The following is a 57,671-nucleotide window of genomic DNA, read 5'->3' as shown; positions in this document are numbered from 1 at the left end:
GGGTATTACCGTGAGTCGATCGACTCTCTCGAAACCTGTTGTAGCCTCCGAAACAGTAAAAGGCTCAGGTTCTGTCACACTGGTTGCGACTAATTGTAATGGCTCTGGAGTTAATTGGTATGATGTCAATCTTCAATTTCTGATCAACTCATTTACATACAGCACTCCGGAAATAACAAGCCCTGCCAAATATTATGCCCAATGCGTAGGGGATGGCTGTTTAAGTGAATTAACAGAAGTAAATGTGTTTTTTATACCAGCTCCACAAGCTCCTCAGGTAAAATCCGCCATTGTTTGTGGTTCAGGAAATATGGCTTCATTATCTGCCAGCAGTTGTGCGGGTGAAATCAACTGGTATTGGGCAATAAAAGACGAAAAACCATTTAGCAAAGACTTTTCTATCATGGTCGGACCGATTACCATAAGCTCAGATGTTTATGTTGAATGTATTGTAAATGGAGTTCCCAGTCCGAGAGTAAGAGGTTTTATTACCCTGAAAGATTTTCCTGATAACAGAACAGAAGTACTTGGAAATACTGAAATATGCGAGGGGAGTTTTGCTGTAATCAGGGCAAGTGGTTCAGCCGAAATTAAAGCTTACCAATGGAAAAAAGAAGGAAGAATCATAGATGGAAATCAAAGAGAATTTATAGCAAGGGAATCAGGTAATTATTCAGTGATAGTGTCGAGTGATGGTTGTACGGCTGAATCTCCGCAGGTAAGAATCAACGTGGTACAAAAGCCTGCTTCTCCTTCTATTTTTGCAGAAGGTAAATCTACAGTTTGTGAGGGGAATAGTGTGAATATTAAGGCTGTTGTACCTTCAGACAGCAGGGAAAACAGATGGTATAAAGACGGAAGGCTTATTAGTTATTATGAAAATATTGCCACCGGAGAATCCGGCCGGTATGAATTAATAGTGGTGAATTATCTGGGGTGTACATCTAACGCATCTAATCCTGTTCTTGTCAATATATTACCAAAACCTGCTGCGCCTCAGATTATTATAAATGGAAACGATAAGTTCTGTAGTGACGGAGTCAGCCCGGAGCTGACAACTAATTTTGCCTATGGATATGAATGGAATAGTAAAAACGGATTAAAATCTCAATCCAGAAGTATTAAAGCAGGTAATAAATCCGATTGGTTCAGCCTTACGATCAAAGATGGGAATGGTTGTATTTCTCATGAAAGTTCGAAAGAAATAATCGTTTTTCCATTACCTCATAAACCTGAAATCAACAGTATTGGCAAACCTGAAATATGTGTTGGAGAAAAACTGACAATCAGAACGGATTCCTTGCCTGAAATAACCTATTTATGGTCGGATCATGGAAAAAACCACTTTGAAAATGTTATTTCCGGTCAGAAAAGTGGCTTTGAAAGTATCAGCCTCAGCATAAAAGATCTCAATAATTGCATCTCTCCGGTTTCTGAAAACTTAATTGTTAAAATCAATCCACTGCCTTCAAAACCTATTATTTCAGCCAATCATAGCCTGGATCTGTGTGATGGAGAAGCAATGAAATTGTATTCCGCTGAAGCATTTAAATATCATTGGAATACAGGAGATACAATTCGTGCAATTATTGTTGAAAAAGCCGGGAAATACAGCCTTTTTACAGAAAATGTATTTGGCTGCAAATCTGAGGTTTCAGATTCTGTATCAGTAATTGTACGTGGAAAACCCCAAAAACCAAAAGTGACTGTCAGAGGCGATCTGAATTTTTGTGAAGATGGCAGAAAAACCATACTGTTATCCAGTCCCGGGCTTTATTATAAATGGAATACCGGAGATTCAGCACAGGCTATTTCTGTCGGAACGAGCGGGAAATATGTACTAAGTATTGGAAACGAATATAATTGCTGGTCAGTTTTATCAGATACCATAAAGATTATTACCTATCCTTTACCAGGCAGACCTGTCATCTCTGTAATGGGAGATAAAACCTTTTGCGCTGACAGCAAGACAATACTTTCCTCAACAGAAGAACAGGAATATTTGTGGAATAATGGCAATACCAGTCGGAAAATTGTTGTGAACAAAAGTGGTAATTACTCATTAATAGTTACAAATAAATTTGGCTGCAGGTCACTCAAATCAGAAGATATTCAAATTGAAGTAAAAACATTACCACTTTCTCCGGCTTTATCAGTGATCGGAGTATATAATCTGGAAGCAAAATCTGCGGAAGAGGGAAATGGTTATGAATGGAAATTTGAAGACAGACTGCTGGAAGACACCAGTTCGGTAGTGAAAGTTGTTGAAACCGGAATATATACAGCAAGAAAGAAGAAAGCATATATGCTTTCAGAAAATAATATGCTTACCTGTTATTCATTTCCATCGGTTATTAAATATGTAAATAAGTATGCTTCGGAAAGAGAATGGTTTATTTATCCGAATCCAAATCCGGGCGACAAAGTGATTATAGAAACTCCGGATAATCTGGAAAATGTCAGAATCTTAATTTATGATTTCCACGGAAAATTACATTTGGATGGTTTTGTCGAAAAGCTTGACAGACGTTATGCATTATTAATAAATGAGCTGACAACAGGACAATATATATTAAAACTTATCTCTCCTGAATTTGAAGCAGCAAAATTGTTTTATGTTATTAAATAACTTTAAAATCTGACATTAAGTTTTAAAAAAGTAGCCTGGAATAAATTAGAATGAACTGCAAATTAAATATACATAGGGTAACACAAAGATAATATCCTATAAAAAGGCAGGTAATTTTGAGAGGGTAGATTTGTTTGAAACTATCTTCAATTTAATCAATTTCACAAAATGCCTACATGTACAATTTGTTTTTCAGGAATCAAAATTCCCGGAAAAGTTCTGTTTTTTTTGCTGCTGAGTTTATTTTCATTAAAGTCATTTTCACAAGGTACTGATGCCACAATTACCGGAAAAGTGTTTGATGAAAAGGGAGAATTAATTCCAGGTGCTACTGTAAGAGTAAAAAATGAATCGACAGGTTTTCAAACCGGAACTATTACAAACAGCCAGGGAGAATATCAGCTTCAGCAGCTGCCTTTGGGGAAACCGTATTCAGTAACGATTTCTTTTATTGGATACCAACCTCAGAAACTCTCTAATTATGCGCTGAATCAGGGAGATTTATTAAGAATTGATGCTACCCTGAAACCGGGAAATACCGAATTGGCGGAAGTAATTGTGAGTGCCAATTCATTTGTGAACAAAGAAACTGAAAGAGCCGGAGCTGCAATTGCCGTAACTTCTCTTCAAATGAAACAATTACCAATGGAGGGGAGAAACTTTACTGCTTTAACAGCGCTTTCTCCTCTTCAGGGTAAAGACGGAAGTTTTAGCGGTCAAAGGTCTTCTTCAACCAATGTGACGCTTGATGGAGTTAATGCCAGAAATATGTACACAAATGGTGCTATCGGAAATGGTCCATATACTATTTCCCAGGAAGCTATTCGTGAATACCAGGTTTCAACAAACAATTATGATGTAACTCAGGGACGTCAGGGTGGGGGATCTCTGAATGCGGTTACCAAAAATGGTACAAATACCATGGAAGGTTCTGCATTTTTTTATCAGAGGGCTAATCAGGCCACTTTTTTAGGAAATAAATTATTCCCGATGGCCAGTGAATACAATATCAACGGAACACCCAGAACTACCGTGTTTGATCAGAAACAATATGGTTTTTCTTTAGGAGGAGCATTCATCAAGGATAAATTACATTACTTCGTGGCATTTGACCGCCAGAATGAAACCATACCTTATCAGATTGCACCTGTATATGATAGAGTTCAGGAACAGAATTATGGTATCTCAAAGGAAAACCTTGATAAATTAATTCAGGTTGCCAGAGAGAAATACGGTATGAAAAACACACAACAATATGGCGATTTTTCAAGAGAAACTGTAGCAAATGCTTTGTTTGCACGTATCGACTGGCAAATTAATGAAAAGAATAAACTGACTTTCCGTAACAACCTGACTACCTGGCTGAGTCCGAATTCTACTTCTGATAACTCTAATATCAACTTATTGGAAAGCTGGATTGGATTCCAGTCAACAGAAAACAGCTCATTACTTTCACTAAGGTCTTCTTTAGGTACTGACATTACCAATGAATTGAAAGTTCAGTATCAGAATGTATCAAGAGATTACATTGTCAATTCTGATCTGCCGTCTGCAAATATTCCAAGAGCAATTATTACCGTGAAATCAGCTATTCCGACTGAAGCCAATCCTAATGCTTCTCAAACTAAAACGGTTCAGTTTGGTGGTCAGCGTTTTGGAACAGAAAGCACAAAAGATGAGACGATTCAACTTGCCAATACCACTTATTTAAGAAGAGGAAATCTGAATTTTAAATTTGGAACAGATAACATGCTGACATTTCTGAACTCCAAAATTGTAAATGAAATGAATGGCCGCTTTTTCTTTTCAAGTTTGCAGGATTTCATCGACATGAAACCGAGCAGATATGCCAGAGAAGTACCCCTGGTTGATCCTGCTGTAAAACAATCGTTGCTTGATCTGGCAGTTTTTGCACAGGTAGATTTTACGCCGTTTAATAATGTAACAGCAATGGCCGGATTGAGATATGATGCTACGATCTTTTTTAAGCAAGGAGATGCCAACCCGATTACAGAAAGCAAATTGTCGATTAAAACCAATAATAAACTTGCTGATTACAATAATATTCAGCCTCGTTTGCAGCTTACCTGGGATATCAACGGAAGACAAAAGGACATTTTGAAATTTGGCGGCGGGATTTTCTCGGCTCAGCCTGTTTCCTACCTTCAGTTAAATAATATCCAGAATAGCGGGACAATGGTAGGATCAATTGACATATCAGGTGCCGGAGTTCCTAAACCGGATTTCGTTTCATACAGAAATAATCCTTCTACTGCGCCGGGTATTCCTAACGGAGCAAGCTATGTTTCTACTATCAATGCTGTAAGTGACGATTTTCAGGTACCGTCTATTTATAAACTCAATTTATCATATAACCGCTTTTTCAGTTCAAGATTCAGAGCAGGCGTTAACCTTCTCTGGTCGAAAACTGTAAATAATTATGTTTATTATGATCGCAATATTGTGGATCAGCCGTATTTCCGTTTGAGCAATGAAGGAAACAGAGGGGTTTATGTACCTGCTGAAACGATTCCTGCCAATGGAGCAACTGACTGGACAAAAGGCCGTAAAACAGATGCGATAGGAAGGGTATTGGAGCTGGAATCTTCAGGGGTACTGAATCAGTGGGCTGTAGTACTGGAAGCAAGTATGAAATTGGGAACCGATGGTTATTTTACGGTAAGTTATACTAAAAATGATACCAAAGATAACTCCTCTTTCAACTGTTGTGTAGCGAATACTTCTACTTTCCGACCAGTTGTGGATGATCCGAGAGACCAGAGTGTTTCCTATTCTGATGATCACTTTTCTGATAAACTGGTTATTTCTGCAGCAACTCCTACCATTAAAGGATTCCAGCTTGGTGCAATTTTTAATGGGGTTGGCGGAACCCGTTATTCGTTTCTCGTAGGAGGAAATAAAAGTATTAATGGTGACTTTGTACTAACAAATGATCTTGCCTATGTTTTTGATCCGAATGACCCAAAAGTTCCCGAAAGCATCAGAAAAGGGATGCAGGCTTTATTGGATAATCCTGATATTACGCAAAGTGTGAAAGATTATATCAGAAGCAATGTAGGAAGGGTGGCAGAGCGTAATGGTGGTATTAACCCATTCTACTATAAAATTGATTTAAGATTAACCAAAGACTTCAGAATTCAAAAGAGACATAACCTTTCTCTTTCTGCTGACTGTTTTAACTTCCTTAATTTAATTGATAAAAACCTCGGGGTAAGTTACAATCATGGTAATATCAACTTGCTGACAATGACCGCATTCGATCAGGCTACAAAAAATTATGTCTATAATGTTGAAAGTGGTGCAGGTCTGAAAATTTCCAGTGCTGGTGGAACTCCGTGGAGAATCCAGTTGGGCTTGAGATACTCATTCTAATGTTGATTTACAGTTTTATTGTAAAAATTTAATTATTCAGATCTATGAAGCTTTTTCATAAACTTTTGTTTTTCATAATATTTGCCTCTTTTGCTGCCAATGCACAAAAGTCGAAATATGTAGTAATGATCAGCATTGACGGTTTTCGTCCTGATTTTTACCGGAACGATGAGTGGCCAACTCCGAATTTGAAAGAAATGGCTGCTATGGGTGCTTCTGCAAATGGTGTGAGAAGTGTTTTTCCAAGTGTTACCTATCCTTCACATACTACAATTATTACCGGAGTATTGCCTGTTAAACATGGTATTTTTCATAATACACCATTTGAACCAACAGGACAGACAGGACGCTGGAACTGGGATTCCAAATTGATAAAAGCCGAAACAATCTGGGATGCTGCCCGGAAAAAAGGCCTTAAAACTGCCTCTGTGCATTGGCCGGTTACACTCGGAGCTACCAGTATCGACTATAATGTCCCTGAAACATTCAGAGATGACAAGGGACCGGATCCTATCATTCAGATGAGACAAATGACAACTCCTAAAGGTCTGTTTGAAGAAATAGAGCTGAATGCGACCGGAAAGCTGACTGGTAAGAATATGAATAGTGATTTTTTGGCAATGGACGAAAATATTTCAAGAATGGCCGCCCATATTATCGAAAATTACAAACCGAATCTGATTACAGTTCATATGTTCAATGTTGATCATTTTGAGCATAAAGAAGGAAGAAGCGGATCGGGTGTATCAAAAGCAGTGGCTAATGTTGATAATGCTATCGGACGAATTGTGGAGGCCACAGAACGTGCCGGAATAAAGGATAGTACCACCTTCCTTATTGTAGGAGATCATGGTTTTGTAGATATTCATTCTCAGCTTGCTCCTAATGTCTGGCTGGTGAAAGCAGGTCTGATGGAAAAAAGAAAAGACAGAGGAAACTGGAAAGCCACCTTTCTTCAACAGGGAGGAATGGCATTTTTGTATCTGAAGGATAAGAATGATGAACAGACTTTTAAACAGGTTCAGGGCATTTTACAAAACCAGCCTGAATCAGTAAAGAAGATGTTTAAGGTAATTCCCCAGAAAGAACTAGCTGCAATCGGGGCTGACCCTGAAGCAAAACTGGCAATTACAGGTGTTCAGGGATTTACTTTTACAGACTCTTTCGAGGAACCTTTCCTGAAACCCGTAAAAGGAGGAACACATGGTTTTTTCCCGGATTTCTTTGAAATACAGACAGGGTTCATTGCATATGGAGCAGGAATAAGGCCCAAAACGACCATTCCGGTAATGGGACTTGAGGATATTACACCCCTGGTGCTTCAATTATTAAATCTTCAGATCAATAACCTGGATGGAAGCCTGTATCCGGGATTATTGAAAACCTCAGATAAATAGTATTTTTCTGCTGTAAAAAACTAAGGTTTTATTCAAAGGCAAAGCGGTAAGCTGTTTGAATCCGGTAAGCTCCTTAGGGGTCGGGATTTAAACAGCTTACCGCTTTAAAATAATTCATTATTGTATCTTTTTGATTCAATAGGAATGTAAAAAATGTAAGCTCCCGAACGGGACTTTTTGAAAGCTTTCAGGCTGATTTTTAGGAAATTATCTAAAAAACTTCAAAGGAGGGTACAGCGAATGGTAATAAATCAATAAAAAGTATTTTAATTTGTAGTCAAAATTCTATTTGTGAGGTTTAGTCTATGAATTTATCTGAACTCAATTCAGGAACATCAAATGATAATTTGCTTTGGAAGCAATTTCTTTCCGGGGACAGAGTCGCCTTTGAGAAATTGATGACTTCGCATTTTAGTGTTTTGTTTCATTATGGAACGAAGTTTTCTAAGGATAAAGAGTGGATAAAAGATTGCATTCAGGATTTGTTTTTACAGCTTTGGGAGAGACGTTCAAATTTAAGTGAGGATATTGCGGTAAAACCATATCTGATGGCTTCTTTACGCAGAAGAATGCACAGAACTATGTCTCATATCCGTCTTTCTGATGATACCCCTGAATCAAACCAGCATCTTTTTGAAATAGAATTTTCAATAGAAGATAAATTTATCCAGACGGAATCTTCTCATGTACAAAGTCAGCGGATTAAATTGTTATTAGACTCTCTTCCCAAGAGACAGAAAGAAGTTATCTATCTCAAATTTTTTCAGGACATGGATCGTGAACAAATCGCCACGATCATGGAAATTGCCCCTCAGACGGCCTCCAACCTTCTTCAAATGGCCATAAAACAGTTGAAAATTCACTGGAAAGCTGAATTTATCACCTTATTTCTGCTCTTTTTTTTCTTTTGATATTCAGATGATTATGGGATACTCTTCAGATAATTTAAATTTTTAAAGAAAAAGTTTGAAAATTTATGGTATCTGAGTCGCAATTATGTCTATCGCTATATAGAAGGCCAAATTGCTGACCAAAAAAGATCCGTGAGAAAAACATATTACAAATAAATTGAGTACAGGTACAACATATAAATGGGTCGCACAGACAGACTTTCGGATTTAAAGAAAATAGCAAGGCGTTCCATCTGATAATAAATTAAAAACTGAGCATAATCAGATGAAAAAGTATTTGGAATATGATATAGAGGATTTTGTCTGGGATGATTATTTCCGTCAATGGGTTTTGATTCCTACCAGAGAATCGGATAATTTCTGGAAAAACTGGATAGTGCAGTATCCTGAAAAAGCGAAGCTGATTGAAGATGCCAGAACGCTTGTAAAGGCTCTTAAAGTAAATGAGCAATCATTGAGCGATCAGGAAATTCAGAATGTGGTTCGCCATACCCTGGAATTAGCTGAAGAAAAGGAGGCTGCTGAGAATTTCGAACAGCCTGGTTTTATCAGCATCAATCGTAAATTCTGGATTCAGGCTGCCGCTGCAGTTGCTATTTTAGTTGGGCTCAGCTGGGGTGTAAAAACGAATTTTGTTCCGAAAAATTCTGTAAATGTTTCTTATGAAAAACTGGTTTCTAATACTTCCAGTCTATTGACAGAAACACTTAATGAACATGAAAACCCGCTTCCGGTAAAATTGAGTGACGGAAGTTTGGTCATACTGACAAAAGGAAGCCGGATCAGTTATCCTAAAACCTTTTCAGGTTCAAAAAGAGAGGTTTTTTTATCAGGTGAAGCTTTTTTTGAAGTAACTAAAAACCCTGAAAAACCATTTCTTGTATATGCAAATGGTTTGATTACCAAAGTTTTAGGTACAAGTTTTAGAGTAAGGGCATATGAGAGTGATAAGGATGTTACGGTAGAAGTAAAAACAGGAAGGGTTTCAGTTTTTGCACAGTCTGACCCCAAAATAAAAGAAAAAGCCACTAACCGGGAACTAGAAGGTGTTGTTTTGACACCAAATCAGAAAATAATTTATGCCAGAGAAGATGTCAGACTGACCAAGTCGCTGGTTGAAGCTCCGGTAATGATTGCTACAGAGAAAAGTAAACAATCATTTGAATTTGAAGATACTCCTGTAAGCGAAGTACTTCTTGCCATCGAAAAAGCTTATAGTGTGGATATTGTATTTGATGAAGAATTATTGGCTAACTGCCCTTTGACAGCATCTCTTACAGATTTACAATTGTTCGAAAAGTTAAATATTATCTGTAAGGGGGTGGAAGCAAGATATGAAATACTGGATGGCCAGATTGTTATCTACAGTAAGGGATGTAAACAATAATTTCAGTGCTGATTCTGACCCGAATAACTAATATAATTTTACCCAAATTTGTGAAAAAAGGAACCTTTTAAACAATTTTAGCTTCATGAGAAAATAAAAAAACAGTAACTCCTTCCCCAAAAAAAAGTCGGCAATGTTCCAGCATCACCGACTCAGTAAAATTCCCCAATTGGTTGCAGCCAAGTGACATTCTATATGCTTAGAATGCGGGGAGCGTTTTGCCCAAATTCATGTTAAACAAAACATTTCAAATGTATGAAAAAAACATTACAAATCCATAAGTTACTACTTACGGCTATGAGAATTACACTCACTCAGGTTTTTCTTGCGGTTTGCCTTGTTGGATCAACCTTCGCTAACGACAGTAAGGCTCAATCGGTACTTAACCAAAGAATTACTTTACAGGAAAAAGAGCTGGAGGTTAGAAAAGTTCTTAATCAGATTGAGAAACAAACCGATGTGAAGTTTGTCTTCAGTTCAAAATTGATCCAGTCTAGCCGCAAACTCAAAGTTGACTATCAGAATGAACAATTATATAAAGTATTGGACAATCTTCTCAGACCTCTTCGTCTGACGTATGAAGTTTCAGGAAATATAGTGATTATCAATAGATTGGAAGGGAAACCTTCTGCCATGACTGAAGAGACAAAAGAAGAAACTTCAGTGCTGGAAGCTAATGAACAGACTGTTACCGGAAAAGTAGTAGATGAAAACGGAGAAGCTCTTCCAGGTGTAACGGTTTTGGTAAAAGGTTCTTCAAAAGGTACAAATACCGATTCGAAAGGGGTATATAAAATTGCCGTATCAGAAAATGCTGTTCTGGTTTTCAGTTTTGTCGGATTTGTAAAGCAGGAAGTTGAAGTTTCCAATAAGTCAGTTGTTAATGTTACCCTCGTAAGTGATACAAAAGCATTGGAGGAAGTTATTGTAATTGGTTATGGAACAGTTAAAAAGAGTGATTTAACAGGTTCTGTAGCTTCAATCGGTAATAAAGATATTAAAGCAATGCCTGTTGCTTCGGTTGATCAGGCATTACAGGCGCGTGCTACAGGTATTAATGTGGTGCAGGCTTCAGGAGCTCCGGGTGGAGGTTCTACAGTACGTATCCGTGGTTCGAACTCTATCAACAGTGGTTCTGAGCCTTTGTATGTAATTGATGGTTTCCCGGTTTATCCAAGTAACTCGGCGTTTAGTTCAGGTGGTGATCGTCAGCCTTCAAACATTATGGCTACAATTAACCCTGGTGATATCGAGTCTGTTGAGATTTTGAAAGATGCCTCCGCTACTTCAATCTACGGTTCACGTGGTGCGAACGGAGTTGTTTTGATTACCACAAAAAGAGGTAAATCAGGAGGAACAAAAATTGAATATGACGGTTCACAATCAATTCAGAATATCGCGAAAAATGTAGATGTATTGAATGCTTCGGATTATGCCCGTTATCAGAACCTGAGAGCTTTATCAAGAAATCAATCAATTCCTTATCCAAATCCTGAACAATTCGGACAAGGAATTAACTGGATGGATCAGATTTCCCGTCAGGGTAATATCTCAAGTCATCAGTTGACTTTCTCCGGAGGAAATGACAAGACTCAGTTTGCTTTAATGACTGGCTATTTCAAAAATAACGGTATTATTAAAAATACTGATTTTGACAGAGTTAACGTTCGTTTGAACCTGGATTCCAAGTTTTTGAATGATAAACTTCGCTCAGGAAGCAGCTTATTCTTTTCACGCAGTACAACAAATTCAATTCCGACTGACCGTGGAGGACCTGGTGGAGCGATTATTACTGCTTTAGGACAATCTCCATTGAAAGGTGTTTATAACAGCTCAGGCGGTTATCAATTGGATTCTTACGATGGCCGTTTTGACGTAAACCCATTGGCTGAAGTGCAGGAAATTATTGATAATGATAAAACAAACCGTTTCTTAGGAACAACTTATCTGCAGTATGAAATTCTGAAAGGGTTAAGTGTAAAATCAAGTTTTGGTGTTGACCTTTTAAATGCCAACAGATTTACTTTCTATAACCGTCAGACTCGTCTAGGACGTCAGAATGATGTGGAACGTACTAATGCAGATCGTGCCGTAACCAACTTCCTGAATGAAAACACCTTGTTTTATACCGGAAAAATCGGACAGGATCACAAGTTTGATGCTTTGGTAGGTTATACTTATCAGAATGATGACAACAGATTTGTAAGTGTTACATCAAGAGGATTTTTAGTAGATGATCCGAATGTTGCAAACCTTCAAAATGGTCTGAAGCCTCAGATCCCGACTTCGAGCAGAGCACAGTGGATTCTTGAATCTTATCTTGCCCGCTTAAACTATAACTATTTAGGGAAATATCTGATGACTGTGACTTACAGAAGAGATGGATCTTCTAAGTTCGGGGTTAATAACAAATGGGCGAATTTCCCTTCAGTAGCTTTAGGATGGAGAATGAAAGAAGAAGCATTTATGAAAGATTTGAATGCTTTAAGTGAAGCTAAATTCCGTGTAAGTTATGGTATCACAGGTAACTCGGAAATTCCGGTTTATCGCTCTTTAGCCGGATTTGATGTAACTAACTATATCCTGAATGGCGCATTAGTTTCAGGTCTTTCTGAAAACCGTGTAGCAAACCCTGATTTGAAATGGGAAACTACAAAACAGTTTAACGTTGGTTTTGACCTTGGTTTCTTCAATAACCGTTTGAATATTACGACTGACTACTTCTATAATACAACGCAGGATCTGTTGTTGAACGTAGCATTACCAACCAGTACAGGTTTCCGTTCAGCTTTCCAAAACTCAGGATCTTTACAGAACACAGGTTTCGAATTTGCTGCTAACTGGGTAACGATCGATTCAAAAGATCTGAAATTGACCTTGAACGGAAATATTTCATTCCTTAAAAATAAAATCACAAGTATTGGTAGTTCTGCACCATTTTATGCTGATAGCCCAAGTGGTCACCTTGGTGTATTTGGTAGCCGTGTTGAAGTGGGTTATCCTATCGGTACATGGTTTGGTTATAAGTATGCAGGATTATGGCAAAGTCAGGATGAAATCAGTAAAAATCCACACCGTCCTGATGATAAACCAGGTTATCCAAGATATACTGACGTGAATGGTGACGGACAGATTGACTTAGCTGATGTTACTTTCTTAGGTACACCGAACCCTGATTTTATCTGGGGCTTTAACGCAAGTTTGACATACAAGAAGTTTGATATCAACTTATTCTTCCGTGGATCTCAGGGTAATAAAGTAAGAAATCTTCAGCAGGCTGAAATGGCTGACGGAGTTGGTAATTACAATCAGTTAGGTAATATTCTGAAAGATTCATGGTCTCCAACCAATACCGGCGGTACACGCCCTGTAATTGATGCAACCAGAGAATTTGCGAACTATTTCCGTCGTTCAGATTATTTCATCGAGGATGGTTCATTTATCCGTTTGCAAAACGTAGCAATTGGTTACCGTTTACCGTCAACCAAATTCCTGAGAAGTGCAAGAGTATATGTAAGTGGACAAAATGTGTTCCTGATTACAAAATACACAGGATTTGATCCGGAAGTTAACAATGGAGGTCAGAACAACCTTAACCGTGGAGATGATTACGATGCTTATCCTCGTCCAAGAACATTCACAGTAGGGGTTCAATTAGGTTTTTAGACAGTGTTAAACAAATCCTTCCTCTTAAAGTTATGTTTAATATCTTTAAGAAAGGGCAGGTTTGATAGCAAAACTGTTGATATATAGAATATTAACTTCAAATTCGTAATGAAGCAAAAAACTTCTTTTAATATGAGAAATTCATTAAAACGTCCTTTGTTTTTCATGGCTTTGGCAGGAGGATTAAGCCTTCTTTCAATAGGTTGTGCCGACTTAAAAGAAACACCGGATTTTGTTAGCCCGGAAAATTTTTATAAATCTGAAGCGGACGCCGTTGCCGCAATCAACGGAGCTTACCGCCCTATAAATGACGAATGGTACGACAATCCTTATAACCGTTCAGTGTTTGATTGTGCGCTTGGAATCCAGTCTGGTTATGAAAAAGGCCCTCTTTATTATCGTCAGGGTGGCTATGTAGCCTCTGATGAATACATTGATTCATATTGGGCTCAGAACTACAGAGGTATTAACCGTACCAATATTGTTCTTGATAAATTGCCGGGTGTGAAAATGGATGATGCCGTGAAGAAGAGAATTTCCGGAGAAGCACATTTTCTGAGAGCTTTTTACTATTACTGTCTGACAGTTTATTTCGAAAATATTCCGGTAATTGATAAACCAACCAGAGAATTAGGTAATTATCCAACCAACGATGGCGGAAAGAAAAAAGCGCTTGATCTGATGATCAGCGACCTGAAGGCTGCTGAAGGAGAATTGCCTGCTACCATGACAGATGCTAATGCAGGAAGACCAACAAAATGGGCTGCTAAAACTTTGCTTTCAAAAGTTTATCTTGAATCCGGTGAATGGCAGAATGCTGCGGATAAAGCGAAAGAAGTAATCGATCAGAGCGGCTTGACTTTGTTCACTAATTTTGTGGATAATTTCTCAGTTGAGAAGAAAAATACAGGAGAACGTTTGTTTGAAATGCAGTGTAACTATGATGTTAACCCTGATATTTATCAAAACCTTCATGCACACTTTACTCCAACTGACTGGGATGGATCTGATCCGAACAGCAATGTTCCGGGTGACGGAGCAACGGCTTCAGGATGGGCAGATGCCTGGATTGTAGGTTCAAATGATTTTCGTGATATTTTTGAAGCCGGAGATAATCGTATTCCGGTAACCTTTATGGAGAAATACCGTTCTAAAAACGCAAATAACCAAATGGTATCTTACGATCGTAATGCTAAATCTCCATTTGTAGCACAAGGAAGTCCTGACAGAACGTTCAAAAACGTTATTTACCAGAAATGGATTGAATACAACATCGGTGGATGGCAGAAAACCAAGAAGAATATTACTCTTCTAAGATTGGCAGACGCATATCTTGCTCATTCTGAGGCTTGTGCAAAAGGAGCTACAGGAGATGCCTACATGGGGATTAATAAAATCAGATCACGTGCAGGACTTACTGCATTAAGCGGCCTGACAAAAGATGCTCTTGTCAATGCAACTTTAGTTGAAACACTAAGAGAGTTTGCCGGAGAAGGCTGGGCATTTCCAACACTTCGTCGTTTTGGTAAAATTGCAGAGTACACAAAAAAATACGCAGGTCGTGACGTAGATGAAACAAAATACCGCGTTTTGCCGATTCCTATTGTTGAAATTAATGCTAACCCAAAAATTAAACAAAACCAAGGTTGGTAACCTTAATTGATTGATATTGGTATAAACCCTGCAAGCTCTTTCTTGCAGGGTTTTTGTTATCTTGAAAAGTCTAATCCTTTTTGAAATGAGACAGTCCATGAAACCTTTTAAATTTCTCCTTTTTTTGCTTTTAACAAATCTTTTTTCCTGTAAAAAGCAATCGGATCTTCATTATAAAAAACTTTCACCTGATGAAACAGGAATCTCTTTTGTCAACACAATTCAGGAAAATCAATCGGTAAATATGATTGATTATGCCTATCTGTACAATGGAGGAGGGGTAGGAGCAGGAGATTTGAATGGGGACGGACTTCCTGACCTCTATTTTACCGGAAATCAGACTACCGGGAAATTATATCTGAACAAAGGAAATCTGAAATTTGAAGACATCACGAAGCCCTCAAATGTTATCTCTGATAACTGGGAAACCGGAGTCACTTTTGCAGATGTGAATGCCGATGGCTTGCTTGATATTTATGTTTGCCGGTCAGGGAATGTTCCTCCTGAACAAAGAAGAAATCTGCTCTTTATCAACCGCGGAAATAATAAAGAACAGATTCCGGTTTTTGAGGAAAAGGCTGTGGAATACGGTATTGCTGACCAGGGATATTCTACGCAGGCTGCCTTTTTTGATTATGACAAAGATGGTGATCTGGATTTGTATGTGATGAATGTAAGTAATTCAGACCGGAATCCGAATAGAATTAAAGCTATTCAGAAGGATGGAAATAGTGAAGCAAATGACCATTTGTACAGAAATGATACAAAAGATGGTAAAATTTCCTTTAAAGATGTTTCTAAAGAAGCGCATATTCTGGATGATGGCTGGGGTTTGGGGTTAGCCATTAATGATGTAAATAATGATGGCTGGGAAGATATTTTTGTTTCGAATGATTTTCTTGCCAATGATCTGCTTTACCTGAATAATCATGATGGCACTTTTACCGAAAAAAACAGGTCGGCTTTCGGGCATACCAGTCAGTTTTCAATGGGTAATGATATTGCCGATTTTAATAATGATGGCTGGATGGATATTGTAACCGCAGATATGTTACCCGGAGAGGATGAAAAGCGAAAAAAAATGGCAGGTACCTGGACTTATGAAAGTTTTGAAATGGCTATGAAAACCGGATTTACCCCGGAATATATGCGGAATACCTTACAGTTGAATAATGGGCTAAATGCGAAAGGGGAAATTTGTTTTAGTGAAATAGGGCAATTTGCCGGGATTTATGCCACCGATTGGAGCTGGTCGCCGATTCTCTCGGATTTGGATAATGATGGCTGGAAGGACTTATTTATTTCCAATGGTTACAGAAGAGATATAACGGATCTGGATTTTATTTCCTATAATGCTGAAAATCAATTTAATGATAATAAAATAAAAGAGCTGGCAAAAAAACAGCCAGACTATAAAACAGTTAATCGCCTCTTTATCAACAATAAAAATCTGGGATTTGAGGAGAAAACAAAGGAATGGGGAATTGAAGATGAATCCTTTTCTAATGGTGCTGTTACTGTTGACCTTGATAATGACGGAGACCTGGACATTGTCTGCAATAATATAGATGAACCAGCGGGAATTTATGAAAATAAAATACCGGCTTCTCCGGAAAGAAATTACCTCCATTTAAAACTGGTTGGAGACAAGCTCAATACCTTTGCAATCGGAGCAAAAGTTGAGGTTTTTTCAGGGAAAGATGTTCAAACGTATCATCATACCGTTACAAGAGGTTTTCAATCTTCAATGGATTACCGGATTCATTTCGGAGTAGGGAAAAATACGAAACTTGACTCTCTCAGAATAACCTGGACAGACGGCTCCGGGGAAGTTTTTCGGAATATTGCCGTTAATCAGACTCTGACAATCAGGAAGAAGTCTGGATTCATACTGCAACAATTTCCGGAGAATCAGTTACCTGAAAATAACCTGAATTTGTATGAAATACAGAACGAAGAAATTGTGTACAATGATTTTTCAAGAGAACCATTTCTTCTTCATAAATATTCCAATGAATCGCATAAAATAACCAAAGGAGATATTAATGGAGATGGCCTTGAAGATTTCTTCGCAGGTGGTGGACCAAATGAGTCCGGCAGATTTTTCATTCAGCAGAAAGATGGATCCTTTGAGCAGAAAAAGCTCGAAAAAGCACCTGCACTTAACGTTGATGCTGGGGTTTTGTTATTTGATGCCGATCAGGATCATGACCTTGATTTATATATTGTCAGCGGAGGAAATCAATATGAAGTGAATTCCCCGGATTATCAGGACAGGCTTTATCTGAATGATGGGAAAGGGAATTTTCTATTGTCAGCAGATGCTATTCCCAAAGAGCAATCCCCGGGTTCATGTGTGCGTGCCTGCGACTTCGATAAAGATGGCGATCTTGATTTATTTATCGGCGGAAGGCGTTCTTTGGAAAAATACCCTTTGGCAGGCCGGAGCTTTTTACTTGAAAATAAGAATGGCAGATTCAGTGATATTACACCTGAAGCATTGAAACAGGTTGGATTGGTTACAGATGCTGTCTGGACAGATTTTGACGGAGATCATCAAAATGATCTGATTGTTGTAGGGGAATTTATGAACCCGGTTGCTTTTAAAAATTCGAGAGGTAAACTTTCGGAAAAAGTACTTTTGACAGAAACGAAAGGTTTTTGGAATTGTATTCAGGGAGCAGACTTTGATGGTGACGGAGATATTGATTATATAATCGGAAATTATGGATTAAATAACAGATTCGGGATTTCGACAGAAACGCCTTTGAGGGTTTATGACGGGGATTTTGACGGGAATGGAAGAAATGAACCGCTTACTACTTATTACATTAACGGCAAAGAGCGTTTAGCTCATTCAAGAGATGATTTAACCAAGCAATTAAATGGTTTTCGGAAATTTTATCCGGATTATGCCTCTTTTGCCAAAGCAGAAACGAAGGAAATTCTTGAAAAAGCGAAGTACCGTGTTTCTGAGATTAATAATTCGGCCAGCTGTTATTTTGAAAACAAAGGAAAAGGAGAATTTGAGATGAAAGTTTTACCTTCGATGGCTCAACTGGCTCCTGTAAAGGCTATTTTGACAGATGATTTTAACCATGACGGCAAAACGGATCTTTTTTTAGCCGGAAATCAATTTGGTATTGAAACATCGCTTGGCAGGCAAGATGCTTCTATGGGATTAATATTGCTCGGAGATGGAAAAGGAAGTTTTAAAGTGGTAAATCCGGTAAACACGCTGACCAAATTTTCAGGAGAAATTTATGATTTGGGAAAAATCATAAATGCTAAAGGAAAGGCTGTATATCTTGTCTCAAAATGAGTTAGTTGATATTCGGCCAGACTTTTTAAGTGTCGTAAGCAAGGGATTTTGAAATCCCTAAAGCATAAATCCATATAAAAAGCCTCTTGTATCCAATTGATACCAAGAGGCTTTTTAATTTATTCGGGCAGTTCTTGCTTATTTTGCAGGAGTAATGATGATATTACGGTACTCAACAGGACCATGGTCGCCCTGAATCAGCAACGGACCTGGTTCTCCTTCTTTACTATCAATAGCACCTCCTGTAATGCCCGGAATTTCCTGATTGCTGATCACTGTTTTGCCATTAGCTACAATAGTGATCATTCTGCCGATTAATGTTATATCATAAGTATTCCACTCACCTGCTTCTTTTGCAACCATTTCACTTGGCGTAAGAAAACCGTAAATAGCACCCATCTGATCCAAAGCAGGTTCCATTCCTTTGCTGTCTGTTACCTGCGCTTCATAACGGCCACGAAGATAGACACCGCTGTTACTGCCTTTTGGAATGCGAAATTCTACATGAAGTTTGAAATCATTGAATTTCTCGTTTGTTACAAGGTTTGCACCGGATTTCGGGCTGCGCAGAATACCGTTTTCAGCAATCCACTGATTGTTTCCTTCTGCATGCCAGGCCATCATCTGATTACCTTCGGTAAGGCGGATAGGTTTTCCCCAGACCGGTTGTGAAGTTCTGCGAAGAACAGGGGCACGTACACCTGTCCAGGTACGGGTTTTTCCATCAGCAGTGATAAGTGTTCCTGATATGGTCTCTCCCTGAACTGTACCTTCGATTTTAAGATCATTTTCTCCCTGTTCCCATTGCGGAGGGATAGCAAAGCTGAATTTATCATCTTTGAAATGCACTACAGAGATAGGACGGGCACTTCCAACGATGCAAACAAATTGTCCAACGAGCGTATGATGACCAGAGTGCCTTACTTCCAGCCAGGCTGGAGCAGGCTTTCCATCAACATTAATGGTAATATCCCAGCGTCCTTCAATTGAAGCTGCAGCAGGTTTTGCATAAAGGCTATGGCTAATCTGTACTGTAAAAACAGTCAGTAATAAGGTAAATACTACCATAAACTGGCGGCTTGAAAAACAAAGCAGTGATGTTTTTGATTTCTGGTTCATATAGATTTTGGATTTTGAAGACTTAAAATTACAATAAAAGCTGATTTGACATAGAATTTTAGCTTTAACCTTTTGAGGAATACAGGATAGTAAAGTGCAGCCTGCAGATGGCGCCTCCAGGGATTAAGATTTAAAAGAAAAAGCCCATTCTGATGATTGGAACCTTGTCTTCTTCAGACATAGAATACATCGCAGAAATGACGGCCATATTGAATGGAGCCAGCCATACCCCGCCACCATAGCCATGATGCCATTTGGTTGAATTTTCTCCTGGATTCCAAACCCTGCCAATATCGTTGAATGCAACAATGCCAAAATGCGCAGGAAACAGGTAACTTTTGATATCAAATAGTTTTAATCGTACTTCTGTGTTGTTATAAGCTGAATTTTTACCTGAAAAACGGGTTCTTCTAAAACCACGAAGATTTGTCAGCCCTCCGAGTGAATTGGCCTGATAAAATTCAAAATCAGTAAAATTGACGCCTCCCCCAAATCGTGTGGCAAAAGTAACGGTCGCTGGAAGTTTTACTGACCAGTAAAATGCAAGATCAGTTCTGAGATTGGCATAACTATCCTTGGCAAGTGCATTGATACCTCTTTGATAGGTTGAACTGAAATCCCAGTAAACCCCTCTGGTTGGGAAAACTTTATTATCCCGGGCATCAACCGTAAATCCTGTTCTGACACCAAGATAATCCTTTTCATTATAAACTTCCGAACCTACCGGAGCAAATTCATTGATATACCTGCTTGTATTTTCTTTTACTTCGAATCCGTTTTGAATTACACCATAATAGAAAACTGTTTTACCGACATTGTTTTTCAAAAAGACAGAGGTTTCATAGTTACTGTAATTTACCCGGTAATAGTCTATCTGTTTTTCTTTTATATAATTTGATTCATTACTCAAACCAAAGAAGTTGTTAGTCATGCTGGACTGCTGCAAAGTTGCTTTGATTTCCAGGTCGGTTTTACCCAGCACATCGACAAATGTACCTGCATAATACAAATTGAAGGCTCTGGTAGAAAAAGCAAAACTTCCTGATAAATTATGCTGACTTGCAAAAGGTTCTTTTCTGAATCCCTGTCTGGTTAACTGAATCCCTGTTCCGAGAAATATTCCATCATCCGGGTTATAGGCAAATGCGGCCAGGGGAGCCAATCTGTTATACTTAAATGCTTCGCGGTTATAATCGTTGATTTTGGGATCTTTATCCGAAGTAAGGTTTCTGGCTTCTGAGCCAAGATTTAAAACGGTATTTTTGGTTTTATCGTAAATCAGGGTTTTTCTCCGGAATCCGCCAATTCTGGAACTATCAGTAAATTCATCGGCTCCTTTTCCCCCGATCAATCGGAGTTTTATGGCTTTATCAGCTTCACCATAAACCCTGAATCTGTCTTCTCCGTCAAACCCCCAGACTCTTATTTCTTTGGTGAAAAGAGGATTGAAAGTCCTTTTGTATAACTCTCTTCCGGCTTCCCCTGATTTATTCTGATCTAGTACAGTAACCTCTGTTTGTCCATCCGGCATACGCTTTACCTCAATGATCTCATCCTTATCACTTCCAAGAATATCAACTTCTTTCGCCAGAAACTCATACTGCTTTTCCGCATATTGCAGCATATCATCACGCCTTTGTTTTAACTTTTCAGCAATCTCTTTGGCATGCGGATCAGGTTTTGGTAAACGGGAAACAGCAGAATCAATTATCGCATCAGTGATTTTGAACTGGAAATCTCTGGTAATTTCCTGCCAGTCATTTTGACTTAATTTCGTCAGAAATGAACGATCAAAATATCGGGCATTAAAGTTAAAACCTTCTACATCCCGGATTTTGTGATTAAATCCCTGAATTTTAGGCAGAATCCATTTTCTGGCAGCGATTGCAGGCAAAGCTCCTTCATTGATGAAAAATGCCTGATCTCTGTCACGAGGAATGGGTCTGAAAACGGAACCTTTTCCTTTCTGATCAAAACTTCCCCATCGCCACTGGTCATCATGACGATCCCAGTCGCCGATAAGCATATCAAGAAGTCTGGCCCTTAAAACTGCTTTCTGATCAACCACATTATGATTATCATCTGCAAGTTTACCAACAACTTTTATGGTAGAATAGGTTTTTTTAGCACCACCAAAACCATCATCGGGTCTTTCTTCGAAAAGAGCCAACTGGTTTGAAAACAACCTTTTATAGGGTCCTAAAGCGGTATCTTCCGGAATAACCACCAATTTAGGGTTGGTATGAGGAACCCCCGCTGCTTCAGCCAGATCCGGCACAACCAGGGCTGCAAAAGGATGCGCTGCTGAAATCTGATCTCCTACAATGTCAACTGTAAACTGACTTCTGATAGATTCCGGAACGGCTTCTTCCGGATATTTGTTGATGGACCTCGTAACATATTGTCCGCCGGAAGCTGCCTGATATCTTAAGGAAAGCGTTTGTAAACCTCCACCTTTCTGAATTACTTTTAAGCCTCCTTTTTCCTGCTGAAAATTTAGCACCGGAGCACTGACCGGAGTAGTCCAAACGTCCCGGTAATTTTTCCCCAGAATCCATTGTTTTACAGAACCGGCTTTAAATTTCGGATTCGGAATAATTTGTGAAGGAATATTTTGTCTGGCAGAAACACTGTTGGTTGCTTCAAAAGGTCTGGTAACCAGACTTATGGGGGTAGAATATAATTCCTTTCCCAATGCTCCGTCACCTTCATAAAAAATGACCTGAATTTTATCATTTTCGAGGAAATCCAGTCTGACGAAGCCTTTTGTAGAAGAAGCAAACCGGGAATCATTTCCCTTTTTTACCGGAGTGGCTTTAGATCCAGCACCTGAAGTGATGTAATTGATAGAATCTCTCACAATCAATTGCAAATTATGGTCGTGGCCATTGGCATAAATTACATTTTTATAATGTTTGAAAATACTCACCAGGCCGTCTCTCATTTCACGGTATTTGGGATGAGCAATATCCTGAATATTGCCTATCAGACTTCTGTAAAGCGGATAAATAGAACCGATTACCGGTAATGGAATATTTAAGCCTAATTCATGAAATGGCAAAAGATGGTCTTTTACCGTAAAATATCCTCCATGCAAACCATGGGAATACATTGGGTGATGACCCAGAACCAGCACTTTTTTGTGACGATTCCTGTCTAATATGTCATCTACTGCAGAGAGCATTCCCTGCAAAGATTTTACCTCACAGTCAGATTCTGCTTCCGGCTTATTCCAGGGATGAAGATACCACTGGGTATCAAGTAAAATCAGACTCAATTCTTCATTAACTGAAATTTCCTGTGGGGTAGGGCATCCGCCTTTCGGAAAGAAAACATCCTCTTTTTTCAAAAAATCACTGACAAAGTTTTCCTGATTTTTAATGTATTGCCAGCCATTTTTACCACCCTGCTGCCAATCATGGTTTCCGGGAATTATATAGGAATGTCCTTCAAAACTTTGCATTACTTTTAATTGTTCCGTTAACCTTGCTTCAGCCTCTATACGACCCGGGTTCTCAGAGTCAACCATCCCGGTCGGATAAATGTTATCGCCAAGGAAGATTAATGAACCATTTTGACCTGCTTTTTTTAACTGATTCTGAAGTGAGGTTAATACAGGATCCTTGCCATCCAATTTTGGTTCTCCATCATCTCCGATCAGGAAAACGGAATGTTTTACCGTCTGAGCCTGACTTACCTGATTGAAAAAGCAGGCAATTAAAAGAATAAATGCATAAAATTTTGTCATATGAGGAATTTGAAGCTTTTACTAAAATAATATCCGGATACTGACTCATAACAGCCCTGAGAGGTAAAAAATTTGAGATAAGGCAGAATTTCCTTAAATTACTCTCTAAAATGCAATACTTTTTTAGAGATTTCTCGTTTAAACAAAGATAATACTATCATTTACTATCCAATTTACCGCTAAGATGAAATTCTATTTTTTTTTCATAACAGTTTTTTTCTTCAATACATTTAAAAATTTTTCTCAGGAAAGAGATTCGACTTTTAGAAAAGTCACCTTAAAACAATTAATATTTCCCACTGCCCTGATCGGAACCGGGATGATATTTATTAATAACAGTACCAAAGCCGAACAAAAGGAATGGCATGAGAAATATCTGAACAGTTTCAGGACTCATGCAGACGATTATCTGCAATATGCCCCGCAAGTGGCTGTTTTAGGGTTAGATTTAGTCGGGGTGAAAAGTAAACATAGTTTTGCAGATAAAGCCGGAGTACTCCTGATAGGAAGCGCATTGATGGTGGGAACGACAACGGGACTTAAAAATCTGACACATGTTACCAGACCTGATGATTCCGGAAATGATTCATTTCCTTCCGGTCATACGGCCAATGCTTTCTTCGGAGCAGCTGTTTTTGCAGAAGAATATGGTGACAAAAGTGTCTGGTACACGATTGGGGGGTATACTGCTGCAACTGCTACCGGAACATTGAGAATGTTAAATAACCGCCATTGGTTGTCTGATGTGCTGGTTGGAGCGGGGATAGGTGTACTTTCTGCCAAAGCCGCTTATATTATTTATCCATGGCTGAAAGAAAAACTGGGGAAACACAAGCCCGGGAATGTGGCAATTGTACCGATTTATGACGGAAGAACAATGGGAGGAAGCGTAGTTGTCGGTTTTTAATTTTCTGACACTTTCCGATCTAAGCCATGAAACTTAATACTCAGGTATTCTTTCATGGCTTTTATTATTTAACAGCAGACGGTGGAAACAGATACATGGCTACACCAAAAGCCAGAATTGAAGCGACAAAACCGAACATAAAAATGTTATAGGAGATTCGAAGCATTTTATATTTTTTCCCCAAAACAATACCCAGATAGTAAATATCCCTCGTCATTGAGGCATACAGGAAATCTGAATCGTTCATCATAGCCTTCATCCCTTCCTCATAATCTTTGAGTTTCATTTGGTGAAAATTTCCGAAAAAAAGCAGATTGGCCGTTTTGTTTTCAATATCAGCTTTGGAAAACTTTCCGCTGGTAACATTTGGTCTGGTGGCCAGAATGGCAAAAATAGTAGCCAGAAGGCAAACAACCGTGAGCATAATGGTCGGAATAATCAGATTTGGAAATTCTTCCAGCTTTCTGATTAAAATACTGATAATCAGGGAAACAATGATTGTATTAACAGAAATCATAATATTGGCCTTGTTATCAGCCATATTGGAGAGCTGAAAGTGATTCGAAGAAGTTGTCCGGAACATTGTTTCAATTCCTCTGTCCGGGCGTTTTTTGCCATCCTTCTCTTTTTCCTTTTCCTCTCTTTTTGCTTCTTTTTTGTCCATATGTTTTATTTCCTCCTCCTCTTCATCTGGCTTATCGTCCTTTAATGAGGCCAGTTTTTTAATAATTTTCAGCATATTATCCTGTTTTGCAGGACCATATTTTTCTCTGGCATAAGGTGTGAAATATTCATGCGACTGCATAAAACCCAATGTGAGTTTCATCCATTTCTTTTTGCCTAGCTTATGCTTTGTTTCACAGATTTCTTCTCTTAATGCCTCGGTTTTATTAAAGAAATCCTCATTGGCAAAATGTGATAAATCAGCATCACACATCACCATTTCCTCAAGATTTGAGGGCTTCTGAGGCATTTTGGTTGCTGCAATATAAGACTGGATTTTCTCAATCTTTTTATGCGGGACATCAAGCTTACTCAAAAAGTCAGAGGCGATGCCCATGCTTCTTTCTTCATGGTTATCACTGCCCTCCATATATCCCAGGTCATGAAACCATCCGGCAATAATAAGCTTTTCAATCTCTTTTTCAGAAATATCAGATGCTCTGCCAATTTCCTCAACCGATTGTACAACATAACGGGTGTGGTCTAAATTATGGTAACAGTACTTTTGAGGCAGGGTTTTCAAAAGCGATTCAGAGTACTCCTCAACCGCTTCTATCAATTCTGTACGCATCATTTTATTATATATTCTACTCCCGGAGGATAAACAAAAATTTCAACAAAAAAGTCCTGATATTCTAACGTTAAATTAAGTCTAATTAAGTTAAATCTCCTGATTTTTTTTGAAAAAATCATCCTGCAGAACATTCATGTGTACTCTGCCTCATCAGCCAAAACAATAGAATGACTGCCGGCATCTGAGAATTGCGGATGCTTTAGCAGATTGAATGTGGAGAACAGGTTAAAAATGTACTATTTTATGTTCTTGAATGAATAAAGGAAATTTCTGATATCTTGATACTATTTTGATTAATGAAATACTTTTTTAACTCAAATTGCTCCCTGTATTCAGAACTTTCGTTTTATCGGTGTTATAAATGGATAAAAAAATACTATGCAGTGTTTATGAATTACTTCTAATTTTGTCTGTGATTAATGCAAATCTTAATACAATGTTAAATAGGATTTTTCCGATAAATCTCATGAAACTAAAATTTATCATTTTATTACAATTAGTGGTTTTAACTGGTTTCGGACAGGATCTTCCTGTTGATAAAAAGGCGACTACGGAAACGAAGAATCTTTACCGGAATCTGAAAAAACTGATGAAAAAGGGCACAATGTTCGGTCATCAGGATGACCTGGCTTATGGACTTAATGCCGACCAGACGCGTTGGGTGGGAGAAGTGAATAAGTCTGACGTAAAATCTGTTACCGGACAATTTCCGGCAGTATTCGGCTGGGATCTGGGCGGATTGGAAATGGATCAGTCTGAGAATCTTGACGGTGTTCCTTTTTCTGAAATGAAGAAAAATATCGTTGAAATCTATCAGCGGGGAGGAGTCAATACCATCAGCTGGCATTTCAGAAATCCGCTGGATCCTAAGAAATCCGCCTGGGACAAGCAGGATTCTACAATAGGAAATATACTGCGCAATAAAGAAGCACTTAAAAATTATACGAACTGGCTTGATAAAATGGCTGTTTTTGTGTCTGATCTGAAAGGGCCGAAAGGAGAATTTATACCCGTTATTTTCAGACCTTTTCATGAACATACCGGCTCCTGGTTCTGGTGGGGAAAGAACCACTGTTCTCCGGAGGAATACAAGCATTTTTGGCAGTTTACAGTCAATTATCTCAAAAATGTAAAAAATATCCATAACCTGATTTATGCCTATTCCACAGATGTTTTTTCTTCAAAAGAAGAGTATCTCGAACGTTATCCCGGCGATGAATATGCTGATTTGTTAGGGTTTGATACTTATCACAGAAATGCTCCCGGCAGTAATGAAACATTTATAAAGAATACCCGCCGGATGTTATCGGACCTGCACGAAATCAACCAAAAAAGTAATAAAATTATTGCCATCACAGAAACAGGGCTGGAAAGATTAACGGAGGAGAAATGGTGGACCAATATCCTTTTGCCAATTCTTCAGGGGAATGATGTTTCATATGTATTAGTTTGGAGAAACGGGCGGCCGGATCATTTTTATGCGCCTTATCCTGGTCAGGCAAGTGCCGCTGACTTTGTTGATTTTAGCAGAAATCCTGGAATTTTCCTTGAAAAGAAAACCCGGACAGAATCGCTCTATAAAAAATAAAGATTTCGGGCAACTCTTTTCACAAATGGTCTGAATGAGTAAGATCAGGGCATTTAGTATCTATTCTCTTTTACATTAATTAATATATGAATCCCCGCGTTGAGATTTTTTCAAAAGAAATTCAGGCAGAACTGTATAATATTCTGACCTATTGGAAACAACATTCCCCAGACACTGAAAATGGCGGTTTTCTGGGAAAAATTGACAATAACGGAAAAGTCCATACGGAGGCTCCGAAGGGAGGCGTATTGAATACCCGGATTCTGTGGACGTTCTCGTCAGCTTATAACCATTTGAAAGATGAAGAATCTCTGCTATTGGCTGATCGTGCTTATGTGTATCTGAGAGAGCATTTCAGAGATCCGGAAAATGACGGATTATTTTGGTCGGTTGATTATAATGGTAAACCGTTGAGTAAGAGAAAACAGATTTACGGACAGGCTTTCGGAATTTATGGATTGAGCGAATATTTTATAGCTACCGGAAAAGAGGAGGCTTTGTCCTTTGCCAAAGAGCTGTTCTATCTCATTGAAAAACATAGTTTTGATGCTGAAAAAGGAGGATATTTTGAAGCCTTTTCTGAAAACTGGGTGCTTATTGATGATCTGAGATTAAGTGAAAAAGACCGGAATGATCCTAAAACGATGAATACGCATTTGCATATTCTGGAAGCGTATGCAAATCTTTATAAAGTGTGGAAGGATGAAGATCTGAAAAAACAAATCAGGCATTTGCTTGCTGAGGTTTTTCAGGGTAAAATTATTCATCCTGAAACCAGGCATTTACAATTGTTTTTTGATAAAGACTGGCACACCCAATCTGAGGCTATTTCTTACGGACATGACATTGAAGCGGCCTGGTTGCTGCAGGAAGCCGCTGAGATTTTGAATGAAGAAGAGATAATAGCTGTTTTCAGAAAGCTGGCTGTTGAAATAGCTGATGCTTCGACCGAAGGAATAGGAGAGGACGGTGCTTTTAACCATGAGTTTGATCCTTCAGATAATCACCTCGACAGCCACCGGGAATGGTGGGTTTCTGCAGAAGGAATGGTTGGTTTTCTGAATGCCTTTCAGCTTACCGGAAATCCGGAATATTTTGAAAAGGTTATTAAAATTTGGGATTTTACAAAACAAAATCTGTTAGACAAGGACCAGGGAGAATGGTTTTGGGGAAGATTTAAAGACGGAACCCTGATGAATAATGAGGATAAAATCGGCTTTTGGAAATGCCCTTATCATAATGCACGGGCTTGTATGGAAATAATACACAGACTTGGTAAGTGTTAATGAAAAGAGGAGAATTACCGTCGGGTAATTCTCCTCTTTGGTGATTTGGAATCTGAAGAATTTCTTAAATTCCGTCAATTGTTACAGCCAGGTAGTATAAACCGCCGATTGTCGGGCCACCTGCATATTGGATATAACGGTTATTCAGAACGTTTGAAGCACCCAGTTTCACAGTCGCTTTATATTGAGGGACTCTTAAATTGATCTGAGCATCAACATTTGAATAAGCGGCTACTGTTCCGTTTACAAGCGGGCTTTCCCACAAGAAAGCATCCTGCCATCTCCATACTACATTGAATCCGAAATTTTTAACAACTTCTCTGTTGCTCAAAGAAAGGTTGGTAGCCCATTTCGGGGTATTAAAACCTGTTACGAAAATATCAGGCGTAGCATTTGACTCGATGTTATTGTAATTAACATTTCCTGAAACAGTAAACTTTTTGTAAAAGTTATAAGTAAGCCCAAGTGAAGAGCCGTAGCTGTTATAAGTATTTTTAGCGTTGGTATAAACTCTGTAACGTGTCTGGTTAGCACGAATCAGCATATCCTGTACAGCGGCATCGGAACCAACTTTTCCGGAAGAAGGAACGGCTACCTCAACCTGTCCAAGGAAATTACTGTAGCTATTGTAATAAGCATCTACATCAATAGAGAGTTTGTTATTCAGCAACACGCTTTTATAACCAACTTCAAATGAGTTAATCTGCTCAGGCTGTTCTGCCGGTAAATTGGCTACCTGTAATAGACCTCTTTCCTTCAAAGCAGCATCCGTTTTCTTAATTCCGTTTGCCACGTCAGCATTAACGGCGTTGGTAAAGTTATTGATTGAAGCCAGTGTATAAGAGTTTTCAAGATAACCCAGGCCTTCATTCACTCTTGCAAGACCACCTACACGGCGTACGTTACCATTATTTACGAAAGACAATGCTTCAAATAAAGCAGGGAAACGGTATCCGTTCTGAAAAGAAGCACGGAAATTGTGTTTTTCAGCAGCTGTATAAACCAAAGCAACTCTTGGGTTGAATTTCGGAGAAAATTCAGGGTTATTATCTACACGGCCAGATGCTGTAACTTTAAGTTTATCATCAAAGAAACGCTTGGTCAATTGTGCAAATGCACCATATTTTGTATAATATTGGTTGTTACCTCCCGGTAAAGTACGTTCAGCCAATGGTCTTGAAAAATCTACAAAGTTGTTTCCATCCGGAATTACTTCATATAAACGATAATCTGCTCCGACCAATAAATCAAATATTTTGATTTTGCTGCTTAAATCATATTGTAAATCAGCATGATAAGTTCTGCTTCGCTGAGTCATCCATGCACCACCTGTGGCAGGAGCACCCACTACGTTTGCTGCATGATCCCAGTTATTAATACCGATAATGGTACTTTTTAAGGCATTAAACTCAGGTGTTCCGGGTAAAACTCTTCCCTGATCTGCTGCTGCTCTGGCCTGTTGCATTGCTGTTGCCAGATCAACACCACTGTTTACTGCTGCCTGTAAAGTGTTAGTGAATTTGGTTGTCCAGTCTTTGTTTGACAAATGTGTTAAATCAAGGTTGTCAGCCAAAGGTTTTACATTGTATGAATCTCCGGTATTTTCAATTAAAGCGTATGCTCTAAGGGTGAAAACGGGGCTTTTTAATTCTAATTTATGGTTCTGAACTGTTACACCGTCTAATCTCACTTTGTTACCTCTCTGGAAAGTACCGTCCATCAAGCCATATCTGTAGTTGTAAGAGAGCTCAAGTTTTTCATTCAGTTTGTAGAAAAGACCAGCATCAAACTTGATATTTTTGATTTCAGGATTTACCAGATCTTTCTCATAATAACCTGTTCTGCGAACATTAAATCCTTGTGTTTTACCCTGATAGTTAATTGTAACAGTGTTGTTATTATTACTTTCATCACCATATCTGTTCCAGGCATCATAAGCCGGGTTATTAATGCCTGAAAGTTCAGGGAAACGCGGGTTAGCTGAAGTTAAATTCTGAGGGTTCTGGTCGTTCTGAGAATTTGAAACCCAGTCAGTACCTTTCAGATAACTGAAATTTACTTTGAATGCAAAGCGGTTATTGAATGCCTTGGCATAACGGATAGCTGTTTCCGTCAAAGGACTTGCTGAGTGATCAACGCCATCAACGTGGTTTACACCTACTTTTTGATAAACACTTAATCCCTGATAACGGAAAGGGCTTTTTGTTTGCAGGTTTGCCAGACCATTAATGGCATTCATTCCATAAAGTGCAGAAGCTGCACCAGGTGTAATTTCCACACTTTCAATATCTAATTCTGTTGGTCCGATGGCATTCCCAAGCGGAACCCCTAAGGTTGCAGCCTGCATGTCAACTCCGTCAACCAATTGCATGAAACGGAAGTTGTTAGGAATGTTGAATCCGCGGGTGTTAGGCACTTTGAAAGTTAAGCTTGAAGTGATCATTTGTACCCCTTTAACGTTTTCCAGTGCATCATAAAAACTTGGAGCTGCAGCTTCCTTAATTGCACGAATGTCCAGTTTTTCAATGGCAACAGGAGATTTAAGAATGCTTTCCTCAACTCTGGATGCCGTAACAACTACTTCCTGGCCTAAGATAGACTGTGTTACGAGTTCAATATTCAATTGATCACTAAGGCTCTTAACTTCAAATTCCTGTGTGGCATAACCTACATAAGAGAAAACAAGTTTGAATGGAAATTTCAGTTTGGTTTTCAAAGCAAAAGCACCTTTACTGTCAGTAATACTGCCTGTAACGGTTCCTTTTACCTGAATTCCGGCACCAATCAGTGGCTCTTTACTGTCTTTGTCAATAATTTTCCCTGATATTAAAATAAGATTGTCTTGTGCCTGAGAACTAAATATTCCCAGACCTGTGGTTAAGAGAAATAATGTTAGTAATAATTTTTTCATGACGATAAGAGTATATTTATTCTATGGTTTTTATAGATAATACAAAGATGATTTCCGGATAATTTTTGACAAAGATAATAATTGAAATTTAATAGTCTATAAAAATCATAGATTTAATAGGTGTATTTTTGATTTTATGTATTTTGTATAAAAAAATAAAAAAATAATTATATAGTTTACCTGATTTGACCAAATAAAATAAAGAAGGCACTATACGAAAGGGGAGTAAAAACAACTGAAAAAGTATTGATGACCAAAATGTTGGAAGGAAAATCAATCGGAGAAGACTTAAAACAGGAATTGCCATAAAGATGATTCTTCCGGGCAACTCCTGTTTATTAATAACTCACAATTAAGCCAGTTGCCACAAGGATATTTCTTCTTCAATACCTTTTAAATGTACATAGCCGACCAGCTTCGACTCAATTGGAATTGCAGTAATTTCATCAACAACCTGTTGACTTACCAGAATATGTGAATGATATTCTTTGTTGAGCTGTTCGATTCTGGCAGCCTGAATAACCACATTTCCGGTAATGTTATATTGCTGACGGGTTTCAGAACCGATGTTACCGGTTACTGCATCACCGACCTGAATGCCCATATTGACAATGGTATTGGGAATCAGTCCGTTTTCATTTGCGTTGCGGATTTCATCCAGAATATCTATTGCGGCTTTTACGGCATTTTCAGCAGGATTTTCAAGTGAAACCGGAGCCCCGAATGTGATCATACAGCCATCCCCTAAAAATTGATTGATAACCCCTTTGTGTTTGTTGACAATTCCTACAACAATGCCAAAAAAGGCATTCTGATATTCTACTACCTCTTCCGCAGAATGTTTGTCGGCATATTTGGTAAAATCTCTTATGTCAACAAAAATGACAGCTACTTTCATGTGCCGGCTTTCCAGCGTACCGGACTGAGCGAGCATTACCTGTACAATTTCCGGTGAAACCTGCTGCCCGAAAAGCCTCAGGATCTGGTTTTGTTTTTCCGTGTTTTCGATAGATAACTGAATACTTCTTTTAATCTGCTGAGCAACATATCCTGCGGCAATTCCGGATAAAATCAGGATAAAAGATTTTGCGATGTAAGGAAGTATCGACTTGGCATAAACATCATTTTCAGAATAAACAGCCTGTTTTTCAATTAAAAAATAACTTAATGCCAGAAATTGTAATCCGGCCATTGTTCCCGTCCAGAGTGATACAGAGAAATTCAGACGGAGTGTTGAAAGGATAATAAAAAAGAAATAGATGAAAGTAGGAGGGGAAATCATGACCAGAATTGGCTGCTGAAATTCTTTCGAAATCCAGTATAAAGTTCCGGTAAGACAGGTTAACTCGAAAGTGGAATTGCCGAATTTGGCGAAAATCGGAAATTTCGGAATCAGAATCATCCCTTTTTTAAAGAAAAACCAGATCAGTGCCTCATACAAACTCATCAGAATGAGGTACGTTAATAAGGTTTGATAAAAACTGTTGTAGAAAAAAATGGTATGATCCAGTAAATTAAAAAACAACACTAATCCCCCGACGCCGAGGGCAAAGATAAAAGCTAACAGACCAGCCCGTTGTCTCTCTCTCCGAAAATTCTCTTTTTCGAATTCTCTTTCAAAGAAAGTTTCAAGCTGGATATTTCTGCCGGGAAAACGAAACTTCATGTAAATTGTATAATTTTTTACTTCAAATGTTAATAATTTATTTGCTTCACAGAATGGGTTTGCTTACTTCAAATGTATAAGATTTCGCATGGATAAGTTTCGGGTATCAAAAAAAATCGAAAATTTTCGGGATAGTTTAAGTAGTTTACCGCAGAATTTCTCTTATTAACACATAGAAAGCAGGACAATAAGGTTCCTGCATATCTTTACATTTATATTTCAACAAATAATATCTACGATTAAGTTCAGAACAGGAGTCAGCTCTGTTATTGGCTCTCATCAGTTATTTTACAGTATCCGGGTTAAGTTTTTTTTGATTGCTTTTAAGGTTTGCCGGAATAGGTTTCCCCGCAAAGAGGACATTATTCTACAAGTTCAGGGCTTTATGCGTTGAAAATCAATGGAATAATGTTTTTTCTTTCCTGTGTAATCTTTCTTAAAACACACTAAAATGTTATCATGCTAAAATAAACTTAATTATGGAAAAGCATCAGGAAATAATAGAAGTATTAAACGAGTTGATAGAAATAAATATCAGCCGTTTAGAAGGTTATCAGAAGGCGACAACTGACGTATTTGACGAAGACCTCAAGGTTTTATTCGAAGGAATGGTCAATGAAAGTACATTATTTGAAAACCAGATAGCGGACTTTGTGATCAGTTTAGGGGGAGAACCTGCAAAAGATTGTACTTTTGTCGGAAAAATCCATCAGATCTGGATTGACTTTAAAGCTGCGGTTTCTGCCAATAACCGCCATGCCATATTAAGCTCATGTGAATTTGGAGATGAACAGGCGATCTTAGCATATGATGCCATTCTGGAAATAGATGAAGTACAGAAAACGCCTGAATTGCAAAGATTTCTTTCCGGTCAGCGACAAGCAATCGATGAGTCATTGAAAATTATCCGTTCTCTTTTACATGCAACCCACAATGCAGATGCAGAACTGGAAACATTACGTAATCAGGAAAATTAACAATATTTAAATATTTAGTATAGGTTTAGGGAATATGGAAATGTCGTGACCATTAGTTATGACATTTTTTTTATACTTTATGCCGGGTTCAGGATCCGGTAAAAGTCTCCCGGATTTTGGTTTGGGGAAATTCTTACCCATAAATTATTCCGTTATACAATTTGTAACCACTGTTGTTCACGGTATGGAATTTTTATAACGTATAGAAATAAAGAACCTTAAACAAATCTGATCATATGAAAAAGACAACATTTCTATTAACGGTAGCACTTATTTCGGGCATTTTTGTAGCAACAACAACTTCTTGTTCCCGTGAAAAAAAGCAGGAAGTGGCCAATGAAGCTCAAAATGCACAGGAAGATGTAGAAAAAGCCGCCAAAGATGCTGCGGATAAAGTGAAAGATACCGCAGATGATATAAAAAGCGGTGTAAATAAAGAGAAAGAGGAACTTGTTGCGAAAATAGATAAGCAGCAGGAAGCGATTAAAAATGAAATTGCCAGAATAGATGGTAAAATTGCAACCGCAAAAAATAAGGAAAAAGCAAACTGGGAAGCCCGCAAAAAGAAATTAGAAAAGGAAAAAGAGAATCTGGATGCTTCTTTGAAAGAATTAAAAGACAATACTAAAAAAGAATGGAAAGAGCTGAAATCCGAACTAAATAAACAGATTGACAAAGCTCAGAAAGATTTGGAGTAAGTTTTCAGAAAAATAATATATAATATGATATGCAAAAGAGACGCTGGTGACAGCGTCTCTTTTGCATATAAATATGTGGTCAGGTTTTAAAGGATTGGGTTACTGAAAGTTCAGAGGATAACGGGAATTAACCGATGTAGCCCGCATTACCTGCATAAATTTCTTGCTGAAAATAATAGATAGGATTCGATTTAGAGACAGGGAAAAAAACACTTTGTAATGAATGAGAGAATTAATGTAACCAATTTGAAAATAAATGATATGAATGTTGAATTGCATTAAAATATAAGTTTGCAGGATTTTATAATCTATAAGAGATTGATTTGATGTAATATCCTTTCATTTAAGGTTAAAAGCTTTGAAAATAGCGGGTTTGACAGAGATGATTTTAAACAGGAAGCAGTTTTTTATTCGTATATTGTAGAAAAAAACTGCCAAAATATATTTTAACCCTTTATGAAACTATACGCCGGGTGTTTTCTTAAAATGGAAGCATCGCTGCCGACTCCAACTATTTTGATGCTTCGTCCCCGCAGCGGCGGCGGACAGTTTGTACTCAGCGAAGAATATATCATGGAACCCCACGTAGCTGTAAGCGAATATACTGACAGTTACGGAAATTTTTGTCAGCGTCTGATTATTCCAAGCGGGACTTTTTCCATTAAAACCCGTACCTGTGTAGAAACGATCGATGAAATTGATGTTGACTTTTCTGCTGAATTAGTACCCGCTGAAGACATTCCTGAAGAAATATTATCCTTTTTATTGCCAAGCAGATACTGCCAGTCCGATTTACTCGGGCATATGGCTCTGGAGATTGTAGAAGGTTATCCTCAGGGTTATGAGCAGGTAGAAGCAATCAGAGCCTGGATAAGGAAAAATATCGTTTACGAGTACGGAACTTCTGATGTCTCTACTTCAGCACTGGATACTGCACGTACCAGGACAGGCGTTTGCCGTGATTTTTCTCATTTAGGTATTTCCCTGTGCAGAAGTCTGAATATTCCGGCAAGAATGGTAGTCGGGTATCTGTATGACCTGAAACCGATGGATCTTCATGCCTGGTTTGAAGCCTATCTTGGCGGAAGATGGTACATTTTTGATGCTACGCAGGAAAAACCGGTAGGCAAAAGAATCAGCATTGCTTATGGGAGAGATGCCGCAGACGTAGCATTAGCCACGCATTTTGGTCTGGTGAATTTACTGGAGATGAACGTCTGGGCCAATGATACACCTCAGGAGTAAGAGAGCAAACAAAAATGCCATAGGCTATACTAGCCCATGGCATTATAGTTCCACTTTTGATACCTAACCACTTGTTACGTTCTTATGTAATCTTTCTAACTACTTTCTTTGAATGACGTAGAAATTCATAAAAATTTCTACGATTGTCTGCCAGATCATTTGCCCTGTGCTCTTTATAACCGGCACTGGAAATGTCTTTCAGAATGGAAATCCCGAATCCTAAAAGGAAAATGGAAAAAATGATTTCCACCATGTTTTGAATGATTGCTATATTATCCATAATCGTCAGATTTTAGAAGATCCTTTGATCAGACCCAGGATTAACGAGATAACAGCAATAAGCAACAGTGTATGGATTAAACCACCCAGGCTGTATGCAAAAACGCCTAATGCCCAGCCTATCACCAGGATTACAGCTATTATATATAGGAGACCTCTCATCTGTATTAATGTTTAAGTGTAAGATTAATTTGATGATTTTATACATTAAAAAATCTTACCAATCTCCTGAACCTTAATACTTTGTATGGAAATTGTAGAAAAAAGATCCCATATGAATTTTTCTGCGTGTAAATTTCCCCAATAAAATTGAAAAGCCTGTCATTGTTAGCGTGGTACGGAATTGATTTTCTTTAAAAAGCACGATTATTAACGCTTATGAAACATACATTGAATAAATACTGGGAGACCTTAAAATACGCCGGAAGCGAATTTATGAATGACAAAGCCTTGAAAATGAGTGCTTCTCTTTCATATTATACCATTTTTTCTCTGGCACCAATGCTTATTATCATCATATCAGTCTGTAGTATATTTTTTGGAAAAGATGCTGTTCAGGGACAGGTGTTTTACCAGATACGTTCTATGGTAGGAAATAATGCAGCTTCTCAAATACAGGAAATTCTGAAAAACTCCGAACTTTCCAATCAATCAGGCGTAGCGTTGATTGTCGGAATCGGGACTTTACTGATCGGAGCAACCGGAGTGTTCGGAGAAATACAGGATTCCATTAACGCAATCTGGTCATTGAAAGTTAAACCCAGGAAGGGCTGGCTTAAGCTGATTATTAACCGCTTATTATCTTTTTCCATGATTATAAGCATTGGTTTTCTTTTACTGGTTTCTCTCATGGTGAATACACTTTTAGATATTTTCAATGCCCGGCTGCAATCTTTTTTCCCGGATGTAATGGTTTCATTGTTTTATGTATTGAATATGCTATTGGTATTTTTGGTCATAACCTGTCTTTTTACCCTTATTTTTAAAGTATTGCCTGATGGAAGACTGCGTTGGAAAGATGCCATAATAGGGGCGGGGTTTACTGCGGTTTTATTTATGATCGGGAAATTATTGATTACCCTATACCTTAGCCAGACGCAGGTTGTTTCAGCTTATGGCTCTGCAGGGTCTATTGTGCTGGTTTTGCTCTGGGTAAATTATTCTTCTACAATTCTGTTTTTCGGAGCCGAATTTACAAAGGCATATACGATATTTTTCGGACAGAAAATTATTCCGAATGAAGATACTGTTATCGTTGTACAACGGGAAATACAACCCCTCACTGATTAAGGGATTAACACATTGCATGAAAATGTCAGTTTCCTGTGCAAACCCCGTTCTTTCCGGACGGGGTTTTTATTTGTGCGTACATTCTTCTGCTGTGTTGAATTTGTGGAAAATGTTACCCACGATGTGCAAAACGGTACTAACATTATGTCTCGAATATGCAAATAAATGACTGGCACTTTTATTTGACAGAATATAATATCAAAGGATCCGGTATAAGAGGTTTTGTTTGTGTATATGTATGATTATCAATAGTTTGTGTTTTGTTATTCAGTTAGAATTAGCTTTAAACAAAATATAGTTTTCAGAAAAATACCTTGAAACCGGATCTTTTTAAAACATATTCCTTAAACATATATTTATCATTTTCTACATAATCACTTTATGAAAAAGCTATTAATAACCGCAATTATTTCATTATGCGCATTGCAATCATTTGGACAGGCTAAAAACTGGGCAATTGGTTTTAAACTTGGAGATCCGACAGGACTGAATCTCAGAAAATATGGCGAAAAAACAGCATTTGACGTCAATATCGGAACTTACGGATGGTTGTATGGAACTACCAGAGATTACAGAAGCGGGCAGTACAAAAGTTCAGGACTTTCTGTGACGGCCTCTTATTTGTGGTACACGCCAATGTTTGGAGATAATTTTAATATTTATGGTGGTTTAGGAGCACAGGTTAATTCCCGGAAATACTACCCTGATAAATTTAGCTCAGTTGACGCATATGTAAACACAATCTCTCTGGGTGTGACGCCAACCGCAGGAATGGAATATTTTGTGCCATATAAACCTTATTCCGTTTTTCTGGAAGGAGGGCTTTATACAGAACTTATCCCTGATATCTTTTTTGTCCACCCGCAGGTAGGACTGGGTTTAAGGGTTAATTTTTAGAAGGTCAGTTATACACCTATGTTTTAAATGCTTTTCAGCGTGCCTGATTAAAAAAACTAAAAGATAAAACTATGGAAAATTCACTCAAAATCAGAACATTACAGGCATTGAACATTGTCGCATTTTTGGTGATGGCAGGATTTAATGCTCTGGCAGAAATTTTGCCGATTAATGATAAAACTACCAGACAGCTATCCGATCAATATCCTAATTTATTTACGCCTGCGGGTTTCACTTTCAGTATCTGGAGTGTAATCTATTTATTGCTGCTGGCTTTTACTATTTTTCAGGCAAGCGGTTTTTTCAGCAAAAAGGTTTCACCGACCGTTGCCGCTTTGCACAAAGCAGTTGGTTTGGATTTCGTTTTAACATCATTTCTTAATGCTTCATGGATAATTGTATGGCATTTTGAATGGGTGGCGCTTTCTGTGGTGATTATGCTCATCATGTTATACCTTCTGGTGAATACTCTGCTCAATGTTACAAATATGAGTAAGGAAATAAAAACTTCAGAACGGTTTCTCATTCGCGCATCTTTCGGGCTTTATACCGGCTGGATTTCGATGGCAGCCATTGCTAATATCACCGTATTTCTTGTTTGGGCTGGCTGGGATGGATTCGGACTTTCTCCGGAATTCTGGACCGCAGCAATGATCGGCACCGGGACAATAATCACTTTATTTATGCTTTTCAAAACAGAAAATGCATATTATGGTTTAGTAGTAATATGGGCCCTTTTCGGAATCATGGCTAAACAATATGAGCAGGTCCCTCCGGAGAGAATGATTGTCCTGATTTCAGCATTATGCCTGATTATCATTGCTGTCATCACCATTATTTATGGCGTAAGGAGTTTCTTTCGTAAAACCAGAGACTATTCTCATCCGCTTCGTTCACAGTCATTGTTTTCGTAAACTTCAAAAAATCAGGTATTTATAAGGGCAGATCCCTGAAATGAATAATCTATTTTTGTCAGTAATCAGCCCAAGTATATTGTTACATCTCAATTTGAAAAATAAATAAGAATGAAACCTAATATTGGAATAACTGAAACAAATCTTGAAAGTGTGGCTTCTGTATTAACCACCGTGCTTGCCAACGAAATGGTGCTTTACACTAAAACCAGAAAGTATCATTGGAATGTCTCAGGAGAGAGCTTCATGGAGTATCATAAATTATTTGAAGAGCAATATGAACAATTGGAGGAATCTATTGATGAAGTTGCAGAGAGAATCGGTAAGCTGGGAAGTCAGACTATCGGAAGTTTACAGGAATTTCTCGAACATTCTACCTTAAAGGAGAGTGTTGGAAAAAATCCTTCTTCCAAAGAAATGATTAAAGAGCTTCTGGCCGATCATGAGGAATTGATAATAACCCTGAGAAAAGACGTTGATTTGTGTGCAGAGCAATTTCAGGATGCTGGAACGGCTGACTTCCTGACGGGATTGATGGAACAGCATGAAACCATTACCTGGACGCTGAGAAGATATTTAAGCTAAATAAAAATCCTCCGGAATGTATATTTTGGAGGATTTTGTTGTAAATAAGGTAGCAATTTCAAATTTATGTGTTCAGATGTAAAGGAAAGGTTACCGAGAAGTTTGTACCTTTTCCTACTGCGGATTCTACTTCTGCAGAAGCCTGATGCGATTGAATAATATTTAAGGTAGCTGCCAGACCTAACCCCATTCCCTGAGATTTAGAAGTAAAATAAGGCTCAAATAATCTTTTGAGATTTTCCGGAATAATGCCAGAACCATTATCTTCAAAGCAGACTTTGGCTCTTTTCTCACCTGATTCGGTTGAAATAATCAGTTTCCCTGTATTTTCTTCCATAGCCTCCAACGCATTCACGATGATGTTTGTAAAGGCAATTTTGATTTTAGGAATATCCAGCCAAAGTAAAATATCTTCTTCCTGAAAATTTGTAATTACTTCAATATTTCTCAGTTTAGCCCGATCCTGAGATTCAGCAATAGTCTGATCCAGTACTTCATGAATGGACACTTGTTGAAGACTCATCTGGGTAGGTCTGAGAGAGTTAAGCAACTCGGTAATCAGATCATTAATTCTTTTGCTGTTTCTCTTAACAATGTCCAGAAACATCACCTGGCCTTCATCTTCAAGTTCACTTTGGAGCTGTTCTACAGATAGATTAATATTCGTAAGGGGATTTCTGACTTCATGTGCCAGTGTGCGGAGTAACCTTCCGGCGGCATTAAATTTTTCAATTTGCAAAGCTTCCTGCTCTGCTTTTTTACGGCTGGTAATGTCATGGATAATGCCCTGAAAGAAAACTTCGCCATTGTGTTTTTCCTGAAGGCTTGCAGAAAGAATGCAGATGCGTTTTTCTCCGTTTTTGGTTCGCAGAGTTATCTCATAGTCCTGTATTTCACCATTTTCATGGAGAATTTCAATAAGATATTCTCTTTCAGATTGATCTTCGTATAAATCTGTGGCATAGATCTGCATGAATTCTTCCCGGGTGAAGCCTAATAAATCAGTGGCTGAACTATTAAGGTAAACAAAACGCCCTTCGGGATTTGAAATGAAAATCATGTCTTTCGATTGCTCGAAAAGACTTCTGTAACGTTCCTCACTGGTTTTGAGAGCTTTCAGATTGGCAGAGCGGTCGAGGGCATAGCGGATAGTTCGCTCGAGCTTTTCAGAATCGAGCTCGCCTTTGATCAGATAATCTACGGCACCAAGTTCCATCGCTTCACGATCGATGCGCTGATCTCCCTTCCCGGTAAGAAGAATGATAGGTTCTTCGCAACCTGCTTTTACCGCTTCCTTAATTAATTCAAGGCCGGTTTTAGCTCCGAGCAGGAAGTCGAAAAAGTATATATCGTACTGACGTTCGAGTATTTTTGGAAGTGCATCACTAAAATTGGATGCCCAATGTACAATGAAAGATTTATCAGGAATATCCCTGATATAATCACTTGTCAGAAGATAATCATCTTCGTCATCATCAACCAGTAAAACTTTGATTTCATTCATGATTCGGATTAGGAAGTTTTACAATTTCGAACCAGTACTGGCCAATCGAACGCGTTACGGAAATTAATTCTGTAAAGGTTACCGGCTTGGTTACGAAGCAATTAACGCCAAGATCGTATGTTTTTATAATGTCTTCTTCAGCTTTTGAAGTTGTCAGAATGATAATCGGAATACTTCTCAGATCAGGATCAGATTTTATTTCCTTTAAACATTCCCTGCCATCTTTTTTAGGCATATTTAAATCCAGTAAGATCAATCCGGGTCTTGGAGCATTAATCGAAGCATCTGCAAAACGACCCTGCTTTCTTAAATAATCCATTAACTGTTGCCCATCTTCTACAAAATGAAGTTCATTTAAGAGGAAATTTTCTTCAAGAGCTTCTTTGGTCATTTGCCGATCGTCCGGATCATCATCTGCAACCAAAATGGATATGCTACTATGGTTTTTCATTTTTTAAATGTGGTTTGAATTATTATGTCATAGAAAAAGACCGGAAGGGTTTCATGACAATTGTTTTCTGGGTAAAATAATAACAAATTCTGTTCCGACTTCGGGTTCACTTCTGGCAAAAATAACACCTTCATGATTTTCTGCAATTTTTTTGCAAATCGCTAATCCAATCCCCGAGCCTTCAAATGCGGACCTCCCATGTAAGCGTTGAAATATCTCAAAGATTTTTTCAGCAAATTCCATTTCAAATCCCATTCCGTTGTCTTTGATAGAAATGCGGATATATTCATTGATTTCAAGCAGGTTATGTGCGGATAGTTCTTCCGGAGAAGGTGTTTTTGCTGTAATCTCAATGGAAGGCCGCTCTTCAGTTTTAGAGAATTTGATTGCATTGCTGATCAGATTCATAAAAAGCTGATTCATTTGAGAAGGAATGGCTTCCAGCGTTGGAAGATTTCCTGAAATAATCCTTACATTTTTATCTTCAATTTTTAATTCGAGGTCATTCAGAACATCTTTCAGAATCAGATTCAGGTTGGTTTCTTTGAAATCATCAACTTTTCTGGTAGTTCTTGAATAACTGAGCAGATTATCAATGAGTAGTTTCATTCTGACACTGGCATCAGTCATCCGGTTAAGATAAAGTAAACCCTCTTCGCCAAGTTGTCCGCTGTATTTCTTGGATAACCTTTCTCCGAAAGCAGAAATTTTTCTCAGCGGTTCCTGCAAATCATGCGAAGCGATATAGGCAAACTGTTCAAGATTCTGATTGGATTTCTTAAGATCATTGATCTTCTGCTCCAGTTTTGCCTCGTATGTTTTAAGAATGGTAATGTCTGCGGTGGCAGCCAGTAATTTAGTATAATTCCCTTTTTTATCAGGAAGCAGCATACCTTTTCCTTCCAGGTATTTCATCTGTCCGTCCTTAGCAATAATTCTCCAGTTATAATGCTCATTTATGCCTTCAAGGGAGATTATTTTCTGCTCGATTTCTTCGGCGATATCCAGGTCATCCTGGTGAAAATGAGCTTTGAAAAAGCTTGTCGGGATTTTTTCAGGAAGCTCTCCCGTTTCATACCCAAAAAGCCTCTTTGTTCCGTTTGAACAGGTCAGGTAATGATCAATCAGGTCATATTCCCAGCTTCCGCATTGCAGCATTTCTTCCAGTAATCCGAAGCTATGCTTGCTCCTGGCCAGCTCTTCAGACAAGTTTTGCTGTATGGTAATATCTTCTGCAATACCCAGCACTTCTGAAGGATGCCCGTCTTTATCCCATTTTAATATGGTTTCCTGCGTTTTGAGATATTTTACCGAACCATTTTTGTGTAAAACCTTTACTTTATATTTTACCGTAGCATTTCCCCTGATTTTGGCATAATGTGACCATACCCCACTTTTTCCATCCGGTAACTCCAGAATTTTTGGGGCCCAGTTATTTCCGGCCTCCTTCAGATCATCGTAAGTGTATCCTAAAATGTCCTGGATTCTGGGATTGATGTAAGTAAACTGCTGATTAATCACATCCATAATATAAATCAGGTTGGGTGACAAGTCAGTTAGTAACTGATTCAGGTTGGGGTTGTCATGGGGAAAAGTTTTCATTTTATCTATTGCTTGCCGGGCTGTTCACATGGTGCAGACTCCAGTCAATGATTTGCTTGAAGTCTGTCCCTGTTCTTTAGGGAAATCCGCACTATTTACTAAAATGTTTCATTTTGTTGTAAAGCGTTTTGCGGTCGATATTCAAAATTTCCGCAGCCTTACTTTTATTAAAATTGACCTGTTGTAAAACCTTCAGAATCATATCATATTCCGCATCGAGTGCTGCTGCTTTCAAATCCTGCTGATTCCCTTTGGTATTCTGAGCTGCCGGAGGAATAAATGGCTGATTCTGAGGCTGAACTTCGGGAGATATGATGTTAATCGTTTGAGGATTATTTTCAATGGACAGTAATTTAGAGTAGTTGAGCATTTCGAAAGGCAATGACCGGGCTTCAATCAGTTTTCCTTCGGAAAGCAGTGCGGCTCTTTTAATTACGTTTTTTAATTCCCTTAAATTTCCATGCCAGGGATAATGAAGGAAAGTCTCTTCTACGGCGGGTTCAAAACCCTCCATCTCTTTTCCCAGGTCTGCTTTGGCAGATTCCAGGAAAAACCTGGCAAAAGTCATAATATCACCTTTCCGCTCGCGCAAAGAAGGTACATCTATGCTGAATTCATTGAATCTGTGATAAAGATCCTCTCTGAATTTTCCTTTGCGGCATGCTTCTGTAAGTTTCTCATTACTGGCAACAATAATGCGGACATCAAGCTGGATTTCTTTGGTGCCTCCGATTCTTTTCATGATTCTTTCCTGTACAATACGAAGTAAAGAAACCTGAATTTCATAAGATAAATTGGCCACCTCATCAAGGAAAAGCGTTCCGCCGTTTGCCAGTTCAAAATGCCCGATTTTTTGGTTTAAGGCTCCTGTAAACGAACCTTTTTCATGTCCGAACAACTCACTCCCGGCCAATTCTCTTGAAATCGCCCCGCAGTCCATTGCTACAAAAGGCTGGTCTTTTCTCCGGCTTCTTTTGTGTATTTCGTGGGCAATGACTTCTTTGCCTGAACCGCTTTCTCCATAGATAATGACGCTGTAATTGGTTGGAGCAACCAATTCAATCTGTTTGATAAGGTTTTTTGATTCCGGACTGTTTCCAAACACATAGCCTGACCCTTTGGCGGGCCTGCCGGATTTCGGGAGATCTGTTTCCGGATTATCCTCTTTTTCTGAAGAAACAACCCGTCCGAAACCAGTGGAAGTACTATCCAGAGCTTTTCTGATGGTAACCAGAATTTCATCCGGAAAAAGAGGTTTGGTAACATAATCGAAAGCGCCTTGTTTCATTACATTTACAGCAACTTTGATGTCAGAATAGCCTGTAATTATGAGTACAGGCATATGAGGGTATTTCTCTTTTATATTTACCAACAACTGACCTCCGTCAATATCTCCTAATTTAAAGTCAGTTATGACCAGATTCGGACGAAATTCATCCAGAATAGCCAAACCGCTTTTCCCGTTATGAGCGATTTCTACCTCATAATTATTTTTAGTCAGGAACCTTTTAAGTAAGAGGCAGATATCGGTATCGTCGTCAATGACCAGTATTTTTTCCATATAGCTTTATTGGTTTTGGAGAAGTTCAGGGCTCCGGAATACAGGGGTGTTAATTTCGTTAAATGAAGTAGCTGTTAAAACAGCCTTCTCATTTTGGCATTCGGAATATCAAGTTGTTCTCTGTACTTGGCGACAGTTCTTCTGGCAACATTGTACCCGTTTAAAGCTAGTTTTTCAACCAGTAAATCGTCATTAAACGGATTAGTTTTATCTTCATCTCTGACGATCTCAGACAAAACAAGCTGAATTTCCCGGTTTGAAACTTCTTCTCCTTTCGAATTGATGAGTCCTTCTGTAAATAAATCTTTTAAATTGATATTACCAAATGGCGTTTGTACGTATTTACCACTTGTTGTGCGCGAAATGGTTGAAATATCTCTGCCAACTATTGCAGCAATGTCATTAAGAATCATTGGTTTAAGGCGTTTTATATCACCTGTTTCAAAATAATCGTACTGCAATTTTACAATGGCTTTCATAGTAGCAGTCATGGTTTCTTCACGCTGTTTCAATGCATCTATCAGCCATTTGGCAGAACTGACTTTCGATTTGATGTATTGCTCCGCTGCTCTGTCATTTCCGCTATGCAATTCATTGAAAATAGGATTGATTCGTATTTCAGGAATATTTCTCCCGTTTAGAACCACTTCTATTTTGTCTCCTTCATAGTGTAATACATAATCGGGATAAATGTTTTGATTTTGCAGTATATTTTCCTGTCCGTACCCCGCCAGAGGTTTGGGATTAAGACTGGTAATAAGCTGAATCGCCTCCCTGAGCTGTTCCGGACATAAGTTTAATACATGAATGAGTTTTTCATAATTCCTTGCAGCAAGGTCATTCATATAACCTTCAACAATCTTTCTGGCGGTTTCTATCTTCACACCCTGTTCCTGTTTCCGTTCCAGTTGGGCTAAGAGACATTCTTTCAGGTTACCGGTCGCCAGGGCAGGAGGATCGAGCTGACGGATGATTTGCATAATGGGTTGAAATTCTTCTGATTCCACAAAAAATCCCTGAGAAAAGGAGATATCGTCTGCCAGCGTTTCAAGATCATAAGCCAGAAAACCGTCATCATCCAGAGAGTTGAGGAGGAAATCGGCTAAAAGCTGCTGCCTTTCAGTCAGATTATAAAACCCGATCTGTTCTTTTATTTCATCTAAAATACTCTGCTTCTGAACGATTGGTGTCGAATATAATTCATCGTCAGCACTGACATTATTTGATTTGGTTTTATAATCCGGAATGTCATCATTTCCATATTCATCCCAGTCACGAAAATCTTCAGCGGGAGACAAAGCCTCCGCTTCAGCAAAATTATCCTGATCTGTTTCGGCGACAGTTTCTAAAGAACCCTCTTCCAATACCGGATTTTCCTCGAGTTCATCCTTAATTCGTTTTTCCATTTCCAGCGTTGAAAGTTGCAGCAAATTCAGAAATTGAATCTGCTGGGGAGATACTTTCAGCGACTGCTTTTGTGTTATTACCTGATGAAGCATAATTTTTCGGTTTAAGGGTGCAGTAATTACTTATCCAATTAGCAAGCCAAAAATGAAAAAACGTCAGACAGAAGGGGTTTGGTAAAAAGAAATAGAAATTTCAGAAGATTTTATTTTGTATAATTTATTGATTGTCAGGTATTTAAATGTTTTTTATTATTTTTTATAAACATTGTTTAAAGATCGTGGTTGAATAGATTATATTCGTAATCGAATGTAGATGGAGTCATCACATTGTAGAAAATTGGGTAATTTATTACACAGTTTTCCTTTAAATTTCTGCCAAAATACATAATGAAATATAATCTTTTCTTTCTGCGGTTTTCATTTATTATTTCTGCAATTCTGATGCTGGCGATGGCCATTTCTTCTTATAACCGTCTTAAGCAATTAATTGATAATGCAAATCTGGTAGATCATACTCATATTGTTTTGCTGACTTCGGAGGAGTTATTGTCAACGGTAAAAGATGTTGAAACCGGACAGAGAGGATATTTACTTACCCATCGGGAAAACTTTTTAGAACCATTTCATTCCGGAATCAAAAATGTTGGTATTGTATTGGGAAATCTTGGAAATCTGACAGCGGATAATTTACACTCAAGACCCCGTTTTGCTTTGATAAAAGATCTGACCTACCGGAAAATTTATCTGATGCGTGAAAATATCAGACAGGATTCCACTGGTAAAATAAGTCCTCAGACAAGATTAGGAAATCTGATCAGAAGTAAAGCGACGATGGATTCGCTGAGGATAGTGGTAAAAGATTTTCAGAATGATGAAAACTCTTTATTGCAAAAAAGATTACAGGAAAAGGGGGCTTCGGAAGAGGCGACACCGTTTTATCTTCTTATTCTGACACTTTTTACATTACTTCTGCTCAGTGTCTCATTTGTTCTTATCAACAAGGAATTACTTCGCAGGGTTGCTTTTCAGGCTGAACTGGAGCAACAGGTTGAGGCATTAAACCGTTCAAATGCCGAACTGGAGCAATTTGCTTACGTGGCTTCTCATGATTTACAGGAACCTTTGCGAAAAATCAGGGCTTTCAGTGACAGGCTTGTGTACAAGCATAAGGAAAACCTGAATGAGGACGGACGGAGTATTTTGGATAAAATCAGCGTATCGGCCGGAAGAATGCAGAACCTCATCGATGATTTATTGATGTTTTCCAGATTGGTGAATAAAAAGTCAGAAATGGTTGAGGTAAATCTTAACGAGCTGCTAAACAACATTTTGGGAGATTTGTCGGAGATGATAAAGAGTACAAAAGCTGAAATTACCATTGACAGCCTGCCAATTATTAACGGATATAGTTTTCAATTGCAACAATTATTTCAGAACTTGTTAAGTAATTCCCTGAAATTTATTAAACCGGATCAGGTTCCGCAAATAAAAATATCTTACCATAAGGTATCAGGTAATGAAATTGATGGCGTTATGTCAAGTATGATTGATGCCAGTTTCCATAAATTTGAAATTACAGACAACGGAATAGGTTTCGAGAAAGAATATGCAGAGAAGATTTTTGTGATATTTCAACGCTTGCACGGGCGTCATGAATATGGGGGAACCGGTATCGGACTGGCAATTTGTAAGCGGGTAGTATCCAATCATCTGGGATATATTTTTGCAGATAGCAAACTCAATGAAGGGACAACTTTTATCGTTTATCTGCCTGTTGAAAGTGCTTAAATTAAATCTACCTCATGAGACAAGAAGTAATAATTCTGATGGCAGATGATGATGCTGATGATCGGTTTCTGACTCAATCTGCCTTCGAAGATAACGATATAGCCAACCCTATTCATTTTGTTGAAAATGGACAGGAATTACTTGATTACCTTCACAGAAGAGGGAAATATGAGGATTTAACCGGAACTGCCTTACCAGGCTTGATTCTGTTAGATTTGAATATGCCTAAAATGGATGGGAGGGAAGCTCTTCAGATTATTAAACAAACGGCTGAATTAAGACATATTCCGATTGTAGTGTTAACCACTTCAAAAGCGGAGGCTGATATCCTGGATGTTTACCTGCATGGTGCGAATTGTTTTATTTCAAAACCAATCAGTTTTGAAGGCCTTCTGGAAATGACGAGATCTTTAGGAGATTTTTGGCTGAGAACAGCTACAATTCCTCTTAGAAAATAGCCGCGAGTTTTGCCTGGATTCCGGTTTTAATTGAGCGCCTCTTCAAGCTTTTTTTCAACGATTTGAACCTTCTCTTTAATATTTCTGAATTTCCGGGGATTCCGATGTTCAGCTTGTCCGAGGATGTAACCGTATGGTTTCAGACCGTTAATGCTGTCAAAAATTACTTTCAGAATCGCGGTTACCGGTAAAGCTAACACAAGCCCCGGCAAACCCCATAGCTGTCCACCCAGAATCAAGGCTATCATCGCAGCCAAAGGATTAATACTGACTTTCGAGCCAACAATGTAAGGTGTAATGAAATTTCCTTCGAGGAATTGTACAGACAAAAATATACCCGCCACACCCACTGCATACCAATAAGAATCTTTCGTAATTAATGCCATAATCATAGGTAAGAGAGAACCCAGTAGAATTCCTATATAAGGAATCAGTAATGAAACGGCAGCCAGAACGCCGAAAAATATAGCGTAGTCAATCCCTAAGCATAAAAGTCCGATGGTATTTAGTGTAGCAACAATCCCAATCACAGTAGCTGTACCAACCATGTATCCCTGAATTACTTCATAAATTTTAGCAATGACATTGTTCAGATGATTTTTTTCCACTTTTGAGAAGACTTTGTAAATAAAAATTCTGAAAAAATCCCGGTAATACAGAAAGAAAAATACAAAGATAGGAATGAGAGAAAGCGCTCCCAGCATGCTGGAAGTGGTAGAAAGAAAGCTGCTTAAATAAGTCCCGCTTTCATCCAGCAGTTTTTTGGTTTGGATATTAATTTCTTTAACCTGTCTGGCACGGTCAATATTAAAAGTTTCTTCAGCAGTAGTTTGAAGTTTGTCAAGAATCTCATGCAGTTTATGGGTGAAATGAGGAACATTTTCATAAAAACCGGAGATTTGCATAGTTGTAACAGTAATCAGACCCAGTACTACCGTGGTGGCCAGCAGCATAGTGAGAGAAATTGCCCACAACCTTGAAATTCCCCATTTTTCAAGACTAAGACAAATGGGGAAAAGAAGCATAGAGAAGAGAATGGAAAAGAGAAGAAGCACTAACGTACTTTGTAAGACGTGCATCCAATACACCAAAAGGGTTACGCACAGAAGTGTAGCTGCAAGCCTGAAAACATATGGTATCTGGATATTATTCATTTGATGCAGGTTTTAGGGGATACATTATTATTCACTTTTCTTTCTTTTTCTCAGCTTTTTCAACCAGTTAAATATCGTATTGGTAATTCCTTCCTGATTATCATGAACAACATTACTTGTTACATTTTTGAGAAGAAAAGGTACAATCAGGCGATTTATCCAGGAAGAATTAGCCATGAGCCCATTCTTTACAATCATATCAATTCCCAGTCCGATTCCGGTGTTGAGAATTCCGGAGTTTTTGTGTGTAAAGAAATTTCCCAGAAAATTTATGGCATTTTTTGCAGGCTGAAGCTCTTCTCTGATCGCATAGATATCCTGCCTGATGTTGTTTTTGGAATGTTCAAGAGAGGAAATAAGAACCAGTCTTTCAGCCCTGAGTTGTTCGATAGTCTCAATTTTAGCTTTCATGGTAAAACTTTCTGATTATAGAATTTACTACAGGTATTTTTATGAACGTATCTTTTATCAGATATAGAATAATGCTTAAAAAGGCATAAAATGCGGCAACAATAAAAAATCCTAATGATATATTATGAAGTTGCTGACCAATCCACCAGGCTATGCCTGTGCTTAGGAAAATAAGTCCCAGCCCTATGCTTAATCCTAAAATCGTTATGGTTGCCAGTGAAGATACAACCTCAGACGTTTTCTCGGCGGTATCTAAAACAGCTAAATTCCATCTCGCTTCCGTATAATCGGAAATGTGATCGATTAAATCTTCTGTTTTTGATTTGATTGGTTCAAGCTCCATGATTTTAAAAGTAAAATCTTAAAAACAGAGACACCCGTAACGAGTGTCTCTGAACAAATAAATGAGTGACACTAATTTAGCTTAAATGAGATTCGGCTTTTCTTTTTAGCGACTGTACTCCGTCCTCAGCATCCTCTTTCCATTGTCCTAACTTCGCTTCGGCTCTTCCTTTCAATTCACTAGCCTTCTCTGCCACATCATTTTTTCTTTTGCCCAGTGCTGCCAGTAGTTCGTCTGCCAGATCATTAGCTGACCCACGAACTTTTTCACGCAAATCGCTTCCTTTTTCCGGAGCAATTAAAATCCCGATTACAACACCGGCTCCTACTGCTGCAAGTAGAGCTAAGGCATTTCTTGAATTTGTAGTCATAGTCCTAAATGTTTTAGTTAATTACTGACTGATATTTTGAAAAAAGCATTCCATCAGGATATTTTGTAGAAAATCACCTAACTTGGGGAATATAATCCTCACACTGAGGAGGCTATCGGGAATGTTTGACAAGCAATCAGAAATTTACTGGCACAGTTTTTTACACATATTTGTTTGATTGTAGAAGCATTAATGAAATGAAAAAAGAAGATACCATAAAATCCTCTTCTGTATTAATAATTGACGATGAAGAGGACATATGTTTATTGTTGAGTACGTTTATCCAAAGAAAATCCAAAAAAGTGACTTATGCACTGACTTTGAATGAAGGGATGAAGAATTTATACGATTTACAGCCGAATGTTGTATTACTGGATAATAATCTTCCGGATGGCCTGGGAATAACCGTAATCGGAAAAATCAGGAATTTATTGCCTGGGTGTAAAATAATTATGATGAGTGCGATGGGGCATTTAAGTGAGGAGGCTTTGATTACCGGGGCGGATAATTTTCTGGAAAAACCTATCAGTTTTGAAGTATTAAGCGGCCTGATTGACTAAAAATTACCATTGAAATAAACATGATAAGGGGGACTTTGGTCCCCCTTATTCTTTTGTTGAAAATCAGAAGCAGAATATTTGAAGAAGCTTCTATATGCTCAAGATCCTATGTGCCCTATGTGTCTATGTGGTTACAATCCTATGTGTTCTATGTTCCTATGTGGTTACAATGTCTCAAAACCCTATGTGTTCTATGTTCCTATGTGGTTACAATATCTCAAAACCCTATGTGTTCTATGCTCCTATGTGGTTACAATGTCTCAAAACCCTATGTGTTCTATGTTCCTATGTGGTTACAATGTGGCTACATCCCGGTCTTGCGATAAAATAATAGCACTATAGGCAGCGATAGAAATATTGGCATAGGCGTGAAAACCCTCAAATTCACCATCAACAGCTTCCGTATCTACAGAAGTGAAATTTTCAAATTCTGCATCATAACCTTCCCAGTCACTGTTGAAACGAACTTTCCAGATGCCACTGGAAGGAAAAGCAATAGTGTAATTTTCCTGATTGGTATTGGCGAAATTCAGAATAACTACGGTGTTATCGCCTTTCCCTCCGTTCTTCCAACGCTGATAGGCTATAATTTTTTTCTCTTCATCAATCTTTAGGATTTGTGTGTGCTGACCGGTCAGACCCTCAGTCAGGTTGTCCTTATTGAGCCTTAAATGAATCAGATCTTTATGTAAGTTCATATATCCGTTGAATTTTTTCAATCTTTTCCAGTCGATCGGATCAGTATCAGAAAACCATTTATCTTCCAGTAACTCCTGCCCCTGGAACAACATTGGAATGCCCGGAGAAGTGAGAACCAATGCCACACCAAGAGAAGCTCTCTTTTTCGAATACCAGTTATTTACATTTTTAACAGCAATTTCTTCAGCAACCCTGGCTTTTCCGTTGGCAACCTCATCATGCGATTCAGTATAAATTACTCTTTTAAAAGCATCATCACTATATCTGCGCAACAAGGCCATTTCTATTGCTTCCATGCTTCGTTCTTCATCATTCTGAGTAATTAATGCTTCCCTTACAGGATGTACGAAATCTGCATCCCACTGACTCCCGAAACCTAGTCCGCATTGTTCTCCGATACTGTCAGTAATGGTATCAAGTCCGTGAAGATCTTCTGCAATGGTTAGTTTCCAGGGGAATCGTTCCGACACTTCTGAATTGATCCAACGAAGAAGACTGATGCCTTCATGCAGGATATTTTCAGGATTTTCTTCCTGATTTACCTTTCTGATGTAAGGAATCATATCCATTCTTAACCCATCAACTTTATATTCATCAAACCACATCATAGCATTGTCACGGATGTATTGTTGTACTTCCTTTCTGCCATAATCCGGTCTGGTGTCGCCCCAGGGGGTATTGGCGCGCCAGTCGTTATAAAAATATATGCCTCCCAGGTTATTCTCATTCCAGCCATCAAACTGCCAGATATCAAGATCAGAAGGTCCGAAATGGTTGTAAACTACATCCAGAATTACTGCAATGCCACATTCATGCGCTGTTTTAACCAAAGCTTTGAATGCATCCGGCCCGCCATATTCTGACTCGATTGCAAATGGATGAACAGGATTATATCCCCAGGAAAATCCTCCCGGGAATTCAAACGGCGGCATAATTTCAATGCAGTTTACCCCTAATTGTTGTAAATAGGGTAGTTTCTCAATCAAACCATAAAAATCTCCCGGTTTACCCTTGACTTTTGCATTGAAAGTTCCGGTATGGAGTTCATAGATTACAAGGTTATTCCAGCCGGGCATCTGAAATTCCTTTTGCCCCCAATCAAAATTATTCTGATCATAAATGATCGAATTTCCAACCGAATCTGTCACCTCTCTCGCATATGGATCATTTCTCTGAAAACTTCCTGAAGGCGACTGAATCTGAAATTTGTATTCATCTCCTGCTTTTGCTTCCCCGACGTTTCCTCCCCAATAACCATTTTCTTCATATTGCATGAGGTTAGCGGCCGGATCCCAATTATTAAATGATCCGACAATACTTACCTGTTCAGCATTAGGACACCAAACCCTGAAGAAGACTCCGTTTTGATGAATAATTGAACCCATTCCTTCAATTTTCTCCAGCTCCAAAAATGTGTTAGTTTTCATAATCAGTCAATTAAAATTGGTTTACTATATAGTTTATAAAAACCCGTGCCTCTGTTTAATACCTTTACAAAAAATCAAAGTGTTTGTGGGTATGATTCTGTAAATCAATTGATTGCGATTTTTATTTTGAGTGAATCTCCAGAGTCAGATCATGCAGGTTGAGCAATAGTTTATCAGAAGTCTGAGGAAGTTTTTCCCCGGATTATATACTTTCCGGAATGGATTTTCCCGATTTAAATATGTTTTTTTCAGGATGAAAATAAAAAAGAACAGGTATTCGGAAGGGTTTATTTAAATTAGTGGAATCTGGAATAACTCATAACTTCATCTTTTAAATGAACTTCAGGAAATTTTTGAAATTATTACTGGTTTTTGCCATAGTTGGCCTTCAGTTTTCTTGCAGCACGCAACGGAAATTAGTAAAAGCCTTACAATCCGATAAAGTGTTTTCGCAGAATCATACAGGTGTAATGCTTTATGATATTGCTGAAAAGAAAAATGTACTCGAATACAATGCTGAAAGGTATTTTATGCCGGCCTCCAATGCCAAACTTGTTACTTTCTATATTGCATTAAAAACCCTTCCGGATTCTATTCCGGCTTTGCGATATGTTGTTAAGAATGATTCGCTGATCTTTTGTGGAACAGGAGATCCTGCGGGATTGCACCCGGATCTGAAGAACACGAAGGTTTATGATTTTCTGAAGTCCAGACAAGAGAAACTGTTTTATACAGAGGATAGTTTTACCGGAAGTTCTTTCGGAGAAGGCTGGGCCTGGGATGATTATAATGATTATTATTCCACCGAGATTTCTCCTTTGCCGCTTTATAGCAATATTGTTCGTTTTTCCGGAAAACCTGACAAAAACCTACTGATTGAACCGGGATTTTTTAAGGATAAAACCTATAGCTGGAGTCATGGGAAGGACTTTGAAGTAAAAAGAGATGTTGGATCTAACTTATTCAGCTTTCCGAATACTCCCGCAAAAGCAGGATTTGTGCAGGATGTTCCTTTTAAAACTTCTTCTGATCTGACAACCGCTTTGTTAAAGGATACACTCAGAAAAGAGGTAAGTCTGATCAATTATACTTTAGATAATCAGGCGAAAACGGTTTACAGCTTAAGAGCAGACAGCCTTTACAAAAGAATGCTGCACCTCAGTGATAATTTTATTGCAGAACATCTTATTCTGTTAGCTGCTAACGCGCAGGGGAAAGCGCTTAATTCTTCAGAAATGATTACCGTATTGAAAAAGACTCTTTTATCCGATCTTCCTGATGCTCCCCGCTGGGTGGACGGCTCCGGGCTTTCGAGGTATAACTTGTTTACACCGAGAGATTTTGTGAAAATTCTGGAAAAAATACATGAAATCGTGCCTGAAGAAAGATTATATGATCTTTTGCCGGCAGCCGGAGTTTCAGGAACCCTGAAAAATGTGGGTGAAAACGGTGGAAAACCTTTCATTTTTGCCAAATCAGGGTCGTTTAGCAATAATTATAATCTAAGTGGTTTTTTGATAACCAGGTCGGGAAAGACTTTTGCTTTCAGTATGATGAATAACAATTTCATGAAATCCATTTCTGAAGTACGAAAAGAGGTAATCAGGTTTTTAACAGAGGTTCATGAAAAATATTAGAATAAGTAAATAAAACAATAAGTCCCTCCGAACATGTTCAGAGAGACTTATTTCTATGTTTTGTTGCAAGACTTTAAATGCCTTTTGCTCTATCCGGATAATCAGTAATAAGTCCATCCGCTCCGAGCGCTTTGATTTGTTTCATTTCCTCAATTTCATTGACAGTCCAGGGAATAACCTTTACTGATTTTTCATGACAGGCGTCAACTTGTTCTTTTGTGAGGTTTTTAAAATAAGAGCTGTAAACATCAGGCAGAAAACCAAGGTCTTTGAACGTATTTGCTGGAGACTTTGAAACAATTAAAGCTGATAAAACAATCTTCTTATATTTCCCTGCGTCCATTTGTTTTTTCCAGTGCTTCAATACATTAAAATCGAAGCTTTGTAAAATAACCCGGTTGGCAGGTAGTTGTCTGATGATTTCCTGATAAACTAAATCCGAAAATTCTTCAACCGTATTGGGCTGTGAAATGCCATATTCCTTTTCTTCAGACTTGATTTCTATGTTATAATGCACAGATTTTAATCCTTTTTCTTTGATATAAGCTTCGCAGGCAGCAATCATATCTTTCAGTAAAGGTTTAAAAGTTTCCTGTTTCTGTTGTTGCGGAAACTGTGTATTTCCTCTTTTCCCGGAGTCATATTTTCTGATTTCGTCAGCAGTCATCTGAAAAAGATTCAGCGATTTTTCTTCCTCCTTCGTTACGGGAGTGCCATCTGGTTTACTAACATATAATGCGTTCATGTAAGGCTCATGTGACACGACAACCTGCTTGTCTTTCGTGATACAAACATCCAGTTCCAGCGTAGAAACCCCTAAATCAAGTGCTTTTTTAAAGGCCGGAATGGTGTTTTCGGGCATGAGGCCTCTTGCTCCTCTATGACCTTCTATTTCAAAGGTTTGTGCTGTTGTTGTCAAGGCAATGGCAGAGAAAAGGGTGAAAAGAGCGATTTTCTTCATTTTTTGAATGGTTGGAGAAAACAAAAGCTCTTATCAAAAGAGCTTTTGTTTTCTAAATGTATAATTATTTTATGATTTTTTAAAACTCATATCTCGCCCCTAACTGTACTTGATAAGTACTTGTGGCATTGTTAGGTACTAATTGTCCGAAAGTAGGGTTAACCTGATATGCGTAAATAGTGCGTCCCTGTTTCAGGGCGAAAGGATCGAGACCCATTGCTTTTAATAACTGTTGGTTTCCTGAAGACACGACCATTTGTTTTCCGGCATTTTTATCAAGTAAATTGGCAAAATTGAATACCTGAGCCTGTAAAACCAATCTGTTTTTACCGATGTTTTTAAAGATGCGGTTGTCGATTGTATAAGAAACGCTGATATCCACATTATGCCAGAATGGATTGTAGATTTCATTACGCTTAGCCATCTGACCTAAGTGACTTTTCAGATAATCACTGGCAGTATTGTCAGCATTGTTCATCAGTTTCACTAAATCAGCAGCAACCTGTTTTTCATAGATCGTCGCATTTGGATTAGCATTGATGGTAGCCGGATCAAAGATGAAAGCTCTTTTGTTGTTGTTAATGGTCAGACTTGAACCGTCTCCTGTAATGTCTCCGAATACAACCGGAGTCCAGGGGTTACCTGAAATTCCTACATATTTAAACCCGAAGCGGAATCCATGCCATTGAGGGCTAAGACCGTAAACAACAATTTTATTGCGGAAATCAGTATTGGCACCACCTCTGTTTACGTCAAGTGCTCTTGGGTCATCAGCAATGTTACCACTGCTGTAAGTTGTTCTGGCAATACAACAATTGTAAGAGTTATCGTCTTCTGAGTTATTTATAGTAAATGAAGCGCTGATTAATCCGTTATTTGGTAAAACTACACCACCTTCAAAAGTTACGCCTTTCTGCCATAAATGAGCATCTCCGTTAAGGGCTAAAACGCGGCTTAATTCCGGATGAGCAGTTACGTCAGCATAATTGATCGGATAAGTAACAACCTTAGGATTCGTTTCTGCGGCAACCTGAACTTTGTCAACCGGAGCAAAAACACCACGTCCTCCTTCATTGTCCAGACGGAAATTTGGCTGATCTCTAAGGTTTAAATCTACATAACGATAGTTATTTGTGGTGTACGCATAATAAACATTGGCACCAACAAAGTACATTTTGTTGAAAAACTGCTTGAAAGAAGCATTGGCTTTGTAAGTAAGCGGTGCTTTGAAATTATCACCGATCAGGTTTACATAGGCTGGAGGCAGCGCTGCTCCGGCAGGAACACCCGGTACATTGTTGATGTCCTGACGATATGCAGGATAATCCGGTTTCGGGATTGCATTAGAAGGATAAACCACATTGGCAAGGTTTACACCAGATTGCAGAATATTACTTAACTGAGCCCAGTGAACGATATTTGCTGAATACGAACCCCCGCCGATCTGGAAAACAGAGCTTTGGTCTCCCTTAATATCGTAAGTAAACTGAACTCTTGGCTGGATATTGGTATAGTCGCTCGCTACAACATCTGTTCTTTTCCCCAGCACTTTATCTACCAAAGGATTATAGGCA

41 protein-coding genes (2 of these 41 cut by a window edge) are annotated in these 57,671 nt (G+C 38.4%); 22 read left to right on the top strand and 19 right to left on the bottom strand.

Annotated elements, in window-relative coordinates; all coding sequences use genetic code 11:
- The 8 genes from BM179_RS20195 to BM179_RS20160 form a co-directional block, all read left to right on the top strand.
- Positions 1-2,629, top strand: part of the annotated coding region (locus tag BM179_RS20195; protein WP_177219465.1) for an Ig-like domain-containing protein (this coding region is incomplete at its 5' end). 1,622 nt of the annotated region lie to the left of the window's left edge; 2,629 of its 4,251 annotated nt are in view.
- 168 nt (positions 2,630-2,797) lie between these two features.
- The gene (locus tag BM179_RS20190; protein WP_092018985.1) at positions 2,798-6,022 is read left to right on the top strand and encodes a TonB-dependent receptor; all 3,225 of its coding nucleotides are present in this window, start codon (positions 2,798-2,800) and stop codon (positions 6,020-6,022) included.
- Between the two features lie 44 nt (positions 6,023-6,066).
- Positions 6,067-7,419: an alkaline phosphatase family protein gene (locus tag BM179_RS20185; RefSeq protein WP_092018984.1), complete on the top strand. Its 1,353-nt coding sequence runs from the start codon at positions 6,067-6,069 to the stop codon at positions 7,417-7,419.
- A gap of 305 nt (positions 7,420-7,724) precedes the next feature.
- Complete coding sequence (locus BM179_RS20180) at positions 7,725-8,330, top strand: RNA polymerase sigma factor (protein WP_092018983.1); 606 nt, start codon at positions 7,725-7,727, stop codon at positions 8,328-8,330.
- Positions 8,331-8,595: 265 nt separating this feature from the next.
- Positions 8,596-9,717, top strand: a complete 1,122-nt coding sequence (locus BM179_RS20175; protein ID WP_092018982.1) for a FecR family protein — start codon at positions 8,596-8,598, stop codon at positions 9,715-9,717.
- A gap of 255 nt (positions 9,718-9,972) precedes the next feature.
- On the top strand, positions 9,973-13,383 hold the full coding sequence (locus BM179_RS20170) for a SusC/RagA family TonB-linked outer membrane protein (RefSeq protein ID WP_229632993.1): 3,411 nt from the start codon (positions 9,973-9,975) through the stop codon (positions 13,381-13,383).
- 132 nt (positions 13,384-13,515) lie between these two features.
- The gene (locus tag BM179_RS20165) at positions 13,516-15,036 is read left to right on the top strand and encodes a RagB/SusD family nutrient uptake outer membrane protein (RefSeq protein WP_177219464.1); all 1,521 of its coding nucleotides are present in this window, start codon (positions 13,516-13,518) and stop codon (positions 15,034-15,036) included.
- A 97-nt stretch (positions 15,037-15,133) separates the two neighbouring features.
- Positions 15,134-18,358 carry a VCBS repeat-containing protein gene (locus tag BM179_RS20160; RefSeq protein ID WP_177219463.1) on the top strand — a complete coding sequence of 1,075 codons (3,225 nt, stop codon included), beginning with the start codon at positions 15,134-15,136 and terminating at the stop codon, positions 18,356-18,358.
- Between the two features lie 138 nt (positions 18,359-18,496).
- Here the strand turns inward: BM179_RS20160 and BM179_RS20155 are convergent, their stop codons facing one another.
- Together BM179_RS20155 and BM179_RS20150 are read right to left on the bottom strand one after the other, a co-directional pair.
- Positions 18,497-19,477 (bottom strand): 3-keto-disaccharide hydrolase, encoded by a 981-nt coding sequence (locus tag BM179_RS20155; RefSeq protein WP_229632992.1) that lies wholly within the window; start codon positions 19,475-19,477, stop codon positions 18,497-18,499.
- 130 nt (positions 19,478-19,607) lie between these two features.
- Positions 19,608-23,225: a BamA/TamA family outer membrane protein gene (locus BM179_RS20150; protein ID WP_092018979.1), complete on the bottom strand. Its 3,618-nt coding sequence runs from the start codon at positions 23,223-23,225 to the stop codon at positions 19,608-19,610.
- 184 nt (positions 23,226-23,409) lie between these two features.
- Here BM179_RS20150 and BM179_RS20145 point away from each other — a divergent pair, with 184 nt between their 5' ends.
- Entirely contained in the window at positions 23,410-24,132 is a 723-nt protein-coding gene (locus BM179_RS20145; protein ID WP_092018978.1) for a phosphatase PAP2 family protein, read from the top strand.
- 64 nt (positions 24,133-24,196) lie between these two features.
- Here the strand turns inward: BM179_RS20145 and BM179_RS20140 are convergent, their stop codons facing one another.
- Positions 24,197-25,429: a Pycsar system effector family protein gene (locus BM179_RS20140; RefSeq protein WP_092018977.1), complete on the bottom strand. Its 1,233-nt coding sequence runs from the start codon at positions 25,427-25,429 to the stop codon at positions 24,197-24,199.
- Between the two features lie 466 nt (positions 25,430-25,895).
- On the opposite strand from BM179_RS20140, the gene BM179_RS20135 reads away from it, so the two are divergent.
- Together BM179_RS20135 and BM179_RS20130 are read left to right on the top strand one after the other, a co-directional pair.
- Positions 25,896-27,017: a glycoside hydrolase family 26 protein gene (locus BM179_RS20135; RefSeq protein ID WP_092018976.1), complete on the top strand. Its 1,122-nt coding sequence runs from the start codon at positions 25,896-25,898 to the stop codon at positions 27,015-27,017.
- A gap of 86 nt (positions 27,018-27,103) precedes the next feature.
- Positions 27,104-28,303 carry an AGE family epimerase/isomerase gene (locus BM179_RS20130; protein WP_092018975.1) on the top strand — a complete coding sequence of 400 codons (1,200 nt, stop codon included), beginning with the start codon at positions 27,104-27,106 and terminating at the stop codon, positions 28,301-28,303.
- 64 nt (positions 28,304-28,367) lie between these two features.
- Here BM179_RS20130 and BM179_RS20125 read toward each other — a convergent pair whose 3' ends face one another.
- Together BM179_RS20125 and BM179_RS20120 are read right to left on the bottom strand one after the other, a co-directional pair.
- Positions 28,368-31,214 carry a TonB-dependent receptor gene (locus tag BM179_RS20125; protein WP_092018974.1) on the bottom strand — a complete coding sequence of 949 codons (2,847 nt, stop codon included), beginning with the start codon at positions 31,212-31,214 and terminating at the stop codon, positions 28,368-28,370.
- Between the two features lie 352 nt (positions 31,215-31,566).
- Complete coding sequence (locus tag BM179_RS20120) at positions 31,567-32,880, bottom strand: adenylate/guanylate cyclase domain-containing protein (RefSeq protein WP_092018973.1); 1,314 nt, start codon at positions 32,878-32,880, stop codon at positions 31,567-31,569.
- A gap of 479 nt (positions 32,881-33,359) precedes the next feature.
- On the opposite strand from BM179_RS20120, the gene BM179_RS20115 reads away from it, so the two are divergent.
- From BM179_RS20115 to BM179_RS20105, 3 genes are all read left to right on the top strand, one after another.
- Positions 33,360-33,857, top strand: coding sequence for a ferritin-like domain-containing protein (locus BM179_RS20115; protein ID WP_092018972.1), 498 nt, complete (start codon positions 33,360-33,362; stop codon positions 33,855-33,857).
- A gap of 236 nt (positions 33,858-34,093) precedes the next feature.
- On the top strand, positions 34,094-34,555 hold the full coding sequence (locus BM179_RS20110; protein WP_092018971.1) for a hypothetical protein: 462 nt from the start codon (positions 34,094-34,096) through the stop codon (positions 34,553-34,555).
- Between the two features lie 486 nt (positions 34,556-35,041).
- Entirely contained in the window at positions 35,042-35,800 is a 759-nt protein-coding gene (locus BM179_RS20105; RefSeq protein ID WP_310586961.1) for a transglutaminase domain-containing protein, read from the top strand.
- 82 nt (positions 35,801-35,882) lie between these two features.
- On the opposite strand, the gene BM179_RS20100 is transcribed toward BM179_RS20105, so the two are convergent.
- Entirely contained in the window at positions 35,883-36,080 is a 198-nt protein-coding gene (locus BM179_RS20100) for a hypothetical protein (protein WP_092018969.1), read from the bottom strand.
- Positions 36,081-36,085: 5 nt separating this feature from the next.
- Positions 36,086-36,241 (bottom strand): lmo0937 family membrane protein, encoded by a 156-nt coding sequence (locus BM179_RS25105; RefSeq protein WP_143095278.1) that lies wholly within the window; start codon positions 36,239-36,241, stop codon positions 36,086-36,088.
- 216 nt (positions 36,242-36,457) lie between these two features.
- Here BM179_RS25105 and BM179_RS20095 point away from each other — a divergent pair, with 216 nt between their 5' ends.
- The 4 genes from BM179_RS20095 to BM179_RS20080 all read left to right on the top strand — a co-directional run bounded on the left by BM179_RS20095 (position 36,458) and on the right by BM179_RS20080 (position 39,765).
- Positions 36,458-37,369 (top strand): YihY/virulence factor BrkB family protein, encoded by a 912-nt coding sequence (locus tag BM179_RS20095; RefSeq protein ID WP_092018968.1) that lies wholly within the window; start codon positions 36,458-36,460, stop codon positions 37,367-37,369.
- A 381-nt stretch (positions 37,370-37,750) separates the two neighbouring features.
- Positions 37,751-38,266: a hypothetical protein gene (locus BM179_RS20090; RefSeq protein ID WP_092018967.1), complete on the top strand. Its 516-nt coding sequence runs from the start codon at positions 37,751-37,753 to the stop codon at positions 38,264-38,266.
- Positions 38,267-38,337: 71 nt separating this feature from the next.
- Positions 38,338-39,180: a TspO-related membrane protein gene (locus BM179_RS20085; protein ID WP_092018966.1), complete on the top strand. Its 843-nt coding sequence runs from the start codon at positions 38,338-38,340 to the stop codon at positions 39,178-39,180.
- Between the two features lie 111 nt (positions 39,181-39,291).
- On the top strand, positions 39,292-39,765 hold the full coding sequence (locus BM179_RS20080) for a Dps family protein (RefSeq protein ID WP_092018965.1): 474 nt from the start codon (positions 39,292-39,294) through the stop codon (positions 39,763-39,765).
- A gap of 64 nt (positions 39,766-39,829) precedes the next feature.
- Here the strand turns inward: BM179_RS20080 and BM179_RS20075 are convergent, their stop codons facing one another.
- From BM179_RS20075 to rpoN, 5 genes are all read right to left on the bottom strand, one after another.
- Complete coding sequence (locus BM179_RS20075) at positions 39,830-41,269, bottom strand: hybrid sensor histidine kinase/response regulator (protein WP_092018964.1); 1,440 nt, start codon at positions 41,267-41,269, stop codon at positions 39,830-39,832.
- Positions 41,262-41,720 carry a response regulator gene (locus BM179_RS20070; protein ID WP_092018963.1) on the bottom strand — a complete coding sequence of 153 codons (459 nt, stop codon included), beginning with the start codon at positions 41,718-41,720 and terminating at the stop codon, positions 41,262-41,264. Before BM179_RS20070 ends, BM179_RS20075 begins: the two co-directional genes overlap by 8 nt.
- A gap of 51 nt (positions 41,721-41,771) precedes the next feature.
- A complete protein-coding gene (locus BM179_RS20065; protein WP_092018962.1) occupies positions 41,772-43,322 on the bottom strand; it encodes a PAS domain-containing sensor histidine kinase in 1,551 nt (516 codons plus the stop codon).
- Between the two features lie 91 nt (positions 43,323-43,413).
- The gene (locus BM179_RS20060) at positions 43,414-44,883 is read right to left on the bottom strand and encodes a sigma-54-dependent transcriptional regulator (protein WP_092018961.1); all 1,470 of its coding nucleotides are present in this window, start codon (positions 44,881-44,883) and stop codon (positions 43,414-43,416) included.
- A gap of 74 nt (positions 44,884-44,957) precedes the next feature.
- Entirely contained in the window at positions 44,958-46,382 is a 1,425-nt protein-coding gene (rpoN, locus tag BM179_RS20055; RefSeq protein ID WP_092018960.1) for an RNA polymerase factor sigma-54, read from the bottom strand.
- A gap of 294 nt (positions 46,383-46,676) precedes the next feature.
- Here rpoN and BM179_RS20050 point away from each other — a divergent pair, with 294 nt between their 5' ends.
- Together BM179_RS20050 and BM179_RS20045 are read left to right on the top strand one after the other, a co-directional pair.
- Positions 46,677-48,077 carry a sensor histidine kinase gene (locus tag BM179_RS20050; protein WP_092018959.1) on the top strand — a complete coding sequence of 467 codons (1,401 nt, stop codon included), beginning with the start codon at positions 46,677-46,679 and terminating at the stop codon, positions 48,075-48,077.
- Between the two features lie 14 nt (positions 48,078-48,091).
- Positions 48,092-48,535, top strand: a complete 444-nt coding sequence (locus tag BM179_RS20045) for a response regulator (protein WP_092018958.1) — start codon at positions 48,092-48,094, stop codon at positions 48,533-48,535.
- 26 nt (positions 48,536-48,561) lie between these two features.
- On the opposite strand, the gene BM179_RS20040 is transcribed toward BM179_RS20045, so the two are convergent.
- From BM179_RS20040 to BM179_RS25100, 4 genes are all read right to left on the bottom strand, one after another.
- Positions 48,562-49,689: an AI-2E family transporter gene (locus tag BM179_RS20040; protein WP_092018957.1), complete on the bottom strand. Its 1,128-nt coding sequence runs from the start codon at positions 49,687-49,689 to the stop codon at positions 48,562-48,564.
- 27 nt (positions 49,690-49,716) lie between these two features.
- A complete protein-coding gene (locus BM179_RS20035; RefSeq protein ID WP_092018956.1) occupies positions 49,717-50,100 on the bottom strand; it encodes a hypothetical protein in 384 nt (127 codons plus the stop codon).
- On the bottom strand, positions 50,090-50,443 hold the full coding sequence (locus tag BM179_RS20030) for a phage holin family protein (protein WP_092018955.1): 354 nt from the start codon (positions 50,441-50,443) through the stop codon (positions 50,090-50,092). Before BM179_RS20030 ends, BM179_RS20035 begins: the two co-directional genes overlap by 11 nt.
- 76 nt (positions 50,444-50,519) lie before the next feature.
- Positions 50,520-50,813: a YtxH domain-containing protein gene (locus BM179_RS25100; protein ID WP_143095277.1), complete on the bottom strand. Its 294-nt coding sequence runs from the start codon at positions 50,811-50,813 to the stop codon at positions 50,520-50,522.
- Between the two features lie 197 nt (positions 50,814-51,010).
- Between BM179_RS25100 and BM179_RS20020 the strand changes: the two genes are divergently transcribed.
- Positions 51,011-51,373, top strand: coding sequence for a response regulator (locus tag BM179_RS20020; protein WP_092018954.1), 363 nt, complete (start codon positions 51,011-51,013; stop codon positions 51,371-51,373).
- 293 nt (positions 51,374-51,666) lie between these two features.
- Here the strand turns inward: BM179_RS20020 and BM179_RS20015 are convergent, their stop codons facing one another.
- A complete protein-coding gene (locus tag BM179_RS20015) occupies positions 51,667-53,499 on the bottom strand; it encodes an alpha-amylase family glycosyl hydrolase (RefSeq protein WP_092018953.1) in 1,833 nt (610 codons plus the stop codon).
- 335 nt (positions 53,500-53,834) lie between these two features.
- Between BM179_RS20015 and BM179_RS20010 the strand changes: the two genes are divergently transcribed.
- Complete coding sequence (locus BM179_RS20010) at positions 53,835-55,136, top strand: D-alanyl-D-alanine carboxypeptidase/D-alanyl-D-alanine-endopeptidase (protein ID WP_092018952.1); 1,302 nt, start codon at positions 53,835-53,837, stop codon at positions 55,134-55,136.
- 73 nt (positions 55,137-55,209) lie between these two features.
- Here BM179_RS20010 and BM179_RS20005 read toward each other — a convergent pair whose 3' ends face one another.
- Together BM179_RS20005 and BM179_RS20000 are read right to left on the bottom strand one after the other, a co-directional pair.
- The gene (locus tag BM179_RS20005; protein ID WP_092018951.1) at positions 55,210-56,097 is read right to left on the bottom strand and encodes a glycerophosphodiester phosphodiesterase family protein; all 888 of its coding nucleotides are present in this window, start codon (positions 56,095-56,097) and stop codon (positions 55,210-55,212) included.
- A 79-nt stretch (positions 56,098-56,176) separates the two neighbouring features.
- Positions 56,177-57,671 carry the end of a TonB-dependent receptor gene (locus BM179_RS20000; protein WP_092018950.1) on the bottom strand. Its footprint extends 1,778 nt past the window's final position, so 1,495 of the gene's 3,273 nt are visible here — the last part of the coding sequence; the start codon falls outside the window, past its right edge; its stop codon occupies positions 56,177-56,179.

Origin of the sequence: Pseudarcicella hirudinis (assembly GCF_900115665.1) — a bacterium.
GTDB classification, from domain to species: Bacteria; Bacteroidota; Bacteroidia; order Cytophagales; family Spirosomataceae; genus Pseudarcicella; species Pseudarcicella hirudinis.
Note: the sequence above shows the minus strand (reverse complement) of the source record. Positions and strands in the feature narration are given on the sequence as shown.

Bases quoted from the DNA above. Each gene is read 5' to 3' on its own strand.
- BM179_RS20060 (WP_092018961.1), bottom strand. From the start codon at position 44,883: ATGGAAAAAATACTGGTCATTGACGACGATACCGATATCTGCCTCTTA.
- BM179_RS20050 (WP_092018959.1), top strand. From the start codon at position 46,677: ATGAAATATAATCTTTTCTTTCTGCGGTTTTCATTTATTATTTCTGCA.
- BM179_RS20075 (WP_092018964.1), bottom strand. From the start codon at position 41,269: ATGAATGAAATCAAAGTTTTACTGGTTGATGATGACGAAGATGATTAT.
- BM179_RS20165 (WP_177219464.1), top strand. From the start codon at position 13,516: ATGAGAAATTCATTAAAACGTCCTTTGTTTTTCATGGCTTTGGCAGGA.
- BM179_RS20170 (WP_229632993.1), top strand. From the start codon at position 9,973: ATGAAAAAAACATTACAAATCCATAAGTTACTACTTACGGCTATGAGA.
- BM179_RS20130 (WP_092018975.1), top strand. From the start codon at position 27,104: ATGAATCCCCGCGTTGAGATTTTTTCAAAAGAAATTCAGGCAGAACTG.
- BM179_RS20015 (WP_092018953.1), bottom strand. From the start codon at position 53,499: ATGAAAACTAACACATTTTTGGAGCTGGAGAAAATTGAAGGAATGGGT.
- BM179_RS20145 (WP_092018978.1), top strand. From the start codon at position 23,410: ATGAAATTCTATTTTTTTTTCATAACAGTTTTTTTCTTCAATACATTT.
- BM179_RS20175 (WP_092018982.1), top strand. From the start codon at position 8,596: ATGAAAAAGTATTTGGAATATGATATAGAGGATTTTGTCTGGGATGAT.
- BM179_RS20135 (WP_092018976.1), top strand. From the start codon at position 25,896: ATGAAACTAAAATTTATCATTTTATTACAATTAGTGGTTTTAACTGGT.
- BM179_RS20180 (WP_092018983.1), top strand. From the start codon at position 7,725: ATGAATTTATCTGAACTCAATTCAGGAACATCAAATGATAATTTGCTT.
- BM179_RS20045 (WP_092018958.1), top strand. From the start codon at position 48,092: ATGAGACAAGAAGTAATAATTCTGATGGCAGATGATGATGCTGATGAT.
- BM179_RS20090 (WP_092018967.1), top strand. From the start codon at position 37,751: ATGAAAAAGCTATTAATAACCGCAATTATTTCATTATGCGCATTGCAA.
- BM179_RS25105 (WP_143095278.1), bottom strand. From the start codon at position 36,241: ATGAGAGGTCTCCTATATATAATAGCTGTAATCCTGGTGATAGGCTGG.
- BM179_RS20190 (WP_092018985.1), top strand. From the start codon at position 2,798: ATGCCTACATGTACAATTTGTTTTTCAGGAATCAAAATTCCCGGAAAA.
- BM179_RS20155 (WP_229632992.1), bottom strand. From the start codon at position 19,477: ATGAACCAGAAATCAAAAACATCACTGCTTTGTTTTTCAAGCCGCCAG.
- BM179_RS20030 (WP_092018955.1), bottom strand. From the start codon at position 50,443: ATGGAGCTTGAACCAATCAAATCAAAAACAGAAGATTTAATCGATCAC.
- BM179_RS20125 (WP_092018974.1), bottom strand. From the start codon at position 31,214: ATGAAAAAATTATTACTAACATTATTTCTCTTAACCACAGGTCTGGGA.
- BM179_RS20110 (WP_092018971.1), top strand. From the start codon at position 34,094: ATGAAAAAGACAACATTTCTATTAACGGTAGCACTTATTTCGGGCATT.
- BM179_RS20160 (WP_177219463.1), top strand. From the start codon at position 15,134: ATGAAACCTTTTAAATTTCTCCTTTTTTTGCTTTTAACAAATCTTTTT.
- BM179_RS25100 (WP_143095277.1), bottom strand. From the start codon at position 50,813: ATGACTACAAATTCAAGAAATGCCTTAGCTCTACTTGCAGCAGTAGGA.
- BM179_RS20105 (WP_310586961.1), top strand. From the start codon at position 35,042: ATGGAAGCATCGCTGCCGACTCCAACTATTTTGATGCTTCGTCCCCGC.
- BM179_RS20185 (WP_092018984.1), top strand. From the start codon at position 6,067: ATGAAGCTTTTTCATAAACTTTTGTTTTTCATAATATTTGCCTCTTTT.
- BM179_RS20115 (WP_092018972.1), top strand. From the start codon at position 33,360: ATGGAAAAGCATCAGGAAATAATAGAAGTATTAAACGAGTTGATAGAA.
- BM179_RS20120 (WP_092018973.1), bottom strand. From the start codon at position 32,880: ATGAAGTTTCGTTTTCCCGGCAGAAATATCCAGCTTGAAACTTTCTTT.
- BM179_RS20150 (WP_092018979.1), bottom strand. From the start codon at position 23,225: ATGACAAAATTTTATGCATTTATTCTTTTAATTGCCTGCTTTTTCAAT.
- BM179_RS20035 (WP_092018956.1), bottom strand. From the start codon at position 50,100: ATGAAAGCTAAAATTGAGACTATCGAACAACTCAGGGCTGAAAGACTG.
- BM179_RS20040 (WP_092018957.1), bottom strand. From the start codon at position 49,689: ATGAATAATATCCAGATACCATATGTTTTCAGGCTTGCAGCTACACTT.
- BM179_RS20005 (WP_092018951.1), bottom strand. From the start codon at position 56,097: ATGAAGAAAATCGCTCTTTTCACCCTTTTCTCTGCCATTGCCTTGACA.
- BM179_RS20140 (WP_092018977.1), bottom strand. From the start codon at position 25,429: ATGATGCGTACAGAATTGATAGAAGCGGTTGAGGAGTACTCTGAATCG.
- BM179_RS20085 (WP_092018966.1), top strand. From the start codon at position 38,338: ATGGAAAATTCACTCAAAATCAGAACATTACAGGCATTGAACATTGTC.
- BM179_RS20065 (WP_092018962.1), bottom strand. From the start codon at position 43,322: ATGAAAACTTTTCCCCATGACAACCCCAACCTGAATCAGTTACTAACT.
- BM179_RS20080 (WP_092018965.1), top strand. From the start codon at position 39,292: ATGAAACCTAATATTGGAATAACTGAAACAAATCTTGAAAGTGTGGCT.
- BM179_RS20100 (WP_092018969.1), bottom strand. From the start codon at position 36,080: ATGGATAATATAGCAATCATTCAAAACATGGTGGAAATCATTTTTTCC.
- rpoN (WP_092018960.1), bottom strand. From the start codon at position 46,382: ATGCTTCATCAGGTAATAACACAAAAGCAGTCGCTGAAAGTATCTCCC.
- BM179_RS20020 (WP_092018954.1), top strand. From the start codon at position 51,011: ATGAAAAAAGAAGATACCATAAAATCCTCTTCTGTATTAATAATTGAC.
- BM179_RS20070 (WP_092018963.1), bottom strand. From the start codon at position 41,720: ATGAAAAACCATAGTAGCATATCCATTTTGGTTGCAGATGATGATCCG.
- BM179_RS20010 (WP_092018952.1), top strand. From the start codon at position 53,835: ATGAACTTCAGGAAATTTTTGAAATTATTACTGGTTTTTGCCATAGTT.
- BM179_RS20095 (WP_092018968.1), top strand. From the start codon at position 36,458: ATGAAACATACATTGAATAAATACTGGGAGACCTTAAAATACGCCGGA.